26 protein-coding genes (1 of these 26 running past the window's edge) are annotated in these 42,286 nt (G+C 45.3%); 13 read left to right on the plus strand and 13 right to left on the minus strand.

The window, feature by feature from the left end; genetic code table 11:
* Positions 1-1,203, plus strand: partial view of an ACP S-malonyltransferase gene (fabD, locus tag DN068_RS17700; RefSeq protein ID WP_111000257.1) — the 3' portion only. It extends 1,050 nt beyond the left edge of the window; only the last 1,203 of its 2,253 coding nucleotides appear in the window; the start codon falls outside the window, past its left edge; it ends in the stop codon at positions 1,201-1,203.
* A gap of 3 nt (positions 1,204-1,206) precedes the next feature.
* Positions 1,207-2,727, plus strand: a complete 1,521-nt coding sequence (locus DN068_RS17705) for an acyl-CoA dehydrogenase family protein (protein WP_111000258.1) — start codon at positions 1,207-1,209, stop codon at positions 2,725-2,727.
* A gap of 75 nt (positions 2,728-2,802) precedes the next feature.
* Here the strand turns inward: DN068_RS17705 and DN068_RS17710 are convergent, their stop codons facing one another.
* The gene (locus DN068_RS17710) at positions 2,803-3,186 is read right to left on the minus strand and encodes a YidH family protein (protein WP_111000259.1); all 384 of its coding nucleotides are present in this window, start codon (positions 3,184-3,186) and stop codon (positions 2,803-2,805) included.
* A 54-nt stretch (positions 3,187-3,240) separates the two neighbouring features.
* Positions 3,241-3,891, minus strand: a complete 651-nt coding sequence (locus DN068_RS17715; RefSeq protein WP_111000260.1) for a 4'-phosphopantetheinyl transferase family protein — start codon at positions 3,889-3,891, stop codon at positions 3,241-3,243.
* A gap of 149 nt (positions 3,892-4,040) precedes the next feature.
* On the opposite strand from DN068_RS17715, the gene DN068_RS17720 reads away from it, so the two are divergent.
* Both DN068_RS17720 and ppsA read left to right on the plus strand, forming a co-directional pair.
* Positions 4,041-4,526 carry a MarR family winged helix-turn-helix transcriptional regulator gene (locus DN068_RS17720; RefSeq protein ID WP_111000261.1) on the plus strand — a complete coding sequence of 162 codons (486 nt, stop codon included), beginning with the start codon at positions 4,041-4,043 and terminating at the stop codon, positions 4,524-4,526.
* Entirely contained in the window at positions 4,516-7,134 is a 2,619-nt protein-coding gene (gene ppsA, locus DN068_RS17725; RefSeq protein WP_111000262.1) for a phosphoenolpyruvate synthase, read from the plus strand. Before DN068_RS17720 ends, ppsA begins: the two co-directional genes overlap by 11 nt.
* Before the next feature lie 98 nt (positions 7,135-7,232).
* On the opposite strand, the gene DN068_RS17730 is transcribed toward ppsA, so the two are convergent.
* Entirely contained in the window at positions 7,233-10,700 is a 3,468-nt protein-coding gene (locus tag DN068_RS17730) for an NHL domain-containing protein (RefSeq protein WP_111000263.1), read from the minus strand.
* Positions 10,701-10,967: 267 nt separating this feature from the next.
* A complete protein-coding gene (locus tag DN068_RS17735; protein WP_111000264.1) occupies positions 10,968-15,521 on the minus strand; it encodes a T9SS type A sorting domain-containing protein in 4,554 nt (1,517 codons plus the stop codon).
* Between the two features lie 509 nt (positions 15,522-16,030).
* Here DN068_RS17735 and DN068_RS17740 point away from each other — a divergent pair.
* From DN068_RS17740 to DN068_RS17750, 3 genes are read left to right on the plus strand one after another with little or no spacing between them, the layout of a single operon-like run.
* Complete coding sequence (locus DN068_RS17740; protein ID WP_111000265.1) at positions 16,031-17,140, plus strand: efflux RND transporter periplasmic adaptor subunit; 1,110 nt, start codon at positions 16,031-16,033, stop codon at positions 17,138-17,140.
* Between the two features lie 53 nt (positions 17,141-17,193).
* Positions 17,194-20,352, plus strand: coding sequence for an efflux RND transporter permease subunit (locus DN068_RS17745; protein WP_111000266.1), 3,159 nt, complete (start codon positions 17,194-17,196; stop codon positions 20,350-20,352).
* Positions 20,353-20,355: 3 nt separating this feature from the next.
* A complete protein-coding gene (locus DN068_RS17750) occupies positions 20,356-21,744 on the plus strand; it encodes an efflux transporter outer membrane subunit (RefSeq protein ID WP_111000267.1) in 1,389 nt (462 codons plus the stop codon).
* Positions 21,745-21,907: 163 nt separating this feature from the next.
* Here DN068_RS17750 and DN068_RS17755 read toward each other — a convergent pair whose 3' ends face one another.
* The 9 genes from DN068_RS17755 to DN068_RS17795 all read right to left on the minus strand — a co-directional run bounded on the left by DN068_RS17755 (position 21,908) and on the right by DN068_RS17795 (position 31,829).
* Positions 21,908-22,915: a bestrophin family protein gene (locus tag DN068_RS17755; protein WP_111000268.1), complete on the minus strand. Its 1,008-nt coding sequence runs from the start codon at positions 22,913-22,915 to the stop codon at positions 21,908-21,910.
* 113 nt (positions 22,916-23,028) lie between these two features.
* Entirely contained in the window at positions 23,029-23,808 is a 780-nt protein-coding gene (locus DN068_RS17760; RefSeq protein ID WP_111000269.1) for an alpha/beta hydrolase, read from the minus strand.
* A gap of 155 nt (positions 23,809-23,963) precedes the next feature.
* Complete coding sequence (locus tag DN068_RS17765; protein ID WP_111000304.1) at positions 23,964-24,719, minus strand: SDR family oxidoreductase; 756 nt, start codon at positions 24,717-24,719, stop codon at positions 23,964-23,966.
* A 56-nt stretch (positions 24,720-24,775) separates the two neighbouring features.
* Positions 24,776-25,096, minus strand: coding sequence for a phosphoribosylpyrophosphate synthetase (locus DN068_RS17770; protein WP_111000270.1), 321 nt, complete (start codon positions 25,094-25,096; stop codon positions 24,776-24,778).
* Positions 25,097-25,341: 245 nt separating this feature from the next.
* Positions 25,342-25,518 (minus strand): hypothetical protein, encoded by a 177-nt coding sequence (locus DN068_RS22175; protein ID WP_165836440.1) that lies wholly within the window; start codon positions 25,516-25,518, stop codon positions 25,342-25,344.
* Between the two features lie 211 nt (positions 25,519-25,729).
* The gene (locus DN068_RS17780) at positions 25,730-26,485 is read right to left on the minus strand and encodes an SDR family oxidoreductase (protein ID WP_111000272.1); all 756 of its coding nucleotides are present in this window, start codon (positions 26,483-26,485) and stop codon (positions 25,730-25,732) included.
* Positions 26,486-26,970: 485 nt separating this feature from the next.
* A complete protein-coding gene (locus DN068_RS17785; RefSeq protein ID WP_111000273.1) occupies positions 26,971-29,637 on the minus strand; it encodes a sigma 54-interacting transcriptional regulator in 2,667 nt (888 codons plus the stop codon).
* 190 nt (positions 29,638-29,827) lie between these two features.
* Positions 29,828-30,736, minus strand: coding sequence for a helix-turn-helix domain-containing protein (locus DN068_RS17790; RefSeq protein ID WP_111000274.1), 909 nt, complete (start codon positions 30,734-30,736; stop codon positions 29,828-29,830).
* Between the two features lie 148 nt (positions 30,737-30,884).
* Positions 30,885-31,829 carry an alpha/beta hydrolase gene (locus tag DN068_RS17795; protein ID WP_111000275.1) on the minus strand — a complete coding sequence of 315 codons (945 nt, stop codon included), beginning with the start codon at positions 31,827-31,829 and terminating at the stop codon, positions 30,885-30,887.
* 347 nt (positions 31,830-32,176) lie between these two features.
* Here DN068_RS17795 and DN068_RS17800 point away from each other — a divergent pair, with 347 nt between their 5' ends.
* The 6 genes from DN068_RS17800 (at position 32,177) to DN068_RS17825 (ending at position 42,043) form a co-directional block, all read left to right on the plus strand.
* The gene (locus tag DN068_RS17800; RefSeq protein ID WP_111000276.1) at positions 32,177-36,553 is read left to right on the plus strand and encodes a LamG-like jellyroll fold domain-containing protein; all 4,377 of its coding nucleotides are present in this window, start codon (positions 32,177-32,179) and stop codon (positions 36,551-36,553) included.
* A gap of 193 nt (positions 36,554-36,746) precedes the next feature.
* Positions 36,747-38,162: an aldehyde dehydrogenase family protein gene (locus tag DN068_RS17805; RefSeq protein WP_111000277.1), complete on the plus strand. Its 1,416-nt coding sequence runs from the start codon at positions 36,747-36,749 to the stop codon at positions 38,160-38,162.
* A gap of 246 nt (positions 38,163-38,408) precedes the next feature.
* Positions 38,409-39,422, plus strand: a complete 1,014-nt coding sequence (locus DN068_RS17810; RefSeq protein ID WP_111000305.1) for an alpha/beta fold hydrolase — start codon at positions 38,409-38,411, stop codon at positions 39,420-39,422.
* A 150-nt stretch (positions 39,423-39,572) separates the two neighbouring features.
* On the plus strand, positions 39,573-40,022 hold the full coding sequence (locus DN068_RS17815) for an organic hydroperoxide resistance protein (protein ID WP_111000278.1): 450 nt from the start codon (positions 39,573-39,575) through the stop codon (positions 40,020-40,022).
* A 262-nt stretch (positions 40,023-40,284) separates the two neighbouring features.
* A complete protein-coding gene (locus DN068_RS17820; RefSeq protein WP_111000279.1) occupies positions 40,285-41,301 on the plus strand; it encodes a sensor histidine kinase in 1,017 nt (338 codons plus the stop codon).
* Positions 41,282-42,043, plus strand: coding sequence for a LytR/AlgR family response regulator transcription factor (locus tag DN068_RS17825; RefSeq protein ID WP_111000280.1), 762 nt, complete (start codon positions 41,282-41,284; stop codon positions 42,041-42,043). Before DN068_RS17820 ends, DN068_RS17825 begins: the two co-directional genes overlap by 20 nt.
* Positions 42,044-42,286 lie beyond the last annotated feature (243 nt).

Consider the following 42,286-nt stretch of genomic DNA (forward strand, 5'->3'; position numbering starts at 1 on the left):
GGTTATTTCGGAACCGGAGGTTTAAGGTTGCACGATATAGAAGCTGCGATTCTCGATATTAAAGAAAAGCTCGATCAAGGAGAACCATTTGGCATGAATTTGCTAAATGGTCCACGGCAGGTAGAAACCGTAGCGTTGTTTATGAAGCATGATATCCGGAATATTGAGGCCTCCGCTTATATGAATGTGACACCCGAATTAGTACTGCTGCGGATAAAAGGTATTCAAAAAAATGCCGACGGAAGTATTGTAACGCGAACACGTATCATGGCGAAACTATCTCGTCCTGAAGTCGCAACAGCGTTTTTAAGTCCTGCGCAGTCAGCGGTATTGAATCAGCTGTTGATGGCCGGGAAATTAACGGCGGAAGAAGTGGCATTGGCCGCATTTGTTCCTATGGCCGATGATATCTGCGTTGAATCAGATTCTGGTGGCCACACCGATGGTGGCGTGGCATTTACTTTGCTACCAAGTATCATGCGGCTTCGCGATGAACTGAAACAGCGTTATGGATACAAGAAAGACGTGAGAATCGGTGCAGCTGGTGGTATCGGCACGCCTGAGGCCGCTGCTGCAGCCTTTATTATGGGTGCCGATTTTATACTGACGGGTTCCATTAATCAATGTACTGCAGAATCCGGCATGAGTTCAATCGCAAAAGATATGCTACAGGAAATAGAAGTGCAGGACACGCAATACGCGCCAGCCGGGGACATGTTTGAGATCGGTGCGAGAGTACAGGTGGTGCGCAAAGGGACGTTCTTTCCGGGACGGGCGAATAAATTATACGAACTGTACCGTAATCATAATTCGCTGGAAGAAATTGATGCAGACACAAGGGCTCAAATACAGCAACGTTATTTTAAACGCTCTTTTGACGAGGTGTACGAGGATGTAAAAGCATATTATTCATCTGACGAAATTGCAGTAGCGGAAAAGAATCCAAAGCAAAAGATGGCCTATATATTCCGATGGTACTTCGGTTATTCAAATGCGCTTGCATTGAAAGGAAATGAAACAGGCAAACCCGATTTTCAGATTCATTGCGGACCTGCATTGGGTGCCTTTAATCGTTGGGTGAAAAATACGCCGCTCGAAAACTGGCAGAACAGGCACGTGGATGAGATCGCGGAAATCATGATGACAGAAACAGCGAAGTTGTTGACAGACAGATTTCGCTATTGGCAAACCAAAATACAATAACGGATGGCTATGTATCAAAATGAAATGCTGACTGCATCAAATACCGATCTGGATACATTGCTTGCAGATGTTACCGCCACGTTGCGGCATTGGATGAATGATCAGGCTGCAAGAACTAAAACACCGGCTGAACAACGCATGCCTGCAGGTTTGCTGGATCGTATCATGAAAATACAGCCGCTTTCGGTCGCCATACCTGAAGCGTATGGCGGCCGGGGTGGTCTGATTAAAGAATCAATGAGGTTGCTGGCTGCTACTTCGTACGAGTCTTTGGAGATGTCCATGATTTTTGGCATCAATATGTTTCTTTTTATGCAGCCGGTGGTAAAATATGCGGACGCAACTGTGAAAGCCGATATCTTCCGTCATTTTTTAAGGAGGAATCAAATGGGTGGTTTTATGCTCACAGAGCCTGATTTCGGAAGTGATGTGCTGAACCTTGCCACTTCATACACAGACGACGGGAACCGTTATCGGATTTCCGGCAGGAAACATTGGCAGGGACTTACGGGACATGCAACTTATTGGCTCGTCGCTGCGCGGAAAAAACATGCGTCCGGTGAACTGGTCCGCGATATTGATTTTTTTATAGCAGATGGAAATCAAAAGGAACAGCAGATTGAAGTGCTGAAATATTATGACAGCCTTGGCTTGTACATGTTGCCTTATGGTTTGAATAAGATTGAAGTATCGATTCCTAAAGAACAAAAATTACGGGGGACCTCAACAGGTATCACCATGATGTTGGATATTCTGCATAACAGTCGTCTGCAGTTTCCAGGGATGGCTATGGGCTTTATTGAACGGGTGCTGGATGAAGCGATTGCCTATTGTAGTAAACGTCAGATGGGTGGTGCGAGTTTGTTGGCGTACGATCAGGTACAATATCAGATTAGTCGCATTCAGGCTGCTTATACCATTTGCGCTGCCATGTGCGCCAAGACCTGTACGTTCGACAGTGCTGTCGGCGATGCCTCTGGATTGGGATTAGATGCCAACAGTATGAAAACAGTAGTGACGGATTTAATGCATGAATCTGCACAAACACTACTGCAATTGTCTGGCGCGAAAGGGTACAGGCTGAGCGAATATGCAGGCCGTGCGGTCATTGATAGTCGGCCGTTTCAGATCTTTGAAGGGCCAAACGATATGCTTTACAATCAAATTGCGGAAACAGTTTTACGAGGTATGAAAATAACGCGACAGAATAATCTGTTTAACTATTTGTCACAAACCTTGCAGTTTGCCGAGGCAGTAGATTTATTCCGGAATGAATTAAATCTGACAATAGACTTTACCATCGCACAACGTAAGAAGATAACGCTGGGCAGGATAATTGCCCGTGTGGTAACTGCGGTATATGTTTTGGAGCTCATGAATAAAGGTTACAATAGACGATTGATTGATGGTGCTATTGCTTTATTGCGCCAGGACGTGATTCAATTGCTTGGTAGTTTTCAATCGATGCACCAGACAAAAGTTGTAACCGAATATCGGGAGCAGGGTAGTTGGTTTGAATTCTAAGTTACGGATGAAATGAAAAAGCCGTCCAGTCGACGGCTTTTTTTATAAAAAGGTCCGGCGTTAAACGTCGCCGGGCTATGTTTTCAGCAGGTATACAATGAGCGCAAGGCTTATCAGGAAGATAAGTGCCGTAACAATTTTTATGAATAAGGTAGAGTGGTAGTAATTGTTTTGATCCAGCTGCTTTTTGGTAGTCATATATCTGATGTAGGAAAACAGGATCGTGAGTCCGCCCAATGCCACCAATAGTATTCCGATGGTATGTGAGTACCCCGTTTGTGGAACCGTTGCTCTAAGTCCCATGACCGTGGCGATCTGCCGGATAAATAAAGTGAACTTTACAACGATAAAGCCAAATCCCATAATGCCGATACTGGTGCGGATCCATGCCAGAAAAGTTCGTTCATTAGCCAGATGATCGCTGGCATTCGATTTGGGCTTTGCAATTTCTGTTTCCATAAAATACAGGTCGTTTATTAATGAAGGGTTACTCAAACATCGCGCCAGCAATCTTTAGACAAACTCATTTTCGGGCAATAAAACCCATTCTGTCGGGACATCCGCAGCTGTTTTTTTGTTTGTTGCCAGATGCGCGATATAGTCGGGTGCAATATTCAGCTCTTGAATAAACCATGTATTTTCTTCAATAGTAATCTCTTCTGCCACAGATATCGTTTTCAGTGGAATGCTTAATCCTTTCCCATCTGCTTTGATTACCGCTTCTTTGATCGTCCAGTGCCGGAAGAACTCGCGATAAACATCAGATGATTTTCTGATTGTGGCTAATTCATGATGGTCGAAGTAGTCTGTAAAATCATCGATGGCTATCGGTCTTACGAATTCAATATCGATGCCTGTTTTCTGCGAACTGATAACACAAAGAATATATTCGCCGGAATGAGAAATGTTGAAATCAAAAGGAATCGGCAACCAAGGTCTGTTGTAGGCTGAGTATTGTATCTGATGCAGCAGTTCTATGTTTAGTCCAAGATCCAGCAAACCTTTTGCCAGAAGAGCTTTGCCCCATAAATAGGCCTGCGCATCCTGCCAATGTTTATATCGGGAAGCCTTAGCAATCATATACTCAGGCAATCCGCGAGAGAGTCGTTCCAGTTGTGCCGGATGGAGTTGCATATGGTTGCGGGCGGCGAGGATTTTGAGCATGGGGTAAAGATAGTAAGAATGATCTAAGTCTCTGTTGAAGAGTATAGGCTACGCTATGCCAGGAACACAGGGATGATCGCAATGATGGTATATACGTCAATAGTTGAAAAAGTTTTATCTTAGCTGCTAAGACATTTATTTGCTAAGAGATGAATCAAGAGTTAATTACACAAGTGAGAAGGCTGAGTCAGCAATATGCTTATGCTTCTATTCAGATGCATGAAGCTGTGGCAAAGAGAGTTGGATTGCCGGGAACGGATCATAAATACCTGGGCTTTTTATTGCAAAATGGTCAGATGACTGCGGGTGAGCTCGCTACAATCAGCGGACTGACGACGGGTGCTGTTACCGGTCTGATAGACAGACTGGAACAGCGGAAGCTAGTAAAACGGCAGCCTGCTGCCGACGACCGGAGAAAGATTATGATTGTGCCGGACACGAAAAAAATCATGGCCATTCTGGAACCGTTGTACAAAGATTTCAGGAAAGAGTCGGAGGAATTATTGGCATCATTTTCTGAAAAGGAAATCAATGTCATTGAAACTTATTTCCAGAAAGCAGTGGCTATCATGAATAAGTCTGCTGAGCAGATTAAGAAAAAGCCGTCATCCAAAAAGAAAAGCAATGAAAAATAAGCAGCCCTATGTACTCAGTTTTAATGTGGTTGATCAACAGGCTTTGCCTTTAGTGGGCGGTAAGGGGGCTAATCTTGCAGCTTTGGCGCGCATGGAAGGTATTCGTGTGCCGGAAGGTTTTTGTGTGACGACTGCAGCTTATCAGGAAATAGTAGCGGGGCATCGGGCGTTGCCTTCCTTGCTGGAGCAGTTGGCGGAATTAAAAGCGGATGATACAAAAAATATCAACAAAATCAGTGCTGAGATTCGCTATGCGATTGAGCATATTTTGATTCCTGACGCAATAGCAACAACTATTGTTTCAGCGTTGAAAGAACATGGTGTGCAAAAAGCTTATGCTGTTCGGTCGAGCGCCACGGCAGAAGACTTGTCTACGGCCTCATTCGCGGGTCAGCAAGATAGTTATCTAAACATCATTGGCGCAGATGCAATTCTAAAACATATCAGCAAATGCTGGGCTTCATTATTTACGGAAAGAGCGGTAATCTATCGCATTCAAAATGGGTTTGATCATCGAAACGTATATCTCTCGGTGGTGGTGCAGCAAATGATTTTTTCGAGAGTATCTGGCATTTTATTTACTGCCGATCCGGTTACTGCTAATAGAAAGATCTCGTCTATTGATGCGGGGTTCGGGTTGGGTGAGGCATTGGTCGGTGGGTTGGTGAACGCTGATATTTATAAAGTGCGGGAAGGAATAATCACAGACAAAAGGATCTCGGAAAAGAAGATTGCAGTTTTTGGTTTGAAGGAAGGGGGGACCGGCGAAACCGTGATCGCTGATGAAATGCAGCGACAACAGGCATTAACTAATGAACAGATTTTAGAACTGGATAAAATTGGTAGAAAGATAGAAGTATATTTTGGTGCTCCGCAGGATATGGAATGGTGCCTGGCGGACGGTAATTTTTATATCGTGCAGAGTCGTCCTATTACTACTTTATTCCCGGTTCCGGATGTAGCAGATATGGAAAAGCATGTGTACGTTTCCGTGGGGCATCAGCAAATGATGACCGATGCCATGAAGCCTTTAGGTCTGTCGTTTTACGATTTAAATGCGGGCCGGGCAATGTTTACCGCGGGCGGACGTTTGTTTGTAGACGTTGCGAAAGAATTGTCCTCGGCTGCGGGCAGGAACATGATGGTGAATGTGCTTGGCAAATCCGATCCGTTAATAAAAGGCGCTTTCGAAACGATCATTGAACGTGATTTTATTCCATTGTTGCCTGATGAAAAAGAATCTGCAACACCGGGAGGAAACGCGACACCATCTTTGAAAGATTTCCAGGCGTTAAGCGATTATGATGCTTCTGTGGTAACCGAATTGATTGAGCGGGCGGAAGCTTCGCTGGCAAAATTGAAGGTGAACATTAAGACCGTGTCGGGAGGTGAGTTATTTGATTTTATTAAACAGGACATTCAGCAGTCGCGTGCTCAATTGCATGATCCCCGCAGCTTTGGTGTGATCATGACAGGCATGAATGCATCGCATTGGCTGAATGAAAAAATAGAAGAGTGGCTTGGAGAAAAGAATGTCGCTGACACGATTTCGCAATCGGTAGATCATAACCTTACTTCTGAAATGGGGCTTGCATTGATGGACGTTGCTGATGTTATTCGTCCTTATCCTGAAATAATCAACTATTTGCAACAGTCCAAAGATGATGGGTTTCTATTGCAACTAAAGCAGTTTAACGGAGGGGAAAATGTGTATGAAGCCTTTCAGGCATTCCTCGACAAGTATGGCATGCGTTGTGCCGGTGAGATCGATATAACGCGACCCCGGTGGTCGGAACAGCCGATCGCATTGGTTCCTGCAATACGCAATAATGTGAGGATGTTTGAAGCTGGTGCAGGAGTACGGAGATTTGAACAGGGGCGAACGGACGCAAAAAAAAGGGAGCAGGAAATACTCGCACGGTTAAGGCAATTACCCGACGGTGAGCAGAAAGCAACGGAAACAAAACGCATGATCGATCTGGTTCGCAATTTGAGCGGCTATCGTGAATATCCGAAATATGCGATTGTCAGTCGTTATGCTGTTTATAAACAGGCTTTACTGAACGAAGCCCTTAAGTTGACTCAGGCTGGAATTATCCGCGAACCGGAGGATATATTTTATCTCCGTTTCGATGAAGTGGCGGAAACTGTTCGCGCACAGCAACTGGATTACCAGATCATAGATCTGCGCAAGGATGAATACGAAGCCTTTACAAAGTTGAAGCCACCACGTGTCATGACGTCTGAAGGAGAAGTGATCAGCAGTGCCTATAAACGGGAAAATCTGCCGGAAAAGGCGTTAGTGGGTCTGGCTGTTTCTGCCGGATTGGTAGAAGGCCGGGCGCGGGTGATTTTGAAAATGGAAGATGCAGTGCTGGAAGAAGGGGATATTCTGGTTACATCATTCACAGACCCAAGCTGGACGCCGGTTTTTGTTTCTATTAAAGGTCTCGTGACAGAAGTAGGTGGATTGATGACACACGGTGCGGTTATTGCCCGGGAATATGGACTGCCGGCAGTGGTCGGTGTAGAAAATGCAACAAAGCTGATTAGGGACGGCCAACGGATTCGGGTACATGGAACAGATGGTTGGATTGAGCTACTCTAGAAACAATAGGTTTTTATAAAAGTATTGTCATAAAAAAACACCGGAAGTACCGGTGTTTTTTTCGCTATAATTCAGTCTGTCCGACTAGTTCTTTGCGGTTAATTTCCAGAAATTGTAAAGCGGATCATGCTGCTGTTGTCGTCATTCAATTTCAGGAAGTAATTACCTGAAGGGAGATTTTTAGACAGTTCAACCTGATGATTTAATGTGCCATTTGCAACAGAAACGGATTCCTGGTGAATAAGCTGTCCGATTGCGTTGTACACGGTCAGATTGATGGCGTGTGTCGCTTTGTTGGTCAGACTTCCTTTCAGGGTAAAGCCGCCGTTGTTTGGATTTGGGTACAAGCTAAGGGCATAGCGGTTATTACCAATAGTGCCTATTCCTGTAGTTACCGTTACAATAGTTGCGCTGCTGCTTGCAGTGTCGCCACATGCATCGGTGTTTTTTATCCAAACACTGATTTGATCATTGTTTAAGACGTCCGTTCCTGCAATTGCTGTATAAGTTGCCTGTGTTGCACCTGCAATATTTAGGCCATTTTTCAGCCATTGATATTGAGGGTTGGTACCGCCATTGGTCGGTGTTGCAGTGAATGTGATTTGCTGTCCGTCAGGGATGCTGGTGCCCGGATTTGCAGTAAAAGTTACTGTTGGTGCCACAACCGGATTTACTACCATAGTAATTGTATCGCTGGTTGCGCTGGCCGGACTTGCACAAGTTGCATTGCTGGTGAGTACGCAGCTTATAGTAAGACCGTTTGTCGGTGTATACTGATAAGAAGTGTCGGTAGCGCCGGAAACTGGTGTTCCATTCATCATCCATTGGTAGTTTGGCGTACTGCCGCCGTTGGTTGGTGTTACTGTATAAGTTACCTGTGTACCGAAACAAATATTATTCTGTGAAGCCACAATGCTCGCCGCCGGTGTCAGGATCGGATTTACGGTCATGATCTTAGTATTGCTCGTAGCATGCGGCGTGCTGACACAGCCGTAGTTGCTGGTGAGTATACATCTTACGGTGTCATTGTTTGCCGGTGTATAATTGTAGGTCGCATTGGTTGCGCCAGACATGGTGGTGCCGTTTACCGTCCATTGATAAGTTGGTGCTGTTCCTCCGAAAGTTGGCGTAGTGGTAAAAGCAACCTGTGTGCCGGCACACATCGTATCTCGTGATGAAACAATATTTAGCAATGGAGTGACAGAGGTGTTGACAACCATGGAAACGCTGTCGCTCGTGATTGTTGCAGGAGCTGCGTTTACAGCACTGCTGGTGAGTACGCAACGCACCACATCTCCATTTACCGGAGTGTAACTGTAAGTTGCGCTGGTTGCACCTGTGATATTAGCGCCGTTCACAGTCCATTGATAACCCGGTGTGGTACCGCCGAAGCTGGTGTTAGCAGTATATGTTACGGTATTGCCCGAGCAAAGGTTGTTTTGAGATGCGGCGATGCTAATGGCCGGGGACAACGGAACCAGAAATGTGCGGACTCTGTTGTTGTTCTGGTCGGCAACGTAGAAATTGCCCGCTGCATCCACCGCTACGCCATAAGGTGCATTTAAGGAAGCTGCTTTAGGAAGACCGCCATCGCCGCTAAATCCTGCTGTGCCATTTCCTGCAATCGTGTATATTTTTCCAGTGATTGCATCGATTTTACGAACGCGGTTATTGTCGACATCCGCAATGTAAAGATTGTTGTTGATGTCTACAGCAAGACCTCTTGGGTGTTTTATTTGTGCTGCCGTCGCGAGCGAGCTATCACCGCTGAAGCCACCGGTGCCTGTACCTGCAATTGTAGTAATGATGCCGCTTGCACGGGAGACTTTACGGATTTTGTGATTGCCGTAATCCGCGATGTAGATATTCCCTGCGGTGTCTACTGCTACACCTGAAGGCGTGTTCAGTTTTGCGCTGGTAGCTGGCCCGCCGTCTCCTGTCAGTCCGCCGATACCGCCGGTTCCTGCTACGGTGCCGATGATGCCGGTGCTGAGGTCAACCTGGCGGATCACCTGGTTGCTGCCATCTGCGATATAGAGAAAATTGCCGAGTATGGCCACGCTGTTCGGATTGTACAAATTGGCCGCTGTTGCCTGTCCGCCATCGCCGGTAAAACCAGTGCCTCCGGTTCCTGCGATGGTAGAGATATTGCCGGTTACAGCGTCTACTTTGCGTATTTTATGATTGTTCCAATCAGCTATGTAAGTGTTGCCGTTTGCATCGACGGCTGTTCCGCCCATAAGGTTGAGTTGTGCAGCTACAGCCAGCCCGCCGTCGCCACTGGCACCTTGTACGCCAGTACCCGCAAAGCCGTCGATGATGTTTGTGCTGTGCGTTGCTTTTCTCACTTTTTTATTTCCCTGGTCGCTGATGTAGACATTTCCGGCTCCGTCAGTAGACACACCTACCGGACCGCTCAATTGAGAATTTACCGGGAGCCCGCCGTCGCCGCCATAGGAATAATTGCCATTTCCTGCAAGTGTGGTAATAATGCCGGAACTGCCATCAATGACACGCACTCTGTTGCCGCCATATTCTGCTATATACATACTGCCTGAAGCTGTGCGCGTCAGACCGCGCGGAGAATTTACCTGCGCAAGCGAAGCGAGACCGCCGTCGCCGGTACTCAGTGCGGTGCCGGTACCGGATATGGTAGTAATAATGCCTGTTGTACCGTCTATTTTCCGGATTTTATGATTGTTGTTATCAGCGATATATACGTTGTTATTGGCATCCACCACTACGCCCATAGGGTTGACCTGCGCCAATGTTGCAGCTGCGCCGTCACCCGCTGAACCATTAGTGCCAATACCCGCTATTGTACTTATATTGCCCGTAACTACATCTACTCTGCGGATTTTATAATTGCCGTTGTCAGCGATGTATACGTTGCCTGCAATATCTACTGAGATAGATCTTGGTGTATTTAATTTTGCAAGTGTTGCAGCAGCACCGTCGCCGGTATTACCGCTGGTGCCGACGCCTGCAATAGTTGTAATAATGCCGGTGCTGACCGTAATTTTACGTATTCTGTAGCCGCTTGCTTCTGCAATGTAAATATTGCCTGCTGTATCCAGCGCCACACCGGCAGGGCTTTTTAGCTGTGCCGTATTTGCGGGAATGTTGTCGTTGTTGTAGCCACTTGTTCCGGTACCTGCAACAGAAGTAATAATACCAGTCACGGCGTCAATTCTACGGACGCGGTAATTGTAATAATCGGCGACATATATATTGCCTGCAGGATCGATGGTGATACCATTGGGGCCGTTTAACTGCGCGTTTTGGGCGAGTCCGCCATCACCGTTATAGCCAGGAGTGCCGGTTCCCGCGATGACAGTTGCAATACCAGCCGGTGTTATTTTTCGGATTATACTATTACCGCCGTCAGTAACGTAGGCGTTACCTGCTGCATCAACAGCGACCGCATTTGGGCTGGTCACAGAGATGTTGGCTGCATTACCGGCACCGAGACCACCGGCAAAAGTAGAAATGTTTTGTGCGGACACCAGCAGAGGGGTAAATAGGGTGCTGAGCGCAATGAAAGGAAGTAGATAACGTTTCTTCATCTAAACAATTTTTTAGGTTCTGATAGAATTTTTCAAGCTACGCATACTGTCATTGGTTTTATTCTGAATTTATGGAATGTGTATTCAAAGAATCTTGAGATTCGTTGGGCTGAAAGCTTAAAGCCGACGCTGAATGCTTTCTTGTGTTTTCCTTTGCGTTCTTGCTCATTATGCGCTTTCGCGGGAGGCCTTTTACATTATAATATGGTCAAAAAAAGGTTGTCCCAAATTTTGAGACAACCTGCATTCGAAGAATTAAATCTGTTTCTAATTTCCGACAACCGTGAATCTAATCACCGCGCTGTTTCCATCATTCAACTTCAGGAAGTAATTGCCTGGAGGTAATTGTTTTGACAAAGCAGTGCTGTGTTCCAGTATCCCATTCGTTACAGAAAATGTTTCCCGGTGCATGATCTGCCCGATTGTGTTATAAACTTCCAGTTTCACTTCGTGCATTGACTTGTCTGGAAGTAAACCTTTAATCGTGAAATTACCACTGTTTGGGTTCGGATAAAGACTCAGCGGGTATCGACTGTTGCCAATCTCATTAATTCCGGTCACTACAGTGATAATCATTTCGCCGCTAACGGCAGTGTCACCGCAGATATCGGTGTTTTCGACCCAGATGCTGATTTTATCATTGTTCAGAACATCTGTACCAATGAGTGCAAAGTAAGTAGCGGCCGTTGCACCCGTGATGTTCGTACCATTTTTTCGCCATTGGTAATGCGGATTAGCGCCGCCATTGGTGAGCGTTGTGCTGAAAGTGATTTGGTCTGTACTTACGCTTGACGAGATCGTTACCGACGGTGATACTTTTGGATTTACAATCATAGCCGTGTCATTGCTGGTAACTGTGGTTGTGGTAGTGCAGTTTGCGTTACTTGTGAGTATGCAGGCTACTGTGTCATTATCGGCAGGCATGTAACTATACGTTGCAATGTTTGTGCTGGAAACGATGGTGCCGTTTATTAACCATTGATAAATTGGAATGGTGCCGGCGTTGGCAGCCGTTGCTGTAAAGGTTACCGAAGTGCCCGCACAAATGTTATTCAGCGAAGGCATAATGCTTACGTCTGGCGTGACCATCGGATTTACCGTCATAATAGCATCGTTGCTTGTTACTATCGCAGGATTCGGACAACTGATATTATCGCTGTAAAGGATGCATCTTACCGTGTCATTGTTAGCTGGTACGTAGTTGTAGGTTGCATTGGTCGCGCCGGAAACTGCATTGCCGTTTACCGTCCATTGATAAGCTGGAATAGCGCCGCCGTTTGTTTGTACTGCGGTATAGGTTACCTGAGCGCCTGTACAGATATTGTTCTGTGAAGGTGTAACATTCACCACCGGTGTGATCAGAGGATTAACCGTCATAATGTACTGATTGCTGCTCACCGGCGTTGGGCTATAGCAGGTCTCCATACAGGTCATCACGCATTTTACCGAGTCATGATTGAGTGGTGTGTAACTGTATACTGTATCAGTAGCACCCGGAACAGCGTTGCCATTTACGTACCATTGATAGGTAGGATTGCTGCCCTGGTCCGACGGTACCGCATGATATGTTGCCGTAGTGCCCGCACAAATCGCCGTCGCCGGAATGGCAATGCCTATATGAGGTATGGTTATCGGATTGACTGTCATGAGTACTTCATTGCTCATTACTGGTACCGTATCTGCACAATTTGCATTGCTGATCAGTGTACATTTTACGGTGTCATGATTGACTGGTGTGTAACTGTATGTTGTATCTGTTGCACCCGAAATGAGCGTGCCGTTTACGAACCATTGATAAACCGGAGTAGTACCTCCGTTGGTCGCGGTTGGTGTAAATGTTATTTGGGTGCCCGTGCAGCTGTTATTGGTAGAGGCCGTGATGTTTACAGTAGCGAAGACCGTCTGATTTACCGTCATTGCGGATTTGCTGCTTTTTGCGGTATCGGTACTCAAACAACTGGCATTGCTGATGACAATGCATTGAATGGTATCATTGTTGGCAGGTGTGTAGGCGTAAGTAGAATCCGTTGCGCCGGCAACGATGGTTCCGTTTACCGACCATTTGTAAGATGGAGTGGTACCTCCGTTTGTTGCGGTAGCAGTATAGGTTACCGGAGCGCCGATACAGACACTGTTTTGCGAAGGTGCGATAATTACGGTCGGTGTTACAATCGGATTTACAGCCATTGTGACGTCGTTGCTGACAGCAGTTGATACCGTAACACAGGTGGCATTAGAAGTGAGAAAACATTTTACTGTGTCATTATTCGCAGGCTGATAATTGTAGGTTGCATCTGTAGCGCCCGGAATAACGTTTCCGTTGATTTTCCATTGGTAGGCAGGCGTGGTCCCTCCGGCAGTGGGCACTGCAGTGAGCGTTACAGCGCTGCCCGAACAAATATTATTTTGCGAAGCAGTGATATTGATAGCAGGGGTCGCAGAAGAAACAGTCGTCATACCGATAGTATTGCTGATAACGGTAGCTGGTGTGGCATTGGATGCACTGCTGATCAGTTTGCAACGTACGGAGTCTCCATTGGCCGGCACGTAGCTGTAGGTGGCGCTGGTTGCTCCCGGTACGTTCGTACCGTTTACAATCCATTGGTAGGATGGGTTAGTACCGCCAACAACTGGGGTGGCAGTATAGTTGACAGTCGTTCCGGCACACAAATTATTTATAGATGCGCTTATGCGTACCGATGGTGCCAAAGGAACGGTGAATGTACGCACCCTGCGTACCCCGAAATCGCCTACGTACAAATGCCCTGCAGCATCGACTGCAATGCAGTTTGGTGACCAATAAGAGGCCGAGATTGCTGGTCCGCCATCAACTGGATACGCGTTGTTGCCGGTGCCTGAAATGGTGCTGATGTTTCCTGTAACTGCGTCAATTCTGCGGATTCTGTAGTTGTCTTCATCCACGATATACATGTTCCCATTTATGTCAAATGCTATGTCTGTCGGATAATGGAATTTTGCTGCGGTAGACGGACCACCGTCGCCCTGGAACCCCTGGGAACCACCGGCAAATGTGGTGATAATGCCTGTCGTAATTGTTATTTTCCGGATTCTGTTATCATACATGTCTACTATGTAGATATTGCCGGCAGTGTCTGTTGCCAGATTTTTCGGAGTATAAAGTGTGGCTGCCGTTGCCAGGCCACCATCACCAGTTGTCCCCGACGAGCCGCTGATTCCTGCTATTGTATTGATGATTCCCGTATTAAGCATTATCTGGCGTATCGTACTGCCGTCTGTTAAATATAGAATGCTTTTATCCGGACTCATGGCAAGTCCGGAAAGACCACTCAGTTTGGCGTTGACCGCTGGTCCGCCATCCCCGCTATAGCCGGATACGCCAGTTCCGGCAAATGTGGTAACTGTTCCTGCCGTATCTATTTTGCGGATTTTATAGTCGCTCGCATCGGCAATGTAGACGTTGCCGTATGTATCGGTAGCTGTACCAACTATGTTGCTGAATTGCGCAGCTGTTGCCGGTCCGCCGTCTCCTGAACTTCCCTGTATGCCGTTGCCTGCAATAGTAGAGATGATGTTTGTTGCTGCATCAACTTTTCTTAGTCTGTAAGCATCGCTGATATATACATTTCCCGCGGCATCTACATTTACTGCCGATGGGCTGTATGTATTCAGTACAGAATTGTTTGCCGGATCTCCGTCGCCGCCGTACGTGGTGCTGCCGTTGCCCATTACATTAGTGATGATGCCAGTAGTTGCATTTACCATACGGACTCTGTTGCTTCCGTTGTCCGATATATAAAGATTTCCGGCAGCATCTGCTGTTATACCTCGTGGGTCGTTTAGCTGTGCACTTAGCGCGGGACCTCCGTCGCCTGAACCGGGCGCTGTCATGAGTCCGTTGCCGGCAACTGTAGTAATGATGCCTGTGCCCGCATCGATTTTTCGGATTTTTCGGGTGGCATAGTCGCAGACGTAAATATTATTGTTCGCATCCCGCGCTAACCCCGATGGACTGGTCAATTGCGCAGCCGTGGCCAAACCGCTGTCGCCGGCAGATCCGGAGGTTCCGTTGCCTGCAAAGGTGTTAATAATGCCCGAGGCAAGATTAATGACGCGAATTCTGTGATTGTTCCATTCTCCGAAGTAAAGATTTCCTGCTGTATCTAAAAGCAGCATTTCAGGATTCTTGATCATTGCCGTATCTGCCTGGCCGCCATCGCCGCTAAAGCCGCCAGTGCCATATTCGTTACCGACCATGACTGTTAGTATATGGTTGCTTGCAGTGACTTTACATATTCTGTTGCCGCCATATTCCGAGATATACAAATTGCCTAAAGCATCTACCGCAACGCCCCTCGGACTTGTAAGGTCAACATTAGTCGCAGTGCCTCCTCCCTGAGAGTTCCCATTGCCCGGCCCCCATCCGGCATACCTTGTAATGATTCCGGTTACGGCATCTACTCTTCGTATCAGGTCGTTACCATTATCGGCTATAAATACGTTTCCTGATGCGTCTACCGCGAGGCCCCAGGGGTGATTTAACTGGGCAGCGGTGGCTGGTCCGTTGTCGCCGGCCGCTCCCGGTATTCCGGTACCTGCAATTACGGTAGCAACGCCGGTTGCCGTTAGTTTGCGCACAACATTATCGGTGTAGTCGCTTACATAAATATTGCCTGCTGCATCTCTGGCAATGCCGATGGGCCCTCCCATGCCGATATTAGTGCCCGTGCCTGTAGCGGCTGCAATACCGCCTGCAAATGTGGTGATGGTTTGACCTTGTACCGTCCCCGGGGTACATAGAGTCCCGAATGCCGCAAGCGACATCAGTAGTAGTTTTTTCATTTTGATAAAGGATCTAATTTTTTAAAAGGGCGCCTCTCTCCAAACACCCAGTGCTCTAAATCCATGTCAAGTATACTAATTCTCTTGAGATCTGAACGTATCGACGGAAAAATTCAAACCAATTTGATAGATACACGATCGTGCGGTAGCGTGTGTTATTTAAACAATCGGGTTGCGCAGCGAATGAGTCTTCTCCGGGAGGTTTGCAGGATTAACGCCGCTGATTTCACGAAGCCGTTTTCTTATGTAGCCACTGTTTGATTTTTGATTAACGGTTAAATGCTGGTTCGATAAACGGTTAAACATCCAGTAATAAATTATGAAGGATATTTTAATATCATAAAAATATTTATAACTTCATATTGCACTGCAATCATAATTAAAGTGTTACTGAGTTATGGCATCAATGAATGAGTAACCCCGCCAGGTCGATACTTAGTTTCGTGTTTTTTTAAGATGCACTGTTATTATTCCGGTTGATCTTTTTTGCTCATTTAAGAACTGATTTCATGAAGTATTATCTGATACCGATTCTTAGTTCATCAATTGTTCTCTTCACGGCCTGCAGCGAAAAGAAAGGTCCGGCTCAGATAGTTCCCGAGGTGAACGTTGTCGTAGCCGCTCAGCGAACTGTTCCCGTTTACGCAGAATACGTCGGACAAACATATGGTCAGTCCGACATCGAAATACGTTCCAGAGTAGATGGCTGGGTGGAGAGTCTCCATTTCAAGGAAGGGTCTCCTGTAACCAAAGGGCAGTTATTATATGTGATCCAGGACGATGAGCTGAGGGACAAAGAGCAGGCTGCGCAGGCACAATTGGCGCAGGCAAATGTTTTGATGGTAAAGGCAAAGTCCGATCTGGACCGCGTAAAACCGCTGACTGCCATGAATGCGTTAAGCCAGCGCGATCTGGATGCGGCACAAGCCACTTATGATGCGCAGGTAGAGGCAGTAAGAGCTGCGAAAGCTGCACTGAGCAATTCGCGTACACAGTTAAGCTATACAAGAATCATGGCGCCGATCAGTGGTAACATCGGTGCTTCTACCGTACAGCCCGGCGACTATGTGAAAAGCATCGGACTGCAAGTGCTCAATACAATTTCTTCCGTTGGTGAAATGCGCGTGCGTTTTGCAATTACGGAGAATGACTATTTAAAATTCAGCAAAACGAAAACCAAGGAGGAATTGCAAAATCTTGAAGTTGAATTTGTACTCAACGATGGCTCGGTATTTCCGGAAACGGGAAGACTTGATTTCGCTAATCGTGAAATTGATCCGGCCACGGGTTCCTTACTGGTACAGGCTTTGGTCGATAATAAATCACATCTGCTTCGTCCCGGTCAATATGTGAAAGTCCGCTTTAAATCTTCTGAAATGCAGGATGCGGTGCTGGTGCCGCAACAAGCCATCAACCAGATGCAAAACGTGTACATGGCTTATGTAGTGAACGACAGCAACAAAGTAAATCCGCGACCCGTTACAACAGGCCCGAGAGTGGGCAGTGACTGGGTCATTACTGGAGGCCTGAAAGCGGGTGAAAGAGTGGCGCTGGTTGGTAATGCCGTAGTGAAACCCGGTATGGTGATTAAGCCTGTGACAGCGCAGCCTTCAAAATAGTGGCGTTTCGGCGAAATGATGATAAGGTACATTAACCTCATTCAAACACATCTATGAGCGAATTTTTTATAAGGCGGCCCATTTTTGCGATGGTATTATCTATTCTGATGATAATACTGGGCTGGATTGCTCTCAAGGGTATTCCAATCTCGCAATATCCGGAGATCACGCCACCGATGATTCAGATCAATGCCTCTTATACCGGCGCCAACGCCGTAAATATGGAGCAGACTGTTGCTACGCCTATCGAACAACAGGTGAATGGCGTGGAGAAAATGATTTATATGCGGTCGGTAAATGCAAACGATGGCACCACACGTCTGGAAGTTTCGTTTGACGTCGGCACCAATCTCGACAACGCCAACATGCTCACGCAAAACCGCGTGGCGCAGGCGTCTCCGTTTCTGCCTCCGGAAGTAACCTCTTTGGGTGTGACAACGAAAAAATCGCTGACATTCCCATTGATGCTCGTGTCTATTTCTTCACCAAACAATACCTACGATTCCAAATTCATCAACAACTATGCGTTCATCAATATTGTAGACGAATTGAAACGGCTCAATGGTGTCGGTGATGTGTTCGTTTTTGGTGGGTCGGAATACGCGATGCGCGTTTGGGTGAAACCAGATCTGCTTTCGAAATTTGATCTCACCGTGCAAGATGTCATCAACGCATTGAAAGCGCAAAACGTGATCAAGCCAGGTGGTAGTTTTGGTGGCGAACCTGCGATAAAAGGAACGCAAAATACGTATACAGCCATTCTGCAATCGCGTCTCGTAACGGAACAGCAATTCGGTAATATTATTTTGAAATCCAGTGCTGGCGGTGCTTTGGTGCACATAAGTGATGTGGCCCGCATTGAGCTGGGAACAGAAAACTATACGATGAGCAGCCGCATTAATGGTTCTGCAGCGTCTACGATTGCTGTTTACCAGATTCCTGGTTCTAATGCCCTCGGTGTTGCAGAATCTGTTCGTAAAAAAATGGCGGAACTACAACAACGTTTTCCTCCGGATATTAAAATGGATTTCGCGCTTGATACTACCTCTGCGGTAACAGCCGGTATCGATGAGATCATGCACACCTTGTTTGAAGCGGTGGTACTTGTAATTCTCGTGGTATTTATTTTCCTGCAGGACTGGCGCGCCACTTTAATTCCATTGCTCACGGTGCCGGTGTCATTGATCGGTACCTTCATGGTCTTTCCGTTGTTAGGATTTTCGGTGAATGTGCTTTCTTTACTTGGTCTCGTACTGGCCATCGGACTTGTGGTGGATGACGCTATTGTAGTGGTGGAAGCGGTGATGCACCATATCGAACATGGTCTTTCGCCGAAAGATGCTACATCCAAAGCAATGAAGGAAGTGGGCGGACCCGTTGTCGCGATTGCCGTGATTCTTTCCGCGGTATTTGTTCCCGTCGCGTTTACCGGAGGCATTACCGGTCGTTTGTATCAGCAGTTTGCCATTACAATTGCCATCTCCGTTTGTTTCTCGGCGTTCAATGCCTTGACGCTGAGTCCGGCACTGGCTGCACTGCTGCTCAAGCCTAAGAAAGAATCAAAAGGCTTGCTTGCAAGATTCTTCGCATGGTTCAACCGCGGGTTTGACAAATTCACCAACAAATATGTAAAGGTTGCGGGTTTCTTCACACGCAAGCTGCTGATCTCAGTGATCATTCTGGGTGGCATATTAGTTGTAACAGGTTTGCTCGGTAAAAAAATCCCTAGTGGTTTCGTTCCGGAAGAAGATCAGGGCTATTTTATCATGAGTACACTATTGCCGGATGCGGCTTCGCTGGAGCGTACCGACGAGGTAACCAGGAAAATTGAAGGGATTCTGAAAAATATTCCTGAAATAGAACTGTACACTACGGTAAATGGTAATAACCTTTTGAATAATACGGTGGCGCCAAATGCGGCAACATTCTTTGTAACGTTAAAACCATGGGAACATCGCCATAAAACAGCTTTGGATATTGTGGCAGAAATCAACGCGATTACAATGAAAACGATTTCACAGGCAACCGTTATCGCTGTAGGACCACCGCCGATATTAGGTTTGGGTAACGGCGCAGGTTTTACTATGATGTTACAGGATCGTGCAGGTAATACGCCTGAGTATCTTGCGATACAGGCGCAAAAATTTATAGCTGCTGCGAGCAAACGTCCTGAAATAGGAAAGATTTACACATTGTATCGTGCCAACGTACCACAGAAAACAATCAACATCGACAAAGATAAAGTAGACAAACTCGGACTGAATCTCGATCAGGTAAACAGTACCGTATCCACGTTTTTGGGTGGTTCGTTTGTCAACAACTTTAATCAGTTTGGCCGCCAGTATAAGACTTATGTGATGGCTGATGCTGATTATCGTATGCGACCGGAAGATCTGCAGCAATTTTATGCCCGCAATATTTCGGGACAGATGGTATCAGTAGGAACAGTCGCGCAGGTCGGGGATACAACCGGGCCGCAGTACACGAACCACTTTAATATCTATCGTGCAGCGGAAATAAACGGTGTGCCCGCAACCGGTTATAGCTCTTCTCAGGCATTACAGGCATTGAAAGAAGTGGCTGCGGAAACCTTGCCGGCTGATATGAGTTACCAATGGAGTAATATGTCTTACCAGGAAGAAGCGGCGGCAGGAACGGGTGGAAAGGCATTCATGATGGCGCTCTTGTTCGTATTCCTCATTCTTGCTGCACAATATGAAAGCTGGAAATTACCATTCAGTGTATTGCTTGGTGTACCCTGGGCGGTGATGGGTGCGTTTATCGGACTAGTAATCGGTGGCATCTTCTCGCTCAGTTATGTAAACAATGTATTTGCGCAGATCGGTCTGGTAATGCTGATTGGCCTGAATGCAAAAAATGCGATCCTCATCGTTGAGTTTGCAAAAATGAAAATGGAAGCAGGCGAAGATACGGTTCCCGCAGCACTGGACGGTGCGAAGTTGCGTTTCCGTCCCATCCTGATGACCTCTTTTGCATTTATCCTTGGCGTGGTTCCGCTACTCACCGCAAGCGGCGCAGGTGCGGAGGGACGAAAGGTAATGGGCATGGCGGTATTCTCCGGTATGCTTACGGCAACGATCGTCGGCGTAATTCTGATTCCTGCATTCTTCGTTTTAATTGAAGGAAAAAAGAAAAAGGGAGTCGTTAAAGACAATACAGAATCCGATTCTTCATCCACACAACATCATTGACAGATGAAGGCAAAATATTCATATCAACTCTTGTTTATCGGCGCGCTTGCTGCCGGTTCTGGCTGTATGGTCGGAAAGAAATATTCTAAACCGGAAGCGCCTGTTGCCATAACGTACCGCGAACCGGCAAGTACGGATACAGCTGCACTGATAAAGTGGTTTGAACTGTATCAGGATACGGTTTTGCAGAACATCATACACGCTACTATCGATAGCAACCGCGATTTGCTGACGGCAGCGGCAAGGATTGAGGAAGCGCGTATGCAATCGGCAATCATCAAAGCCAATCTGTATCCGCAACTCAATTATACGGCCAGTGCAGGCGGCGGACATGCAGGAACGGACGCCCAGAAAGTGGCTGCAGGTATTCAGGGCAGTTCGTTTAACGTATTTGCGGTGCTGGATTGGGAACTGGATATATGGGGCAGATTGCGGCACAATAGCAGAGCGGCGGTAGCGCAGTTTCTTTCTGAAGTGCATAACCGGAATGCTTTGCAGGTAAGTCTTATTGCGGAAGTAGCGTCTCAGTATTTTTTATTGCGTGATCTGGACAATCGTCTGGAAATTGCGCATCAGACACTCGTTGGGCGGAAGGAAAATACAAGAATCATTTCCGATCGCTTCAGCAAAGGTTATGTTGCGGAAATTGATAAACTACAGGCCTTACAGCAGGAATATGTGGTAGCGGCTACGATTCCGGCGTTACAACGTCAGATTGTTACCATTGAAAATACAATCCGCTTGTTGATGGGAATGGGCCCTGGAACGGTGCCACGCGGTTACAGCAATTTCAATCAGGTGGTATCTCCCGATATTCCCGTGGGACTTCCTTCTACTTTGCTGGAAAGAAGGCCGGATATCATGGCGGCGGAAAAATCCGTACAGGCGGCGTTTGAAAGAGTGGGAGCGGCGCAGGCTAATCGTTTGCCGTCACTGAGTATGACGGGCATTCTTGGTTTTGCTAGTCCGCAGTTAAGTACATTTATCAGCAGCAGCGGGTTTGTGGCAAATGGTTTTGGTGATATAGCAGGTCCGTTATTTAATTTCGGACAAAGAAAAAATGCCGTGCTTGCACAGCGTCAACAATTGAATCAAGTTTACTATCAGTACCAGAAAACGGTGTTGGGTGCGTTTGGTGATGTTGACAACGCCCTGACTTTTTACCGGACGTTTAACGAAGAATTTGATCTGCGGAAGGCACAGGTTGAGGCTGCGCAAAAAGCGCTGATCCTTTCGAATGCTCGATATAATAACGGCTATACTTCATATGTGGAGGTAATCCTGATGCAGGACAATCTCTTCGATGCACAGTTTGCCGAATCGCAGGCGCTCAGCGGCAAACTTACGGCTGTGGTACAATTGTATAAAGCTTTAGGTGGCGGCTGGCAATAGGTTTTTAGATAGGAGGTATGGGTTATAAGTTGTACGTTATAAGTTATAGGTAGTAAATTTACTCAACTTATAATGTACGGCTTATAACTTAAAACCTGCAACTTATAACCTACAACTTATAGCTTAAAACGTACAACTTATAACGTATTCCTGACTTTTAATACTACATCACAATATTATTCTTCACAGGGATAACTGACGGCAAATCTGTTTCCCCCAACATTTCCCTGATATCAATTTCTACATTGCGGCTCATTTGTGAAATCGGTACATCGTTGGCATTTCCTTCAAAGGGATTTTCCGTGCTTTCACCTACCTGATCCAGCGATGTATATACCCAGGAAATCAATGTGCTGAACGGAATCACGAGCCAGACCATGTATCCTTTCAGGAAACCGGTAACAACATCATTAAGTTCGTTGAATTCTTTTAGCATCGCAAATGGCAACAAGATGCAGAAAAGGTTTACGAAAAATGTATTAATCGTTGCATATTGTCGTGGATAAGGGAAGTTTTTGATCCGCTCGCTTTTGCCCTGTAGACTTGTTAGTTCCCGCAGCACGCTATGAATTTCCAGAAAGCGGAAATGCTCCAGCAATCCATCTTTCGTCATTTCCGCGAGCGACTGGCTTTGAATGCTCAGCAATTGTGTTGCCGGATTTTTCCTCGAAAGAATTTCTTTGATTTCATCCGGCGTCATATATTTTGCCAGTTCTGTTTCAATCGGTATTTCTTCCTCAGGAACTGTGTAATATTTTCTGTATTCTTTGTTGTAAGCTTTGCCTACCGCTTCCCATTCTCTGTCGGCCCTGAGTTGATAACGCACTGCAGTGAGCCACGCGAAATGACGGTAGATGATTTCCCTTGTGCGTGCCGGATCGGAAATGAAGTCTCTGCACATCATTGCAAAACCTCTGCTGGTGCTCATTGCAGCACCCCATATCTGTCGGGCCTCCCAGGTGCGATTGTAGGTCTGCTGATTTTTAAAACCCACTACAAAAGCGGTTGCTGTACCAAGTAGTCCCACAACGGTCCATGGAACAGACAGCCATTTTATGTCGAACACCTGGTATAATACCGTTGGGATGGTTGCGATTAGCAACAGCCGGAAGATCGTCCTCCGGGTCCAGACGAGAAATTCAGCGAGGTTGTATGATTTTCCGATGTACATTTTTGCGAAGTTGTAAGTTTTACGTTGTAAGTTTTTAGATGGGAAGTAAAAATGGCGTCATCGGAAATCCATGTAACAGATGACGCCATTAGCTATTGACGATTTGAAAAAGGTCATAGTTGTTGCGCAGCGCCAATGATAAAATCTGCTACTTTCTTAGGTTGCGAAACCATTGGGATATGGCTCGATTTTAGTTCCAGTGTTTTGGCATTGATCATTTTTGCTTCTGCTTTTGCGAGATCAACGGGCACCATCTGATCGTCGAGACCGATGATAAACCAAGATGATTTATCTTTCCATGAGGCTTTGGTAACCTTGGTAGTAGTGGCTTTTGCAGCCCATGGTGTTTGTGTGGCGTAAATTGTTTTGCGGGTTTCTTCTGGCAAATCTTGTGCGAAATACTGATCGATGCCTTTAAATGATAATGATAAGAAACCTGAAGCATCGGGTTTAAATTCGCTGCTGCCTGGAGCCGGAGGAAAAGCCTGTGTCACATCAATCACAGATTGCCCGTCATTCGGAACGAGTGCGCACACATAAAGTAATCCTGCAACTTTTGGGTCATTGCCTGCTTCTGTGATCACCATGCCGCCATAGGAGTGGCCTACCAGTAATACTGGGCCGTCCATCAATGCAATGGCACGTTTGGTGGCTGCTACATCATCTTCAAGAGACGTCAGCGGGTTTTGCACGGCGATGACATTATATCCTTTCGACTGAAGCATTGGTATGATGTTTGCCCAGCTGGATCCATCAGCGAATGCGCCGTGTACCAGTACAATGTTTTTAACGCCTTTCATGGCTGGAGTTTTTGCGTTTGCATCTTGAGAAAGAGGCAGGATGGCCGTTGCAGCAAGCATGGCAATAGAAGCGAAATGGTTGATAAGAGACATAAAATTGTTTTTTGGTTTGGTTTGATAATGCCCTTTTCTTTTTTAGAAAGGGTGGAATGTGTTTGTAAATAATCGCTGATGGCCGATTGTTTGATGGAACTGATTTTTAATGCCGGAATCAAGACAGCAGACATCAGCGATGTGGTTTTCAGAAACTAAACAGCGGTCTGTTTTTGAAACCAGTCCTCGTATTTGATTTTGCCGAGACGGGCTTCAGGTCCGGGTAACAATGATTGGTCCGTTAATTCCGTTCCGAAATAAAGCGCATGGTGGTCCTGGATCAATTGTCTGGAGTCTTCAATTTCGTCGAGGTAGTAGCGGATCAGTTCGTACATAGGCATCGCAACAGGACCCGCGACTTCGATCATTTTGTTTTGTGGCGCATTTATTGCGATTTCTGCCAACGCAGCTACCGTCTCATCTGCGGCTATTGGTTGTACAGGGGCTGGTGAAATATGTACTTCTGCTCCGGTAGTTGCGGCCATGGCAATCCGGTCAGTGAATTCGAAGAATTGGGTGGAACGCAGGATGGTATGCGGAATGCCGGAATGACAAACCAGTTCTTCCTGTATGTATTTGGCGGCCAGATAATCACTGTCGGGTAAACGATCTGCACCAACTATAGACAACGCTACGTAGTGTTTGACACCGGCGCGCCGTGCTGCAGCAGAAATATTTATGGTTGATTTTTCAAAGAACGCGATAGCTTCTTTATCAATTATTGATGGTGAATTTGAGACGTCGACGATAACCTGAGCGCCTTCAAGCACTTCGTCCAAACCTTCACCCGTAACGGTATTGATGCCATATTGCGGCGATGCAGGTACGATGGTATGGGCTGTCTCCTGCGTTAACTTATGGATCAGCTTTGAGCCGATCATACCGGTTCCACCGATTACTACTATTTTCATGATTTTAGTTTTTTTGATTGATGATGGAATATCGCTTCCGCGCACGAAGAAAAGCGTCAGCGCGTTGCAAGTGAAAGTGCCTGAACGATTGCTGTGGTGTGTTGAATCAGCAGGCAGGAAGTGGCGCCGAGCGCATCTAATAAAGTTCCTTTTATACCGGATGCGGGATCTGAGATGGCGTAGAGTAATGCGTTGTTGTCAGCGCTGCTGTTGCAATCAAACCGATGCACTTCGTCAATCTGAAATTCCGCCGGATCAAAACGCATGTCCATTTCACCACAATAAAGACATACCATTTCTGTTTCCGCACTAAAATCAATGCTGTAACCTCTTTGACGCAGGTCTGAAATTGCTTCTTCGATTGATAGATAATTCATGATATTTGGGATTGGTGATTGTGATTTGTGATTGACTGGTGAGGTAGGCACAGTGCTCGCCGAATTAGTTGGATGTATACAGCCTTGTGGTAATCCAAATTAAAAGTGAATCACTATTCGATCCGCTTTATATTATTTAACACGGTTTCCTAAAAAAAACATTTTAGATGTTGATTTTTCAAGGATGCTTAGTTTGGCAGCACAGTAGTAGTGAAACCTAATCGAGCGACCGTCGCGAGCTGCCGTTATAAGTCTTCTTCGTTAAAATGCTCGTGTGGCATCAATGGCTGGTCTGTCATCCGGAGCGAATCATCCAAAAATTCACTGCCTTCCATCGTATTGTATTCCTGTTCTTGTTCAGGAATTACCTCTTCTTCGTTTTGTTCCGGTTTTGGACCCGGATTCATAAATAAGAAATGCATGACGTTAGATTTTAGAATTGTTTTGTAATGAAATTTGAAGAATGTCTGCCACTTGTTGATCTGCCGTGTTGTTGACCGGTTTTCGTAAGGATCGTACGCCGGCGTAGGGATATCCATGTGCACGAACAGGTGGAAAGTGCACTCCCGTTACAACCGCCTCGGCAGACTGTCACCCGTCGTCTTCGTTTCAACGAGTGGCAGACTGAAAAGTTTAGGCTTTCTGCATTTGCAGGCTCAGCCATTTATCAAAATTGATAGCGCCGAGTTCCGCTTTGCCGGCAGGAACCAATGCCTCATGTGTTACCTCACCGCCAAAATATTCAGGGCGGCCATTGGCAATAACTTTGCGCGGGTCATTTGTTGCCGTCAGATATTTTTCAGCTACCTGATACATATCAAAGCGTTCAGGTCCGGCGATTTCAACAACGCCATTTGTAGGAGCGGCGAGTGCGTACTTCACTACAAATGCAGCTACATCTTCAGCCGCGATGGGTTGGAATTTTACATCGGAAAGATGCACTTCATTTCCTTGTGTTGCCTGGGTGGCAATACCACCCACAAATTCCATGAATTGCGTGCTGCGAACGATTGTGTATGGAACACCAGATTGTTTAATCAGGTCTTCCTGTACTTTTTTGGCGCGCATATAACCAATGTTCTGCATGATGTCCATGCCAACGATAGACAATGCGACATGGTGTTTTACATCTGCGCTGATTTCCGCACCCAGCAGGTTGCGGCCGGCTGTCTGGAAAAATTCCAGTACTGCATTGTCTTCAAATGAAGGTGAGTTAGCCAGGTCAATGACAACTGATGTGTTCTTCATAGCTTCTGCTAAACCTTCGCCGGTAATGGTATTGATACCTGTGGTAGGAGAGGCTGCAATTACTTCATGTCCCTGTTGACGAAGTGCTGCTACTACTTTTGTTCCGATAAGGCCGGAACCGCCGATGACTACGATTTTCATGATTCGATTTTAATTGTGATCGTTTACCTAGGTATGCCAAATCCGATGCCAATTATTTCAAATCGTTGAGCGTCAGTAGAATCGCTGTTTTAAGCTGTTCGTTTTTTCACTGTATTTAGTGAAATCACGAAGTCATTCCTTTTATTTAGTGATTTTCTGCAAAGTGGACAGTTGACGGTTGTGATTTCTGGTTTCGCCGCATCTGATTTCGAGTTTAATACCCACGCTGTTTCACAAACTGTTATTGGTAATGCAGGAAATGTCCCGGGTAAGGAGCGTTCTCACAAGTTGCAATAGATATGGTTATTTATGAGTTTCACATTGAGGTAATACAAAAACACGGTCATCACGATGAGGTTCCAACAGTATTGTTGGAACCGAAGTGGTTGATCTGATTTCGCGTTTAATTCCCGCGCTGTTTCACAAATTAGGAGAAGAAGTATCCGGGTGTAATTTTTGCTGATTTATTACACAACTGTCCATTGTCAACTGTAATAATCTGCTTTCGTAATACCGAGTTTTTTCATTTTAGAATGAAGTGTATTGCCCGGAACCTGTAATATTTCCGCAGCGCTGCCGGCGCCCGAGATCTTACCGCCACAGCGTTTGAGCGTTTCAATGATGTAATCCCGTTCTACTTCGTCGAGTGAACGGTTGAGCAGCAGCGCTTCGTTTTTTTTGTTTGTATCACCAGTCTCCGGAATATAGACGTCATCGAGATTGCCGTCTGTGGCCAGTAAAACACTGCGTTCTATTAAGTGTTCCAGTTCGCGGACATTTCCCGGCCATGTATAGGCGCGCAGTTTATGGATCACACCCGGCGCTACTTTTTTAATCTTGCGACCGGAATTGCGACTATGTTTCTGTACAAAAAAATGAATGAGTGCTTCAATATCTTCAGACCGGTCACGTAGCGGTGGCAGATGAATCGGAAATACATTGAGGCGGAAATACAGATCAGCACGGAAGCGACCAGCTTTTACCTCCGCTTCCAGATCTCGGTTGGTAGCGGCGATCAGTCGCACGTCCACTTTAATGATTTGTTTACCACCGATGCGTTCCAGCTCTCGTTCCTGTATAATACGTAATAATTTTGCCTGCGCTTCCAACGGCAATTCGCCGATTTCGTCCAGGAAAAGTGTGCTGTTGTTTGCCAGTTCAAATTTGCCGATGCGTTTATCTATCGCACCTGTGAAAGCACCACGTTCATGACCGAATAATTCACTTTCGATCAGACTGGCAGGCAATGCAGCACAGTTTACTTTCACCATTAATTTATCCCTGCGGGGAGATGCATAATGAATCGCCCGCGCTATCAGTTCTTTACCGGTGCCCGTTTCGCCGGTTACTAAAACAGTCGTATTAGAATCTGCAACCAAAGAAATCAGCTTGTAAACTTTTTTCATTGGCTCACCACTTCCTATAATTTCAGAGAAGTTGTGGATCGTTTTTATTTGCTCGGTGAGGTAATCGTTTTCTACCTCGAGTTTCTTTTTATAAGCTTCAAGTTTTTCATTTGCCTGGATGTTTGCGATGGCGATTGATATCTGCGCGCAAATACCTTTTACCAGTAAAGGGCTCAGCCTGTTGGCCAGCAGCCAGATGGTGCCGATTGCTTTATCGCCCACACGCAAAGGCAATGCATACATGTTTTTCAGGCCGGTCGCCTGCCATAGTTTCGCGTAATCGTTGCCGCTTTTTATTTCTTCTTCTACACTAAACATAATACCACCATTGCTGGCGAGTACCTGTGCCGTATAAGTTTCATCAATGGTAATACGATGGTTGGCCATGCGGTCGAAATCTGCCTTGGCTGTGCCGAATAAGGTACGGTCAAACATAAATGGTGACAAGTGTATGCCATCATTTTCGATAACGCGAATCATCGCCAGCTGCGTGTTCATCGTTTTTTCAAGCACTCTGAAAATTGCTTGCTGCAAGTCATCTCGCGTGCGTACAAGCGTTATGTCGTGGCTAAAGTCGAGTAGAAAAGCCTGTTCTTCCTGCGTCTTCTTTATTTGTTCAATGGCCTGGATATTTCCGATGGCGATTGATATCTGCGCGCAAATTCCCTGAAGCAAGGGGATGTTGATGTCTTCGATATGGAGTGTTAGAATGCCATGATTAGTTGCTCCATTGCGCAGTCGTATGCCCACCAGGTTTTTGACACCCATTTCCTTCCAGTGCCGGAGATAGGCAGAAGATATACCGCGTTCTATTTCCCGGTCTACGTTAAACGAAACGGGAATGGAGCTATTTAGAATGCGGTTCTGTAAACCATCATTGATTGGAAACCGGGATTCCCGCAGCGCCGCTAGTATTTTGGGATTTTTGGTGTCTATATCGTAAACGTACGGGCTTGTCGTTGTGTTGTCTTCATTGATTTTTCGGATGACAAACCCACCGTCCGGATTTATTTTTTTGAACACCGTGCGAACAGCATTGGCCAGTTCCTCTTTGGTTCTGATGGTCGCGATTTCCTTGCTGAAATCTAACAGGAATGATTTTTCTTTTTCCCTGTTCAGGATGTCGTCGTTTTTGATAATATTGGATACTGCACTGGAAATCTGTGGTACAATCCCCTTGATAACACTTCTGAATTCATCGCTGAAACCTTCGGGTTGATCAGAATAGACGTGAAGAAACCCCATTGGTTTACCTTCTTTCATCAGCTTCGTCATCATTATTTCCCGAACACCTTTTTCGTAGTTGACCCGTAAAAAGGGTGGACTAGCCGGCTGGTCCATAATGTCTTTCAGTAAAAACGAAATTGGTCCGTCGGCAGCCAGTACCGCTTGTATAAATGGCTCGTTAAGCCGGAAATGTGCATGTACCATTTCCTGGTAGCGATTATGGGAACGAATCGGAGAACCGTCGTTATCTAATAAAAACGGCGTATAGGTTTCGTCTTTATAATCGATCAGTGTCACAATTGTGTGACTGATATAGAACAGGCCTTTAATGCCTTCCTTGAAAAGTGTTATGAGATCATTTTTATCACGAACCTTTGTAAGGTCGTTGCTCAGTGCCAGCAGAATTTCTTTTTCTCTTTTGTAATCTATTTCCTGCCGGACATTATTGGTCGTCTGGCCAGAAGTCTTTTTCCTGGTCTTTGATTCTTTTGGGATTGCGTTGGGCACTTCGTTTTTCATCGGTTGTGTTTCAATAAATAGCGCCTCTGCGGATGGTTTTCACGAAAAGGCGACCGACTTAAAGTTAACCCAAAATCTGCTTATAACATGATAAAGCGACGATGTAATAATTGCTGCTCGTGGCAGGAGTAATTTCTCGCGTTATTGTGAGGCACGAAATAATCTGCACGTAATATACCTGTACAATTCCTCAATGAAACGATTGCCGGAATTCAACCGGTGATTGGTTGGTTTTACTTTTGAAAAATTTATTGAAGGATTGCGGATAACCAAAGCCAAGATTGTAGGCGATTTCCGCAATAGAGCGATTGGTAGTAGACAACGAAGTCTTTGCTTTTTCAATCAGTTTTTGGTGAATATGCTGTTGTGTATTCATGCCGGTCAGCGTGCGTAACAGATCGCTCAGGTAATGTGGTGAAAGATGTAACTGGTCAGATAAATATTGCACAGTGGGTAATCCATCTGTAACTGCTTTATCGCTTTCGAAATAGCTATCCAGGATATTTTCGAGTTTTGATAAAACGTCGTGATTAGCGGTCTTTCTGGTATTAAACTGTCTTTTATAAAAACGGTTGCTATAATTCAGTAACAATTCTATCTGAGAAATTACTACATCCTGACTGAAATCATCGATGCGTTCTTCCAGTTCTTCACCTATGATTTTAAAAACGGATAGCATGGTTTTTTTCTCTTTGTCGGAAAGATGCAGTGCTTCATTTGATGCATAAGAGAAGAAATGATACTTTTTGATTTTTGCAGCTAGTGGATACGTTTGGAAAAAATCGGGATGAATGAAAAGATTAAACCCATCATACGCATCTGAGTCGTCCGGCGCTGCGAGTACTTGATCCGGCGCAACAAACACCATTCCACCTTCTTCAAAATCATAATGACCTTGTCCGTATTTTATTTTGCCACGAACATCTTCCATAAATGAAATCTTGTAAAAATGTAACAACAGATTAGCCGGAAAAGTTTCCTTCACTGTTTTTACATCACAATTGCGGATCAGGCTGACAAGCGGATGCAGTGGCTTCGGTAAACCGAGCAATTTGTGTAATGCAGAAATGGAATTAATATGGTGTGGTGTGTTTTCCATTTGCGTTGTAAGTTGTACGTGTTAAGTTTTGTGTGATAAGTGTACGTGCTAAGTTGGTAAGTTACGAGTTTAAGCGTGAAGCATCAGATGCATTCTCTTGCATGTCTGACAACACATAACCTACAACTTAGTACGTACAACTTAAAACTTACATTTTAGTGAAGAATTGTTCCAGTTTGGTGACTGCCGGTATTACAAATCGTTCATTGTAATAAAGGTCCACATGCGTGGCGCCATCAATCACAAAAAGTTCCTTCGGTTCTTTCGCAACTTCAAGTGCATCTTCTGTCATCCATTTTGTTACCGCTTCCGAGCCTACAATCATGAGCAATGGACGTGGTGCAATCATATCTGCAAAGCGGAATGCATCAAATCCTGCGATTTTGTCTACACTGCTCCAGGTAAAAGTTTTAGCCGAACGCGGATGTTGCCCCTGTTCCGTGCAATAGTATTTCCATCCTTCATAAACGTGCAGCCCCATTGCTTTCGCTTGTTCTTCAGTTTCCGGAAATATCGGAAATGAACTTTCCTGCGCGCCTTTTGCAGTGGCGGTACGTGCCTGTGCTGCGAGGTACAGCATGTTTTGAATCACAGAAATATCTTGTGTGCCGTCGCCTCCGTTCCTGAATTGGCGGCCGACATCTGCTGCAGATACAGTTGCAATCGCTTTAATGCGGGGATCGGTAGCCGCTGCAGAAACCCCGTATCCGCCCGAAGCGCAGATACCTAAAACGCCTGTTCTGTCTGCATCAACGATCTGTAACGTGCTCAGATAAGAAACAGCGGCTTTAATATCTTCTGTTCTTTGTGCCGGATCTTCCAGTCCACGCGGCATCCCTTCGCTTTCACCCTGGTAAGCAGCATCAAAAGTAAGCGTGACAAAACCGCGTTCTGCAAGTAGATGAGCATAAAGACCCGCTGTCTGCTCTTTGACGGCGGTGCCGGGGTGTCCAATGACTATCGCCGGTGATGGTGCCATTGGGTTTGCCGTTTGCGGCACATGCAGTATTCCTGCCAATTTTAAACCGTTTGATAAAAAGGAAACTTCCTGTGTTGTGAATCCGGATTTAACCGGTTTTGTGTTCGTGTTCATGTTTTGTTGTATTGTGAATACAAAATTCTTTCATCATGGACGTGCAGATGTATCCATAATACTGGTTGTATAAATCAAAACGGAGCAGCCAATGTTTTTTGAATAACCAACTCAAAATCATTTTGCCGTAGTCAGCAATTTTATAATTAAAGAATTGTTTTTTCCAGAAGCTCCATTGTGGTTTGGATAAACTTTGAATCTTAATTCAATGAATAGCGTGCAAATCAACGCGTATTATTACGCATCTTGGGCGATGATAATATCATGAGTGCAATGGGTGTTTCGTCATCCGTTACAGTGATATAATCGCATCTTCCAAAAGAGCATTAATATTATAAAACGAGGATATGGGCCGATTTTCTACGTATTGTGCGATGATTATGTTTTTAATCATCTCTTGTTTTCATGTCAATGCACAGCAGCATCAAAAAAGCGGAAACTGGAATAGATTTTTTGAGATACCTGTTTCTGTTCCTGTCCCAAATTGGGTAAAACAAATAGACTGGGAGCATCCGAATGTGTATGAAATCGATTCGATATTGGAGGTTTATGGTAAAGGTGGGCGCGATAAGGAAGAAGAAGAAGAAGAGAATGAATTGAATGAGGAGCCATATAAAGAAGCATATATTCGCTGGCGCAAATCGGTGGATCCATTTATACAGGCCGATGGCAGTGTGGTCGTAGATCCGCTTTGGTATCAAAAACAGTTTCCGGCGGCGAATGCTACTGCTTCCAATCTGGCATACAAACCAAATGGCACGGCCAATTGGACCATACTTGGCCCACAGGAAATGTGGAATTCGAATAACGGCGGGAAGACTTGTTACCTGGCGAATGTATACAGTATGGCTATTGCCCCTTCCAGTCCTAATATTATTTATGCTGGCACCGAAACCGGCGCTATTTTTAAATCCTCCGATAAAGGACTAAACTGGAAAAGCGTTAGTGACGCGTTGCCCAATGCAGCGCCGAATGCGATCGCTGTTTCGCCGTTGGATAGTAACACAGTCTTTGCTTATACCAACGCTATGCTGAAAACCACCAATGGTGGCAGCACCTGGAGTATCATGAGTAATTACACCGGTGGTAGTTGTAACCAGATACTTATTAATCCGGTCACCGGAAGAATTATCGCGGCTGGTAACACCAGTATCTATTATAGTGATGATACCGGTGCTCATTGGACCCTCGCTTCCGGCGGTACCATGAGTAGCAGTCTCTACGATATTGCGTTTAATCCCGCTAACCCTAATACCATATACGCTGTTGGCCGTTCATCAGCCCCTAGTTATCCCATCATCATAGTCCTGTCACATGACGGCGGTAACAGTTTTAATCCTGTTACCTCTGGCACCGCCGGTATTTATTGTACTGGCGCCAGACTTGCTGTCACCGCGGCCGACAGCAACTATGTGTATTGTGTTACCCTTGATACGCTCGCACCAAAAGTTTTGAAAAGTCGCGATGGTGGCAACAACTGGTTTGTCACCGTGTCTTCAACTACCACTGGCCTCACTGGAGGCAGCGGTACTTCAGGTCTTGCAATGAGTAATGGTCAGGGTTATTATGATCTTATCGCGCTGGCTTCGCCTGCAGATACCAATACATTGATTGTTGGTTCTACGTCGGCATATCGATCAACAGACGGTGGTTACAATTTCAGTCCGCTTGGTGGCTATACTGGTTCCTTTCCGTTGCACCCAGATATGCAGTGGGCAATGGTAAATGGCAATGATGCGTATATTTCTACAGACGGTGGTGTCAATTATTCGAGCGATTTTTTTGCAACGCGCGCCAATCATTCTATCCGTAATAATGGTGTTACCGGGTCCGATTTCTGGGGATTCGGCCAGGGATGGGATCAGGATATTGTGGTAGGCGGTAGATATCACAACGGTGATGTGGCGCTCTACGAAAATTACGGAACTGGTGCTGGTCTTGAATTGGGAGGTGGTGAATCTGCAACGGGTTTTGTGTTTCATGGCACAGCCAATACCGTTGGTTTTGATGATATCGGTACCAAAGTAATTCCAAACGCATTATCCGGTGGCATTACAGGTGCCGCGATTTCGAATTCGTTATGGCCGGGCAATGATTACTACGGTAAGTTTTCGCAGAAACTGGTCGTAGATCCGCGTTACAGTAACGTCATCTATATTACTAAAGACAGCACATTGTGGAAGTCTGTAAACAAAGGTGCTTCTTATACTGCGGTACATAACTTTGGCAATAAGGCCTGGCGTTTTGTAATAGCACGCAATAATCCGGCCGTAATGTATCTGTGCGCTACGAATGGTATTTTTAAAACGACTGATACGGGAGCAACATGGACGCAGCTTGCATTGCCGGGCGGTGTTACCTATCAGTATTACAACACTGATATCACGGTCAATCCGCTGAATGAAAACGAAGTTTATTTCTGTATGGCACAAGGTGCTGCTGCCAATAAAGTATTCAAGTCAGTTAATGGTGGTGCTTCCTGGACTAATTATACGGGTTCGGTAAGTGGCAAAGCAATTGCATTTATCATATTTCAGGGCGGTACAAACGGAGGCGTATATGCGATTACTAATTCTGGTGGCGCGAAAGTTTATTATCGCGATAATAGTATGAGCGACTGGATTGATTTCAGTAGCGGCTTGCCACAAAATTTTGTAGCGGCGCAGGGCGGACTTATTTTTTATCGCGATAGCAAACTTCGTCTTGCAGGCAACCGTGGTGTGTGGGAATCTGCATTATATAGTACCGGCGCGCCGGTAGCACAACCGATGTCGGATAAACAGATTGTTTCTTGTACTAAAGACACGGTGAGTTTTATGGACTATTCTATGGATGACTATTCTAATTCCGCATGTACCTGGAGTTTCCCCGGCGCTTACTATACGAGCTGCACCAATTGCAGAACACCGAAGGTCTTGTATCCTGGACCAGGTAGTTATGATGTATCGTTGACGGTCGTGGATAGTCAGGGGAATAGCAATACACGTACTATTAATAACATGATTGTTTTTGATGCGGACAAATGCATGCCAGATACGGTTGCCGGCAAAAGTCTGAAGATGAATGGGTCGAACACAACGGTTTCATTGGGAAAAGTGAATATCAACAGTAATACATTTTCAATGTCTTGTTGGTTCCGGCCTTACGGCAATCAAAGCAGTTTTTCGCAGTTATTGTCGCACGATAAATACGGCGTATCGCCAAATGGATTTGGTATAGGTTTTACATTTAACGGCTACACTTCCAATCTTAAACTCTGTTATACCGACAGCATGGTTACCTGGGGTAATAATAGTGGATTGGTGGCGGATAGTACAAAGTGGAATTTCGTTGTGTTGACTTATAGTCCCACAGGTGTTAAAATGTATCTCAATGGCGTAGCGGCAAATGTGAATACACGCTCAATGCCGGCTATTGATCTTTCGCAGTCTCCTTTTTATGTGAACTTTGATGCCAACCAGGGACAGGGCAGCAGGTATAATGGCGAAATTGATGAAATCAAATTTTACAACTATACACTCAGCCAGGATGAGGTACGTACCAAAATGCATTTGATTCAGAACCCTGCTCTGGCAGAAACTGGTTTATTAAAATACGTGCAGTTCAATCAATATGATTCTGTCGCAGGAACGGTATATGATGTAGCAGGTGGCTACAATTGTACCATTCCGGGAAGCTCTTTTATCACAACTTCAACCGCACCTGTTGCTACTGGTGTCGCATATAAGCTGGCGGGTATTAATGCAGGTGGCCAGTATACGTTTAACGGTACAGGAATTGATTTGTTCTTAAAAACGGGAGCTACTTATCCGAATGGTGATCTTGTTGGTTTTCGCTTGTTTTCAGGTCCTGATCAAAATCCTGATGCGCGTCCAATAGTTCCTGCAAACAATTATTTTATCATCAGCAATTACGGATCAAACAGCACGTTCACTGCGCCAGACAGTATTCGTTTCAATAATTTAAACATCACCAGCAGCGCACAAAATGCAGGGAGCTTTAAAATGTTTAAGAGAAGTTCTACCGCTTATGGTCCAACCTGGGGCGCAGAGCTTGATTCTGCAGATGCGTTTTATTATAATCCTGCTGGAAGCTCCATTGTATTTAGTACCAATAATAATGTTAGCAGCTTTAGTCAGTTTGTTTTCGTAGACAACCCTGCGCTGCCGCCACTGAGTACACATGGTACGCTTATGTTTAATGTAGTGGCTCAGAAGAAAAATATTAATCTCGACTGGTCAATGCAGCAGGAACAAGGTTTGAACTACTATCAGTTGGAGCGTAGCACAGATGGTATCCAGTTTGCTGCGATCACGCAGGTGACAGCGGCCGGTTCCGGACACAGCTATAAATACACCGACAAAAATGTTATTCCGGGCACACGTTACTACTATCGTCTGCGTTGTGTAGATATGGGTGGCAGTTATAGCTTTTCAACGGTAATGTCTGCGATTATCAATAGTCAGAGTAATTTCATGTTGTATCCGAATCCTGCTTCGGGCTCGGCTCAGCTTCTGTTTACACCAGAGAATGGCGAAAAGTATTTGTCCGTAACTGTGTATGATATCTCCGGTAAATCAGTCTATCATGTTGTAGAAATGCTGGAAGGCAAAACTCCGGTGAAAATGCTGCTCAATCTCGGCGGACTCAGCGCAGGAAACTATGTTGTGCATTTGGCTACAGACATAGCGGAATTGCCTGGTACGAAGCTCGTGATTCATTAAGAGTTGACAGTTGGTAGGTGACATTGTAGCGCCGCGAGGATTTTCCTCGCGGCGTTGTTATTCACCATTCCCCATTGACCATTCGCGGATTTTTGACTTTTTCTGTGAGCTTTTCAACAAACCAACATTGAGCTTCCCCACAAAATAACTTCATCATAGCTGTTCGAGATTTGCAGTATAAAACATGCGAATCATGAAACAAGTAAATCAGGCATACATCAACGGAGCCTTCGTTACAGTACACGGAACAGAAACATTAGACATTATCAATCCCGCAACAGAAACAGTTTTTGGAGGGGTAGTGCTGGCAGATGAACAAGACACCCTGGCCGCGATTGCCAGTGCGAAAAAAGCATTTCCAGTTTTCTCTAAATCAACAATTGCCGAACGACAAGCATATTTGCAAAGATTGCATGACGCCGTAATGGAACGTATTGAAGACTTAAAAGATATCACTATCGAAGAATACGGAGCAACCGTTCAGCGGGCGTTATGGTCTAATAAATACGCAGCCGAAGCATTTTTGTTGTACAAAGAATTGCTGAATAGTTTCGAATTTGAAAGAAATATCGGCCAGTCAAAATTGTATTTGACGCCACTGGGAGTAACAGCCATTCTCACCGCCTGGAATTCCAATGCAGGTTCTATCTGTGTAAAATTAGCTGCGGCGATTGCGGCAGGCTGCACGAGTGTCATTAAGCCCAGTGAATTGAGTGCACTGCAAACACAAATACTTGCAGAATGCTTTGCCAAAGCAGATTTACCTGCAGGTGTTATTAACGTTATCACTGGTCGCGGAGATGTGCTCGGTCCTATTCTTTCTACGCATAAAGACATTGCGAAAGTAACGTTTACCGGTTCTACAATGGTGGGTAAAATCATTGCACGGAATGCGGTGGATTCTATGAAACGACTTACGTTGGAACTCAGCGGCAAATCACCCCATATCATTCTGGACGATGCCGATCTTGAAAAAGCGATACCACTTGCGGTGAATGCTTGTTTTCAAAACAGTGGTCAGGCTTGCGTTGCAGGCTCCCGACTCATTGTTCCGGAACATTTACTGCCAGTCATCAAACCGATAATCGTTAAAGTTGTGGAAAGTTTAAAAGTGGGTGATCCTAACGATGCGGCAACAAACATCGGACCTTTAGCCAGTCAGAAACAGTACGACCGTATTCAGCATTATATCGGAGCAGGTATTGAAGAAGGTGCGGAATTGCTGGCGGGTGGCCTGGGACGACCAGAAGGTTTGTCACAGGGTTATTATGTGAAACCTACTGTTTTTGCCGGAGTTCATGCTAACATGGCTATTGCGCGCGAGGAAATATTCGGTCCGGTGCTATCTATTCTTACTTACCAGACTGAAGAGGAAGCAATAGATATCGCCAACGATACTGAATTTGGTTTGCAGGCTTACATCAGCACAACTAATATGGACCGCGGTAACCGCATCGCAACGGAAATCAATGCTGGCCGTGTACTGATCAATTCTTTACAGCATGATCCTTTGGCGCCGTTTGGTGGATTCAAACAATCTGGTTTAGGTAGAGAAGGCGGTATGTATGGTTTGGAGCAACAGCTGGAACCTAAAGCAGTTTTGAGCTAAAGGCCTAATGCTTAATGCCTAACGCCTAACGCTCAAGGCTTTCCCATGTTTTGCGCTTTAGGCTTTGTGCTTTCAGCTTTGTGCTTTCAGCGTTAGGCTTTAGACTTTGTGCTTTCAGCACAGATTGTCTAATTCGGCCCTCATTTTGTCCATTTCAGGGAAAACCCGGATGCGCAGCAGCGTGCCAGGTTCTAATTTTACCCTGTGATCAAAACAAAAACATTCACCGACAAAAACATTCATGTCATGGGAAATCAAAAATACTTTAGCGACCGTTTCTGGATTATTGCAGCATTCGTTCTGGCAATGGCAATGTCTGGCAGCATTTTTCTGAAAGCACAAAGCGCACCACAGGCTGCAGCTTCTTTGGGTAAGCTTAAACAAATTAACGCCGGTGTACTGAATATCGGATATACTGAGGCTGGTCCGGCCGACGGTAAAACGGTGATTCTGTTACATGGCTGGCCTTATGATGTCAATAGTTACGCAGCGGTAACGCCGATACTGGTTGCAAAAGGTTATCATGTGATTACTCCTTATCTGCGTGGTTACGGAACAACAAGTTTTCTTTCGCCGAAAACAATTCGTAACGGTCAGCAGGCAGCACTGGCTGTAGATGTAATTGCATTAATGGATGCACTGCATATAAAGAAAGCAGTAATCGGAGGATTTGACTGGGGCGCACGAACCGCAGATATCGTAGCCGCATTATGGCCAGAACGTTGCGAAGCATTGGTTTCCGTAAGTGGTTATCTGATTGGAAGTCAGCAGGCAAATAAAGCACCATTACCTCCGAAAGCTGAGCTGGCCTGGTGGTATCAATACTATTTCGCTACGGAACGTGGTCGCGAAGGTTACAAAGCCAACACCAATGATTTCAATAAAATGATCTGGCAAACCGCTTCTCCGCAATGGCACTTCAGTGATGAAACCTACGCGCAGTCTGCATCTTCTTTCACTAATCCAGATCATGTTGCCATTGTGGTTTATAACTATCGCTGGCGTTTAGGCCTTGAAAAAGGAGAGTCTCAGTACGATGCACTTGAGAAGAAACTGGCGGCTGCACCTGTAATTACCGTTCCGACTGTTACACTAGAAGGGGATGCCAACGGTGCACCACACCCTGATCCTGCTGCTTATGCCAATAAATTTACCGGCAAGTACAAACATCATACGATTCCGGGAGGCGTAGGTCATAATCTGCCACAAGAAGCACCACAGGCATTTGCAGATGCAATCATAGAAGCAAGCCTCCTTTAGTTCATCCGAAGAAGAACGCTCAACAAGAGTTAGAGCTCGGGCTACTTCATAAATCAGCTTTTAATTAACAATTTCAACTTATAATTTTTCTCACACTCCGCAACGTTTCCCCTCCATTGGAGGGGATAGAGGAGGCTTAATTTTTTTAAAATGGAAACATTAAACATCATCGAAGCAACATCTGTTACAGCAACACAAGTATTATATACAGGCAAAGTACACGTAGACGGTGGTCGCGAGGGGTATGCCAAAAGCGAAGACGGTCGTCTGGATATTGCACTGAGTGTACCCGGCGGGAAAGGGAACGGTACCAATCCGGAACAATTATTTGCCGCAGGCTGGTCTGCATGTTTTATCGGAGCCATACGCCATAATGCAGCAGCAATGAAAATACGAGTACCCGATGGCATCGCAGTAAATGCAGAAGTAGATCTGGCGACAAATGAAGATGGATTCCTGTTGCAGGCACGTCTGAATGTACAACTGCCGGGAATGGATGTATTAGAAGCCGAAGCATTAGTAACCGCTGCTCATAATACCTGTCCTTATTCAAAAGCTACAAGAGGAAATATCTCTGTAGTGATAACAATGAGCAATTAGCACGTCGATGGTAATTGGTGAATGGTGAATGGCTAATGGTGAATATAGCACGAGTACTTCTACGGAATTAACCATTGACTACCTTTGATCATTACATTTTATAAGATTGACGAATTTTCAAGAATGAAAATATTTAGAACATGCGGTGAACCGCCTAAGCCATAAGAGAGATTCTGTAGATAATAAAAGAACAAGTAGTCAAATCAAGGATGCTTTTGGAAACAACAACGGTTGATCATTCACCATTCACCATTCACCGCTAATGAATAAGGTATTAAAGACTTCACCTGCCATTATCTGGACCAGTTCCATAGTCATCGGACTATTGTCTTCGGTGCCGCAGATAGCGCAGCAACATTTTAATATGGCCGAAGCGGCCGTGAACGCGGGTATTACGTCCGCGTTCGCGCTGTTGATGTGGTACGTCAATATCTACATGATGTCACGTAGACCAGAACGCGCACGTAAACAGGAAATTTCTTATCCCAATCTTGTCAATACTTTGCTGATTGGTTTAGTTGTGATGTTTTGCCTGGCGTGGTTACAGCAGCTGATCTTGTCGCACATCAATTTTGGACCGGTGATGCTGATGATTGAAGTACGCGGTATTCTGATCAACCTTATCTTTTACATGTTTCTCCATTTATTGCAGCAAAACGTAGAGACCCGGCAGGTAGCGATGGAATTGGAACAAATCAGGAACGATAACATCAGTGCACAATACGAATTGCTGAAACAACAGGTAAATCCACACTTCCTTTTTAACAGTCTGAATACACTCAAGGCGATGGTAGATAGCGGAGATGAGGCAGCAGGCGATTTTATATTGAAGCTTTCCAATTTTTATCGTTACACGTTGGAGAGCCGTAAGCATGATCTTATTCATGTCAGCGAAGAAATGGACATCCTTAATGCGTATTTATTTCTCCAGAAAGCACGTTTTGACGGCGGATTTATTTTTGAAAGTATGCTTGATCAGGAAACACTGGCAACATTAATTCCGCCATTTACTTTGCAGCTGCTAATTGAAAATTGCATCAAACACAATGTGGTTTCGTTGCAAAAACCATTACAGATTCGTGTTTACAGAGCTGACGACAGAATAGTGGTAGAAAACAAAGTACAGCCCAAATATGGTGATCATGAATCTACCGGCGTTGGACTAAAAAACATCGATCTTCGTTACAGTCATCTGTTAGAACAGCATATTGAAATTATAAACGACCAAACAATTTTTCAGGTAAAACTTCCGCTTATTCATGAATATCATCATAGTTGAGGACGAACTCAAAACCGCACAATCACTCGAGAAGATAATATCGGGAATACGACCTGAAGCAAACGTGATTGGTCGCTACCAAAGCATAGAGGACACCGTTTCTGCTTTATCAGTGAAAGGAATGCCCAATTTGATTTTCATGGATGTACAGCTGGCGGATGGCTTGTGTTTTGAAATCTTTAAGTTAGTTGAAGTAACATGTCCGGTGGTGTTTTGTACTGCTTTTGATGAGTATGCACTGAAAGCATTTAAAAACGGTGGTATTGATTATGTGCTGAAACCATTTTCAAAAGAAGACATTGAAGCTGCATTCAAAAAGGTGGACGAATTGCAGAATTTCTTTCAGCAGCATAAAGCGCCCGACCTCGATGGTTTGCTGACACAACTCAATACGCCGAAGGGTAAAACCAGCTTTCTCGTTTTCTTGAATCAGAAATATAAGACCATTCATATTGACGATATCGCCTTCTTTTATATCAAACACGATGGCACCTGGATAGCCACTTTCGATAAACAACAGTATCCGATCAACCAATCTCTAGATCAACTAACGCAAGCTGTTTCTACGCAGCAGTTTTATCGGCTGAACCGTCAATACCTGGTCAATTTCAAGGCCATTAAAGAAATAGAGCCCTATTTTATGCGTAAACTTTTCGTACGACTGGTGATTGAAACACCAGATAAATTGCTTGTGAACAAAGAGAAATCAGGTAGTTTCCTGGCATGGATGGAGAATCGGTAGGGTTACGTTGATATGTTGATACGTTTACAGGTTGATACGTACTCGCATTTGTCATGCTGAGCGGAGTCGAAGCATTAGTGGTGACACGTTGATACGTTTACACGTTTACACATCGTACGTACTCGCGTTTGTCATGCTGAGCGGAGTCGGAGCATTAGTTTTGACAGGTTGATACGTTTAAACGTTTACATGATGGACGTCTCTGCCTTCACTCTAATGATAGGCGGAAGAGGATGATCAGTT

The sequence above is a fragment of the Taibaiella soli genome, from assembly GCF_003236175.1.
In the GTDB taxonomy this organism is placed as follows: Bacteria; Bacteroidota; Bacteroidia; order Chitinophagales; family Chitinophagaceae; genus QKTW01.

Bases quoted from the DNA above. Each gene is read 5' to 3' on its own strand.
- DN068_RS17705 (WP_111000258.1), top strand. From the start codon at position 1,207: ATGGCTATGTATCAAAATGAAATGCTGACTGCATCAAATACCGATCTG.
- DN068_RS17710 (WP_111000259.1), bottom strand. From the start codon at position 3,186: ATGGAAACAGAAATTGCAAAGCCCAAATCGAATGCCAGCGATCATCTG.
- DN068_RS17715 (WP_111000260.1), bottom strand. From the start codon at position 3,891: ATGCTCAAAATCCTCGCCGCCCGCAACCATATGCAACTCCATCCGGCA.
- DN068_RS17720 (WP_111000261.1), top strand. From the start codon at position 4,041: ATGAATCAAGAGTTAATTACACAAGTGAGAAGGCTGAGTCAGCAATAT.
- ppsA (WP_111000262.1), top strand. From the start codon at position 4,516: ATGAAAAATAAGCAGCCCTATGTACTCAGTTTTAATGTGGTTGATCAA.
- DN068_RS17730 (WP_111000263.1), bottom strand. From the start codon at position 10,700: ATGAAGAAACGTTATCTACTTCCTTTCATTGCGCTCAGCACCCTATTT.
- DN068_RS17735 (WP_111000264.1), bottom strand. From the start codon at position 15,521: ATGAAAAAACTACTACTGATGTCGCTTGCGGCATTCGGGACTCTATGT.
- DN068_RS17740 (WP_111000265.1), top strand. From the start codon at position 16,031: ATGAAGTATTATCTGATACCGATTCTTAGTTCATCAATTGTTCTCTTC.
- DN068_RS17745 (WP_111000266.1), top strand. From the start codon at position 17,194: ATGAGCGAATTTTTTATAAGGCGGCCCATTTTTGCGATGGTATTATCT.
- DN068_RS17750 (WP_111000267.1), top strand. From the start codon at position 20,356: ATGAAGGCAAAATATTCATATCAACTCTTGTTTATCGGCGCGCTTGCT.
- DN068_RS17755 (WP_111000268.1), bottom strand. From the start codon at position 22,915: ATGTACATCGGAAAATCATACAACCTCGCTGAATTTCTCGTCTGGACC.
- DN068_RS17760 (WP_111000269.1), bottom strand. From the start codon at position 23,808: ATGTCTCTTATCAACCATTTCGCTTCTATTGCCATGCTTGCTGCAACG.
- DN068_RS17765 (WP_111000304.1), bottom strand. From the start codon at position 24,719: ATGAAAATAGTAGTAATCGGTGGAACCGGTATGATCGGCTCAAAGCTG.
- DN068_RS17770 (WP_111000270.1), bottom strand. From the start codon at position 25,096: ATGAATTATCTATCAATCGAAGAAGCAATTTCAGACCTGCGTCAAAGA.
- DN068_RS22175 (WP_165836440.1), bottom strand. From the start codon at position 25,518: ATGCATTTCTTATTTATGAATCCGGGTCCAAAACCGGAACAAAACGAA.
- DN068_RS17780 (WP_111000272.1), bottom strand. From the start codon at position 26,485: ATGAAAATCGTAGTCATCGGCGGTTCCGGCCTTATCGGAACAAAAGTA.
- DN068_RS17785 (WP_111000273.1), bottom strand. From the start codon at position 29,637: ATGAAAAACGAAGTGCCCAACGCAATCCCAAAAGAATCAAAGACCAGG.
- DN068_RS17790 (WP_111000274.1), bottom strand. From the start codon at position 30,736: ATGGAAAACACACCACACCATATTAATTCCATTTCTGCATTACACAAA.
- DN068_RS17795 (WP_111000275.1), bottom strand. From the start codon at position 31,829: ATGAACACGAACACAAAACCGGTTAAATCCGGATTCACAACACAGGAA.
- DN068_RS17800 (WP_111000276.1), top strand. From the start codon at position 32,177: ATGGGCCGATTTTCTACGTATTGTGCGATGATTATGTTTTTAATCATC.
- DN068_RS17805 (WP_111000277.1), top strand. From the start codon at position 36,747: ATGAAACAAGTAAATCAGGCATACATCAACGGAGCCTTCGTTACAGTA.
- DN068_RS17810 (WP_111000305.1), top strand. From the start codon at position 38,409: ATGGGAAATCAAAAATACTTTAGCGACCGTTTCTGGATTATTGCAGCA.
- DN068_RS17815 (WP_111000278.1), top strand. From the start codon at position 39,573: ATGGAAACATTAAACATCATCGAAGCAACATCTGTTACAGCAACACAA.
- DN068_RS17820 (WP_111000279.1), top strand. From the start codon at position 40,285: ATGAATAAGGTATTAAAGACTTCACCTGCCATTATCTGGACCAGTTCC.
- DN068_RS17825 (WP_111000280.1), top strand. From the start codon at position 41,282: ATGAATATCATCATAGTTGAGGACGAACTCAAAACCGCACAATCACTC.